Source organism: Mycobacterium sp. ACS4054 (assembly GCF_001667275.1).
Lineage (GTDB): Bacteria > Actinomycetota > Actinomycetes > Mycobacteriales > Mycobacteriaceae > Mycobacterium.
On the sequence record NZ_LZHV01000015.1, the window covers coordinates 1 to 57,671 of the forward strand.

At 68.6% G+C, this 57,671-nt stretch carries 50 protein-coding genes, 1 pseudogene and 1 riboswitch (1 of these 52 running past the window's edge); of the genes and pseudogenes, 21 read left to right on the top strand and 30 right to left on the bottom strand.

The annotated features are described in order from the left end of the window. Both A5730_RS02810 and A5730_RS02815 read right to left on the bottom strand, forming a co-directional pair. Nucleotides 1-440: FHA domain-containing protein (locus A5730_RS02810; protein WP_197506120.1), on the bottom strand; the 440-nt coding region annotated here is incomplete at its 3' end. Nucleotides 441-510: 70 nt separating this feature from the next. Then, nucleotides 511-1,719, bottom strand: a complete 1,209-nt coding sequence (locus A5730_RS02815; protein WP_067895369.1) for an NADH:flavin oxidoreductase — start codon at nt 1,717-1,719, stop codon at nt 511-513. 39 nt (nt 1,720-1,758) lie between these two features. Between A5730_RS02815 and A5730_RS02820 the strand changes: the two genes are divergently transcribed. Together A5730_RS02820 and A5730_RS02825 are read left to right on the top strand one after the other, a co-directional pair. Beyond that, nucleotides 1,759-2,604, top strand: coding sequence for a bifunctional methylenetetrahydrofolate dehydrogenase/methenyltetrahydrofolate cyclohydrolase (locus A5730_RS02820; RefSeq protein WP_067895372.1), 846 nt, complete (start codon nt 1,759-1,761; stop codon nt 2,602-2,604). Continuing rightward, nucleotides 2,601-2,882 carry a DUF3017 domain-containing protein gene (locus A5730_RS02825; protein WP_055405320.1) on the top strand — a complete coding sequence of 94 codons (282 nt, stop codon included), beginning with the start codon at nt 2,601-2,603 and terminating at the stop codon, nt 2,880-2,882. Before A5730_RS02820 ends, A5730_RS02825 begins: the two co-directional genes overlap by 4 nt. Here A5730_RS02825 and A5730_RS02830 read toward each other — a convergent pair. After that, a complete protein-coding gene (locus A5730_RS02830) occupies nt 2,879-3,430 on the bottom strand; it encodes a DUF732 domain-containing protein (protein ID WP_067895374.1) in 552 nt (183 codons plus the stop codon). The genes A5730_RS02825 and A5730_RS02830 overlap by 4 nt on opposite strands. Before the next feature lie 295 nt (nt 3,431-3,725). On the opposite strand from A5730_RS02830, the gene A5730_RS02835 reads away from it, so the two are divergent. Continuing rightward, nucleotides 3,726-5,156 carry an FAD-binding oxidoreductase gene (locus tag A5730_RS02835; RefSeq protein ID WP_067895481.1) on the top strand — a complete coding sequence of 477 codons (1,431 nt, stop codon included), beginning with the start codon at nt 3,726-3,728 and terminating at the stop codon, nt 5,154-5,156. A gap of 104 nt (nt 5,157-5,260) precedes the next feature. Beyond that, entirely contained in the window at nt 5,261-6,628 is a 1,368-nt protein-coding gene (locus A5730_RS02840) for an HNH endonuclease signature motif containing protein (RefSeq protein WP_067895377.1), read from the top strand. Here A5730_RS02840 and A5730_RS02845 read toward each other — a convergent pair whose 3' ends face one another. From A5730_RS02845 to A5730_RS02855, 3 genes are read right to left on the bottom strand one after another with little or no spacing between them, the layout of a single operon-like run. Next, the gene (locus A5730_RS02845; RefSeq protein ID WP_067895484.1) at nt 6,629-7,363 is read right to left on the bottom strand and encodes a class I SAM-dependent methyltransferase; all 735 of its coding nucleotides are present in this window, start codon (nt 7,361-7,363) and stop codon (nt 6,629-6,631) included. Beyond that, nucleotides 7,360-8,487 carry a homoserine O-acetyltransferase gene (locus tag A5730_RS02850; protein WP_067895380.1) on the bottom strand — a complete coding sequence of 376 codons (1,128 nt, stop codon included), beginning with the start codon at nt 8,485-8,487 and terminating at the stop codon, nt 7,360-7,362. Before A5730_RS02850 ends, A5730_RS02845 begins: the two co-directional genes overlap by 4 nt. Nucleotides 8,488-8,497: 10 nt before the next feature. Next, nucleotides 8,498-9,856 (bottom strand): bifunctional o-acetylhomoserine/o-acetylserine sulfhydrylase, encoded by a 1,359-nt coding sequence (locus A5730_RS02855; RefSeq protein ID WP_067895382.1) that lies wholly within the window; start codon nt 9,854-9,856, stop codon nt 8,498-8,500. Nucleotides 9,857-9,896: 40 nt separating this feature from the next. Then, a riboswitch (SAM riboswitch) is annotated at nt 9,897-10,017 on the bottom strand. A 148-nt stretch (nt 10,018-10,165) separates the two neighbouring features. Between A5730_RS02855 and A5730_RS02860 the strand changes: the two genes are divergently transcribed. After that, entirely contained in the window at nt 10,166-12,403 is a 2,238-nt protein-coding gene (locus A5730_RS02860; RefSeq protein ID WP_067895384.1) for an NADP-dependent isocitrate dehydrogenase, read from the top strand. Nucleotides 12,404-12,413: 10 nt separating this feature from the next. Then, a complete protein-coding gene (locus A5730_RS02865; RefSeq protein ID WP_055405018.1) occupies nt 12,414-13,643 on the top strand; it encodes an NADP-dependent isocitrate dehydrogenase in 1,230 nt (409 codons plus the stop codon). On the opposite strand, the gene A5730_RS02870 is transcribed toward A5730_RS02865, so the two are convergent. Further along, nucleotides 13,636-14,436, bottom strand: coding sequence for an alpha/beta fold hydrolase (locus A5730_RS02870; protein WP_067895488.1), 801 nt, complete (start codon nt 14,434-14,436; stop codon nt 13,636-13,638). The two genes, A5730_RS02865 and A5730_RS02870, sit on opposite strands and share 8 nt — an antisense overlap. Before the next feature lie 242 nt (nt 14,437-14,678). Between A5730_RS02870 and trpS the strand changes: the two genes are divergently transcribed. From trpS to yhjD (A5730_RS02885), 3 genes are read left to right on the top strand one after another with little or no spacing between them, the layout of a single operon-like run. Beyond that, nucleotides 14,679-15,692 (top strand): tryptophan--tRNA ligase, encoded by a 1,014-nt coding sequence (gene trpS, locus A5730_RS02875; RefSeq protein WP_067895386.1) that lies wholly within the window; start codon nt 14,679-14,681, stop codon nt 15,690-15,692. A gap of 7 nt (nt 15,693-15,699) precedes the next feature. Beyond that, nucleotides 15,700-16,638: an inner membrane protein YhjD gene (yhjD, locus tag A5730_RS02880; RefSeq protein ID WP_067895389.1), complete on the top strand. Its 939-nt coding sequence runs from the start codon at nt 15,700-15,702 to the stop codon at nt 16,636-16,638. Then, a complete protein-coding gene (yhjD, locus tag A5730_RS02885; RefSeq protein WP_067895392.1) occupies nt 16,635-17,663 on the top strand; it encodes an inner membrane protein YhjD in 1,029 nt (342 codons plus the stop codon). Before yhjD (A5730_RS02880) ends, yhjD (A5730_RS02885) begins: the two co-directional genes overlap by 4 nt. Here yhjD (A5730_RS02885) and nagA read toward each other — a convergent pair. Continuing rightward, nucleotides 17,660-18,775, bottom strand: coding sequence for an N-acetylglucosamine-6-phosphate deacetylase (nagA, locus tag A5730_RS02890; protein WP_067895394.1), 1,116 nt, complete (start codon nt 18,773-18,775; stop codon nt 17,660-17,662). The two genes, yhjD (A5730_RS02885) and nagA, sit on opposite strands and share 4 nt — an antisense overlap. Next, entirely contained in the window at nt 18,766-20,109 is a 1,344-nt protein-coding gene (locus A5730_RS02895; RefSeq protein ID WP_067895396.1) for a sugar porter family MFS transporter, read from the bottom strand. Before A5730_RS02895 ends, nagA begins: the two co-directional genes overlap by 10 nt. Nucleotides 20,110-20,221: 112 nt before the next feature. Between A5730_RS02895 and A5730_RS02900 the strand changes: the two genes are divergently transcribed. Beyond that, nucleotides 20,222-21,529 carry a hypothetical protein gene (locus A5730_RS02900; protein ID WP_067895398.1) on the top strand — a complete coding sequence of 436 codons (1,308 nt, stop codon included), beginning with the start codon at nt 20,222-20,224 and terminating at the stop codon, nt 21,527-21,529. Here A5730_RS02900 and A5730_RS02905 read toward each other — a convergent pair. The 4 genes from A5730_RS02905 to A5730_RS02920 form a co-directional block, all read right to left on the bottom strand. Beyond that, nucleotides 21,526-24,426, bottom strand: coding sequence for an RND family transporter (locus tag A5730_RS02905; protein WP_067895401.1), 2,901 nt, complete (start codon nt 24,424-24,426; stop codon nt 21,526-21,528). The two genes, A5730_RS02900 and A5730_RS02905, sit on opposite strands and share 4 nt — an antisense overlap. Beyond that, a complete protein-coding gene (locus A5730_RS02910) occupies nt 24,423-24,860 on the bottom strand; it encodes an MmpS family transport accessory protein (RefSeq protein ID WP_067895403.1) in 438 nt (145 codons plus the stop codon). Before A5730_RS02910 ends, A5730_RS02905 begins: the two co-directional genes overlap by 4 nt. Nucleotides 24,861-24,972: 112 nt before the next feature. Beyond that, nucleotides 24,973-25,311 (bottom strand): hypothetical protein, encoded by a 339-nt coding sequence (locus A5730_RS02915; protein WP_055405505.1) that lies wholly within the window; start codon nt 25,309-25,311, stop codon nt 24,973-24,975. Between the two features lie 32 nt (nt 25,312-25,343). Continuing rightward, the gene (locus A5730_RS02920) at nt 25,344-26,573 is read right to left on the bottom strand and encodes a D-alanyl-D-alanine carboxypeptidase family protein (RefSeq protein WP_067895407.1); all 1,230 of its coding nucleotides are present in this window, start codon (nt 26,571-26,573) and stop codon (nt 25,344-25,346) included. A 277-nt stretch (nt 26,574-26,850) separates the two neighbouring features. On the opposite strand from A5730_RS02920, the gene A5730_RS02925 reads away from it, so the two are divergent. From A5730_RS02925 to A5730_RS02935, 3 genes are all read left to right on the top strand, one after another. Then, nucleotides 26,851-28,011: an MFS transporter gene (locus A5730_RS02925; protein WP_156745661.1), complete on the top strand. Its 1,161-nt coding sequence runs from the start codon at nt 26,851-26,853 to the stop codon at nt 28,009-28,011. Nucleotides 28,012-28,141: 130 nt separating this feature from the next. Further along, nucleotides 28,142-28,378, top strand: a complete 237-nt coding sequence (locus A5730_RS02930) for a hypothetical protein (protein WP_369829851.1) — start codon at nt 28,142-28,144, stop codon at nt 28,376-28,378. Between the two features lie 98 nt (nt 28,379-28,476). Further along, complete coding sequence (locus tag A5730_RS02935; protein WP_156745662.1) at nt 28,477-29,718, top strand: MFS transporter; 1,242 nt, start codon at nt 28,477-28,479, stop codon at nt 29,716-29,718. On the opposite strand, the gene A5730_RS02940 is transcribed toward A5730_RS02935, so the two are convergent. Both A5730_RS02940 and A5730_RS02945 read right to left on the bottom strand, forming a co-directional pair. After that, the gene (locus A5730_RS02940; RefSeq protein WP_067895421.1) at nt 29,715-32,621 is read right to left on the bottom strand and encodes an RND family transporter; all 2,907 of its coding nucleotides are present in this window, start codon (nt 32,619-32,621) and stop codon (nt 29,715-29,717) included. The genes A5730_RS02935 and A5730_RS02940 overlap by 4 nt on opposite strands. 125 nt (nt 32,622-32,746) lie before the next feature. Next, complete coding sequence (locus A5730_RS02945; RefSeq protein WP_082946691.1) at nt 32,747-34,099, bottom strand: aspartate aminotransferase family protein; 1,353 nt, start codon at nt 34,097-34,099, stop codon at nt 32,747-32,749. A 129-nt stretch (nt 34,100-34,228) separates the two neighbouring features. Between A5730_RS02945 and A5730_RS02950 the strand changes: the two genes are divergently transcribed. Next, nucleotides 34,229-35,131 (top strand): sigma-70 family RNA polymerase sigma factor, encoded by a 903-nt coding sequence (locus tag A5730_RS02950; RefSeq protein ID WP_067895426.1) that lies wholly within the window; start codon nt 34,229-34,231, stop codon nt 35,129-35,131. A gap of 24 nt (nt 35,132-35,155) precedes the next feature. On the opposite strand, the gene A5730_RS02955 is transcribed toward A5730_RS02950, so the two are convergent. The 4 genes and pseudogenes from A5730_RS02955 to A5730_RS02970 all read right to left on the bottom strand — a co-directional run. Further along, nucleotides 35,156-37,759, bottom strand: coding sequence for a phosphatidylglycerol lysyltransferase domain-containing protein (locus A5730_RS02955; RefSeq protein WP_067895429.1), 2,604 nt, complete (start codon nt 37,757-37,759; stop codon nt 35,156-35,158). Continuing rightward, on the bottom strand, nt 37,756-39,060 hold the full coding sequence (locus A5730_RS02960; RefSeq protein ID WP_067895432.1) for an esterase family protein: 1,305 nt from the start codon (nt 39,058-39,060) through the stop codon (nt 37,756-37,758). The genes A5730_RS02955 and A5730_RS02960 overlap by 4 nt, the downstream gene beginning before the upstream one ends. Nucleotides 39,061-39,380: 320 nt before the next feature. Beyond that, nucleotides 39,381-40,244, bottom strand: coding sequence for an aspartate/glutamate racemase family protein (locus A5730_RS02965; RefSeq protein WP_067895435.1), 864 nt, complete (start codon nt 40,242-40,244; stop codon nt 39,381-39,383). Between the two features lie 162 nt (nt 40,245-40,406). Beyond that, nucleotides 40,407-41,024, bottom strand: a pseudogene (locus A5730_RS02970) (carboxymuconolactone decarboxylase family protein); the annotation flags it as partial. A gap of 110 nt (nt 41,025-41,134) precedes the next feature. Here A5730_RS02970 and A5730_RS02975 point away from each other — a divergent pair. Next, on the top strand, nt 41,135-42,208 hold the full coding sequence (locus A5730_RS02975; protein ID WP_067895440.1) for a diguanylate cyclase: 1,074 nt from the start codon (nt 41,135-41,137) through the stop codon (nt 42,206-42,208). Here A5730_RS02975 and A5730_RS02980 read toward each other — a convergent pair whose 3' ends face one another. Genes A5730_RS02980 through sdhC form a run of 4 tightly spaced genes read right to left on the bottom strand, consistent with a single transcriptional unit; the run spans nt 42,209 to nt 45,573 of the window. Then, nucleotides 42,209-43,009, bottom strand: coding sequence for a succinate dehydrogenase iron-sulfur subunit (locus A5730_RS02980; protein WP_055402944.1), 801 nt, complete (start codon nt 43,007-43,009; stop codon nt 42,209-42,211). Then, nucleotides 43,009-44,763 carry a succinate dehydrogenase flavoprotein subunit gene (gene sdhA, locus A5730_RS02985; protein ID WP_067895443.1) on the bottom strand — a complete coding sequence of 585 codons (1,755 nt, stop codon included), beginning with the start codon at nt 44,761-44,763 and terminating at the stop codon, nt 43,009-43,011. Before sdhA ends, A5730_RS02980 begins: the two co-directional genes overlap by 1 nt. A gap of 4 nt (nt 44,764-44,767) precedes the next feature. Next, the gene (locus A5730_RS02990) at nt 44,768-45,238 is read right to left on the bottom strand and encodes a succinate dehydrogenase hydrophobic membrane anchor subunit (protein WP_067895446.1); all 471 of its coding nucleotides are present in this window, start codon (nt 45,236-45,238) and stop codon (nt 44,768-44,770) included. Continuing rightward, complete coding sequence (sdhC, locus tag A5730_RS02995; RefSeq protein WP_067895449.1) at nt 45,235-45,573, bottom strand: succinate dehydrogenase, cytochrome b556 subunit; 339 nt, start codon at nt 45,571-45,573, stop codon at nt 45,235-45,237. Before sdhC ends, A5730_RS02990 begins: the two co-directional genes overlap by 4 nt. 245 nt (nt 45,574-45,818) lie before the next feature. Between sdhC and A5730_RS03000 the strand changes: the two genes are divergently transcribed. From A5730_RS03000 to A5730_RS03010, 3 genes are read left to right on the top strand one after another with little or no spacing between them, the layout of a single operon-like run. After that, nucleotides 45,819-46,217 (top strand): cytidine deaminase, encoded by a 399-nt coding sequence (locus A5730_RS03000; RefSeq protein ID WP_067895451.1) that lies wholly within the window; start codon nt 45,819-45,821, stop codon nt 46,215-46,217. After that, a complete protein-coding gene (locus tag A5730_RS03005; protein WP_067895453.1) occupies nt 46,214-47,500 on the top strand; it encodes a thymidine phosphorylase in 1,287 nt (428 codons plus the stop codon). Before A5730_RS03000 ends, A5730_RS03005 begins: the two co-directional genes overlap by 4 nt. Nucleotides 47,501-47,520: 20 nt before the next feature. Beyond that, nucleotides 47,521-48,606 carry an adenosine deaminase gene (locus A5730_RS03010; RefSeq protein WP_067895455.1) on the top strand — a complete coding sequence of 362 codons (1,086 nt, stop codon included), beginning with the start codon at nt 47,521-47,523 and terminating at the stop codon, nt 48,604-48,606. A gap of 42 nt (nt 48,607-48,648) precedes the next feature. Here the strand turns inward: A5730_RS03010 and A5730_RS03015 are convergent, their stop codons facing one another. Both A5730_RS03015 and A5730_RS03020 read right to left on the bottom strand, forming a co-directional pair. Continuing rightward, nucleotides 48,649-48,933: a GlsB/YeaQ/YmgE family stress response membrane protein gene (locus A5730_RS03015; RefSeq protein WP_055402930.1), complete on the bottom strand. Its 285-nt coding sequence runs from the start codon at nt 48,931-48,933 to the stop codon at nt 48,649-48,651. A 91-nt stretch (nt 48,934-49,024) separates the two neighbouring features. Continuing rightward, nucleotides 49,025-49,696: a GntR family transcriptional regulator gene (locus A5730_RS03020; RefSeq protein ID WP_067895458.1), complete on the bottom strand. Its 672-nt coding sequence runs from the start codon at nt 49,694-49,696 to the stop codon at nt 49,025-49,027. 141 nt (nt 49,697-49,837) lie between these two features. Here A5730_RS03020 and A5730_RS03025 point away from each other — a divergent pair, with 141 nt between their 5' ends. After that, nucleotides 49,838-50,866, top strand: coding sequence for a cupin (locus A5730_RS03025; protein WP_067895460.1), 1,029 nt, complete (start codon nt 49,838-49,840; stop codon nt 50,864-50,866). 48 nt (nt 50,867-50,914) lie between these two features. Then, the gene (locus tag A5730_RS03030; RefSeq protein ID WP_067895463.1) at nt 50,915-51,922 is read left to right on the top strand and encodes a VWA domain-containing protein; all 1,008 of its coding nucleotides are present in this window, start codon (nt 50,915-50,917) and stop codon (nt 51,920-51,922) included. A gap of 4 nt (nt 51,923-51,926) precedes the next feature. Here A5730_RS03030 and A5730_RS03035 read toward each other — a convergent pair whose 3' ends face one another. The 3 genes from A5730_RS03035 to A5730_RS03045 form a co-directional block, all read right to left on the bottom strand. Next, entirely contained in the window at nt 51,927-52,910 is a 984-nt protein-coding gene (locus A5730_RS03035; protein ID WP_055402925.1) for a VWA domain-containing protein, read from the bottom strand. Nucleotides 52,911-52,952: 42 nt separating this feature from the next. Beyond that, the gene (locus tag A5730_RS03040) at nt 52,953-54,257 is read right to left on the bottom strand and encodes a primosomal protein (protein WP_067895465.1); all 1,305 of its coding nucleotides are present in this window, start codon (nt 54,255-54,257) and stop codon (nt 52,953-52,955) included. Nucleotides 54,258-54,365: 108 nt separating this feature from the next. Continuing rightward, nucleotides 54,366-55,193, bottom strand: coding sequence for an alkaline phosphatase family protein (locus A5730_RS03045; protein WP_067895491.1), 828 nt, complete (start codon nt 55,191-55,193; stop codon nt 54,366-54,368). Between the two features lie 113 nt (nt 55,194-55,306). Between A5730_RS03045 and upp the strand changes: the two genes are divergently transcribed. Continuing rightward, nucleotides 55,307-55,930 (top strand): uracil phosphoribosyltransferase, encoded by a 624-nt coding sequence (gene upp, locus A5730_RS03050; RefSeq protein WP_067895468.1) that lies wholly within the window; start codon nt 55,307-55,309, stop codon nt 55,928-55,930. Here upp and A5730_RS03055 read toward each other — a convergent pair. Continuing rightward, the gene (locus A5730_RS03055; RefSeq protein ID WP_067895470.1) at nt 55,927-57,507 is read right to left on the bottom strand and encodes a phospho-sugar mutase; all 1,581 of its coding nucleotides are present in this window, start codon (nt 57,505-57,507) and stop codon (nt 55,927-55,929) included. The genes upp and A5730_RS03055 overlap by 4 nt on opposite strands. A 20-nt stretch (nt 57,508-57,527) precedes the next feature. Continuing rightward, nucleotides 57,528-57,671 carry the 3' portion of a purine-nucleoside phosphorylase gene (locus A5730_RS03060; protein WP_067895473.1) on the bottom strand. It continues 663 nt past the right edge of the window, so only the last 144 of its 807 coding nucleotides appear in the window; its start codon lies beyond the right edge, outside the window — the gene reads right to left on this strand; the stop codon is at nt 57,528-57,530.

The window sequence follows — 57,671 nt, forward strand, 5'->3', positions numbered from 1 at the left end:
CGCCGGCCCAACCGATGTATGCCGGCGGCGGGCGGGCCCGCGGGCGAGGCGGACCAGGCCGCGCCGGACGGCTGGGCCGCCATCGGGATGCCCATCGATTCGGTTTGCGGTGGGCGCCCGGCCATCCCTTGGTGCCGGCCGACCTCGAACATCAGCTGCGGCCCGTCCGGGTTCCCGATGTTGAGGCATTGACCGTCGTGGATCTCGACCACCGGGACCCGCCGGCCGTTGACGAAAGTGCCGTTGAGCGAACCGTTGTCGATCGCCAGCCACCGGCCCTGGTCGAACCGCAGCAGTAGGTGCGCGCGCGAAATGAGTGGGTGGGTGATGCGCATGTCGGCGCGCAGGTCGCGCCCCACCACCACGTCGTGGCCGGCGGCAAAGGTGCGTTCTGACCCGTCATGACGAACCGTCAGCACGGGCGCGGCTGGTGCACTCATCGAACCAACTGTATCTCGTGAACCCAAGGCCACCCTGAGGCCCAAATGTGCGTTCGGGGGCCCGCTCTCGTCACCGCGCTAGCACGTCGGGGGCGCCCGTGACCACGCACTGGGTCCGCGTGTAGATGGTGGCCATGCACTTGTTGCAGTGCGTGCACGCGGAATGCACGCTGTGCGCGGCGCCGTCGGCCGCGATCCGGTTGATCAGGTCGGGTTCGGCCAGCAGCGCCCGGCCCATCGCGACGAAGTCGAACCCCTCCGCCATCGCCAGGTCCATCGTCTCCCGGTTGGTGATGCCGCCGAGCAAGATCAGCGGCATGGTCAGCTCGGCGCGGAACAGCTTGGCGTGCCGCAACAAATAGGCCTCGCGGTAGGGGTACTCGCGCAGGAACTTCTTGCCCGTCATGCGCATGCCCCAACTCAGCGGCGGCTTGAACGCCCCGGCGAACTCCTTGATCGGCGAGTCACCGTGGAACAGGTACATCGGATTGACCAGCGAGCTACCCGCCGTCAGCTCGATCGCGTCCAGCCCGCCGTCGTCCTGCAGCCACTTGGCGGTGGTCAGCGATTCCTCGGTGGAGATGCCGCCACGCACCCCGTCGGTCATGTTGAGCTTTGCGGTGACCGCGATCGGCGTGCCCTCCTTTTCCACCGTGCGGCGCACGGCCATCACGATGCCGCGTGCCACCTTCGCCCGGTTCTCAAGCGATCCGCCGAACTCGTCGTCGCGCCGGTTGATCAGCGGGGACAAAAACGAGCTCGCCAAGTAGTTGTGGCCCAAGTGGATTTCGACCGCGTCGAAGCCGGCTTCGATCGCCAGCCGGACGGCGTTGGCGTGCCCCTCGATGACGTCGTTGATGTCGTCGCGCGTCGCCTTCTTGGCGAACCGCATCCCGATCGGATTGAAGAACCGCACCGGTGCCAGCGCCCTGGCCTTATTGGTTTTGGCGTTGGCCACCGGCCCGGCGTGGCCGATCTGCGCGCTGACCGCCGCGCCCTCGGCGTGGATCGCGTCGGTGAGCCTACGGAAGCCGGGCACCGCCTCCGGGCGCATCCAGATCCCGTTGCCCTCGGTGCGGCCGCCGGGGGAGACGGCGCAATAGGCGACGGTGGTCATGCCGACGCCGCCGGCGGCGGGCAGCCGGTGGTATTCGATCAGGTCGTCGGTCACCAGGGTGTCGGGCGTGCGGGCCTCGAAGGTCGCCGACTTGATGGTGCGGTTGCGCAGCGTGATCGGGCCCAGCTTGGCCGGGCTGAACACGTCCGGAGGGGTAGACATATCGGGAGCCTAACGGCAAGGCATGCCAGACTGTCAGGCGTGGGCGCAATCACACTGGACGGCAAGGCCACCCGCGACGAAATCTTCGTCGATCTCAAAGAACGAGTGGCCGCCCTGACCGCGTCGGGCCGCACGCCCGGGCTGGGGACCATCTTGGTCGGCGACGATCCGGGGTCGCAGGCCTACGTCCGGGGCAAGCACGCCGACTGCGCCAAGGTCGGCATCACCTCGATCCGCCGTGACCTGCCCGCCGACATCAGCACCGCGACGCTGGAAGCCACCATCGACGAGCTGAACGCCAACCCGCACTGCACCGGCTACATCGTGCAGTTGCCGCTGCCCAAGCATCTGGACGAGAACGCGGCGCTGGAGCGGGTCGACCCGAACAAGGACGCCGACGGCCTGCACCCCACGAACCTGGGCCGGCTGGTGCTCAGCGTTGCGGCGCCGCTGCCGTGCACCGCGCGCGGCATCGTGCACCTGCTGCGCCGCTACGACGTCGAGATCGCCGGGGCGCACGTGGTCATCATCGGCCGCGGCGTGACGGTGGGCCGCCCGTTGGGCCTGCTGCTGACCCGGCGCTCCGAGAACGCCACGGTGACGTTGTGCCACACCGGAACTCGCGATCTGGCCACGCACACCCGGCAGGCGGACATCGTGGTGGCCGCCGTCGGGGTGCCGCACATGCTGACCGCCGACATGGTGCGTCCGGGTGCCGCGGTCGTCGACGTGGGGGTCAGCCGGACCGACAGCGGGTTGGTGGGCGACGTGCACCCGGATGTGTGGGAGGTCGCCGGCCACGTGTCGCCGAATCCCGGCGGTGTCGGCCCGTTGACCCGGGCGTTCCTGCTGACCAACGTCGTCGAGCTCGCCGAGCGGCAATGAGCGCGAGGTCGCTCGTCCGGGCCCAGTGGCCAATCCTGCTGGTGGGCTTGACCTTCGCGACCGCGCTGGCGCTGGTGGGGGCCAACTTCTGGCGCCGCGGGTCACTGTTGATCGGCATCGGCGTCGGCCTGGCGGCGGCGCTGCGATTGGTGCTGTCCGACGAGCGTTCCGGCCTTTTGGTGGTGCGCAGCAAGGGAATTGACTTCGTCACCACGGCGACGGTCGCGGCCGCGATGGTCTACATCGCGTGGACCATCGACCCGCTGGGCACCGGTTAGATACCCGGCGCCGCCGGGACCCGCCCCGGTATGCCGGGCATCTGCCCCGCCATGCCGGGATACTGGCCCGCGACGCCGGGGATTTGTCCGGCCATGCCGGGGATCTGCCCGCCCGTCATGCCGGGCACGCCGGGAACCTGCCCGGGCATTCCCGGCATCTGCGGAACCGACAGGTTGCCGTTGGCCAGGTTCGCCATCTGCTCCGGGCAGTAGGTCTGTATCGCGATGGTGGTGAACATGCGCGCCATCATGGGCGACATGCCCCGGCCTGAGACGCTGGACGCGGCCGCGGCGAAGTTGCCGCCCGGTTGGGCCAACATCGGGCAGATGGACTGGCCCACCGACATCGCGTTTCCGGGCTCGCCGAAGTCGATGCCGGCGTGGTTGAGCGCGTCGATGAAGTTGTCGTCGGGGTTGTCGGCGCCGGCCGGCGCGGCGAACGCCGACGCCGCGGTGAGCAGGCCGGCGGCGGCAGCGAGCAGACGAACGGTCAGGGGCTGGTTCCGAAACAGCCAGATCCAGCGGTTCGTTCGTGCCAGTGCCTTCATGCAGCCTCCCCCGCAATCGTGGAGTGCGCAGAAAGCACTCGAATCACGTTGAGAACTCTGAGCTATCACTGTCACGTTTGCGACACGGTGGGATAAAGGTTCGCACAATAAGCGTTTTGTGAGTCGGCCGTGGCCGCGACGTCGCTTATTGGGCGGTCTGCGCTCGGCGCGCTTTTCGGCGGATCGAAGCCACACTGTGATCTTGACACGGGCGCCCAGACCGGGCTTTTGCGTGTGAAATGTTTAAGAATCTCCGCACATGACGACGAATCGCAGCCGTCCGCTGGACCCCTTGATGCAGGGCCGCATCTCGCGCCAGACGTTTCTGCGCGGCGCCGTCGGAATGTTGGCGACCGGGGCGGTTTTGGGCCCCGCGCGCGCCGCCCCGGACCCCGCCGCCGGCTGGGGCGGCCTGGCGTCCGCCATCGGCGGCAGCGTCGTGCTGCCCGCCAACGGCGCCCAATTCGCCACCAGCAAAAAGGTTTTCAACTCGTTCTATGACAGCTCGAATCCCGCTGCAGTCGTGACGGTTTCGTCGCAGGCGGATGTGCAGAAGGCGCTGGCGTTCGCGACGGCCAACAACCTCAAGGTCGCCCCGCGCGGGGGAGGGCATTCCTACATCGGCGCGTCCAGTGCCAACGGCACCTTGGTGCTGGATCTGCGGGGGCTACCGGGCGCGCCCAACTTCGACGGCAACACCGTCACCGTCACCCCCGCGACCACCCTGTACGCGATCCACCAGGCGTTGGCCGGTGCCGGCCGGGCGATTCCCACCGGCAGTTGCCCGAACGTCGGCGTCGCCGGCCTCGCGATGGGCGGCGGGATCGGGCCCGATACCCGGCACGCCGGCCTGACCTGTGACGCGCTGCAGTCGGCCACGGTGGTGCTGCCCAGCGGCGACGTGGTGACCGCCTCGGCCAACGACAACCCCGATCTGTTCTGGGCGCTTCGCGGCGGAGGGGGCGGCAATTTCGGGGTGACCACGTCGATGACGTTCTCCACCTTCGCGACCTCCGACAGCGACGTGGTGCGGCTCGACTTCCCGCCGGCGTCGGCCACCCAGGTGCTCGTCGGTTGGCAGACCTGGCTGAGCGCCGCGGACCGAAACACCTGGGGCATAGTCGATCTGATGATCGGTTCGGCGCCGAATTGCCACGTGCTGGCGCTCTGCCCGGCGGGCGCGGGCGCGGGCGTGGCCGATGCGATCAAGGCCGCGGTGGGGGTGGCGCCCACCTCCGTGATGAACAAGACGATGAACCGCTCGGATTTGGTGATGTACCTGGCCGGGGGCAACTCCAATCCGCCGGCCCGCTCGTTCCTGGCCGGTTCCGACGTCATCGGGCCGGTGGATTCCGCTGCGGCACATGCCATTGCCACGGCGATCGGGCAATGGCCGTCGGGGGTGGGGCAGGCGTCGGTGCTAGTCGACCCGCTCGGTGGCGCCGCCGCGGACGTGGCCGCCGGGGACACCGCGTTTCCGTGGCGCAACCAGGCGGCCGTGTTGCAGTGGTACGTCGAACCGTCCGGCGGCCAGGTCGCCGCCGCGAACACCTGGCTGAGCTCCGCGCATCAAGCGGTGCAACAGATCTCGGTCGGCGGATACGTCAATTACCTGGAGCCCGATGGCGCGCCGGCGCGCTACTTCGGCTCGAATCTGTCGCGGTTGACGGCCGTGCGGCAGAAGTACGACCCGAATCGGGTCATGTACTCGGGGCTGAACTTCTAGCCGTTTGCACCCCCGCCGGTCTCGCGCGAAAGTTTTTGCGCGAGTGTGTATCTATGGCGATTTCGGGCGCATTGTTGTCGGTGGGGGTCGTTAGTTTCGAGGGTATGAGTACTGATCCCGAGGCGGTGTCGGCGGCGTTCGACGCCATCGATGCCGCCTTGGCAACTCTGCGCGGCTACGACTGCAATGCCCTGGGCACCCGCGAGCAGGTGGCCTACCTGGAACGCTCCGAAAAAGTACGCCGGCAGCTGCCCGCGATCGAGCATCCGGTGATCAACACCTTGGGTCGGCAGGCCACCGCCGAGGAGTTGGGTGGCTCGCTGCCGCATGCCATTGCCGAGGCGACGCTGATCAGCCGCGCCGAAGCCTCCCGGCGGGTGAAAGAAGCGGTCGACCTAGGACCCCGCCACGGGTTGACCGGCGAACCTTTGGCGCCGATCCTGCCGGCCACCGCGGCCGCCCAACGCGCCGGAAAGCTCGGTGGTGGACAGGTGGGGGTGATCCGTAAGTTCTTTCACCAGTTGCCCGCCGCGGTGGATGCGCCCACCCGGGAATCCGTGGAAGCCGACCTGGTGACAGCCGGCGCGCAGTTTCGGCCCGAACAATTGGCGGCGCTCGCCGAGCATATTGCCGATTGCCTCAACCCCGACGGCACCTACAGCGACGCCGACCGCGCCCGCAGGCGAGGTTTGACCCTGGGTAGACAGGGGCCCGACGGGATGTCGGAGCTGCGCGGGGTGCTCACCCCCGAGTTGCGGGCCACCATCGAGGCGGTGCTGGCCAAGCTGGCCGCCCCCGGCATGTGCAACCCCCTTGACGACATGCCGTGCGTGGACGGGGCCCCGAGCCAGGAGGCCATCGACGGTGACGCCCGCAGTACGGCCCAGCGCAACCACGACGCGTTGTTGGCGGCATCACGCGCCCTGTTGGCCTCGGGAAAACTCGGGCGGCACAACGGGTTACCGGCCTCCATCATCATCACCACCACCCTGCAGGAGCTGCAAACCGCCGCCGGCACGGGGCGCACCGGCGGCGGCACCCGGCTGCCGATCAGCGACGTGATCCGCCTGGCCCGCCACGCCCACCACTACCTGGCCATCTTCGACGACACCGCCCAACCGCTGGCGCTGTATCACACCAAACGGCTCGCCAACCCCGGCCAACGAATTGTGCTGTACGCCAAAGACCGCGGCTGCACCGCCCCGGGCTGCACCGTGCCCGGCTACCTCTCCGAGGTCCATCACGTCACCGACTACGCCCGCAGCCGGCGCACCGACATCAACGACCTCACCTTCGCCTGCGGCCCGCATCACCGCCTGCTCAAACCCGGCGGCTGGCGCACCCGCAAAAACACCCAAGGCCACACCGAATGGATCCCCCCACCCCGCCTCGACTGGGGCCGGCCCCGCACCAACACCTTCCACCACCCCGAGAAACTGCTCCGGGATGACGATGACGACGACGCGCCGTAATCACCCGGCGAGCGTCGCCCGGATGCACACGGTGACGTAGGGCAGCGCCAACCCGGTCGAATTCGCCAGCGCCGGATGGGTGGCGAGCAACTCGCGCACCTGGTCCAGGGTCCTGGTGCGGACCTCGGTCGGCGAGGTGATGCAGTAGCTGCGCGATGCGACCAGGTCGATCAGGGCTTGGGGCGTAAGGTAATTCGTCCACTCGACCTGGTGGCGCTCCGGTGAGGTGAACGACTCGGACAGCGTGACGTCGAAGCGGCCGCGGTCACCGTCGGAGCCGATGATCTCGCCCAGCTCCCGCACCCAGCCCAGCCGCTCGTCGCGGGTGTTCCACACCAGACCCAGCCGGCCGCCCGGCCGCAGCACGCGGGCCACCTCGGGAATGGCGCGTTCGGGATCCACCCAGTGCCACGCCTGCGCCACCAGCACGACGTCGACGCTGTTGTCCGGCAACGGAATCCCCTCGGCGGTGCCCAGCAGCGCCCGGGTCTCCGGCAGCGAGGTGCGCAACACCTCCAGCATGTCGGGGATCGGGTCGACGGCCACCACGTCCAGCCCGCGTTCCACCAGCCGGGTGGTCAGCTTCCCGGTGCCGGCACCCAGGTCCAGCACCTGGCGGGCGCCGCGCGGCAGCAGCCAGTCGATCGCCTCCGGGGGATAAGACGGGCGCCCCCGCTCATAGGCAGCGGCCGCCGAGCCGAACGACAAAGAGCGGTCCTGCCCTGAGCGCGTCACCGCCGGCACGCGCCTTCACTCTCAGCTAGGTCGAGCGTCTCGCGAATCAGCTCGCCGACCGCCTCGGACTCCACCAGGAAGCCGTCGTGCCCGCAGATGGACTCGACGACCTCCAGTCCGCCACAGCCCGGTAGCAGCTCGGCGAGCTCCTCCTGCAACCGCAGCGGATAAAGCCGGTCCGACGTGATGCCGCCGACCACCGCCGGCACCGGGCAACCCTGGAGCGCCTTGGGCACCCCGCCGCGGCCGCGGCCCACGTCATGGCTGTTCAGCGCCTCGGTCAGGGCCACGTAGCTGCCCGCGTCGAAGCGGGCCAACAGCTTGTCGCCCTGGTGCTCGAGGTAGCTCTGCACCGCGTAGCGGCTGTCCCCGCCGCCCTGCTTGTCGTTGCCGAAGCGGGTGTCGAGCTCCGCTTCGCCACGATAGGTCAGGTGGGCGAAGCGGCGGGCGATGGCCAGGCCGGTGTCCGGTGTGCGGCCGGTGTCGTGGTAATCGCCGCCCTGCCAGTCCGGGTCGGCCTTGATGGCCGCGATCTGCGTGGTCTGCGTGCCGATCTGGTCCGCGGTCGCGCGCGCACCGACCGCCAGCAGCAGCCCTGCCCTCACCCGACTCGGGTGCCCGACCATCCATTCCAAAGCCCGTGCGCCGCCCATGGAACCACCAACAACCGCGGCGACCTCGTTGATTCCCAGCGCGGCCAGCGCGGCGATGTCGGCCTCCACCTGGTCACGCACGGTGATCATCGGAAACCTTGAGCCCCAGGGCTTTCCATCGCGGGCCAGCGAGCTGGGGCCCGTCGAGCCGCGGCAACCGCCCAGCACGTTGGTGGCGACGGCGCACCAGCGGTCGGTGTCGATCGGCGCGCCCGGGCCGGCGACCCCGTCCCACCAGCCACCGGTGGGATGCCCCGGCCCGGCGGGACCGGTGATGTGCGAGTCGCCGGTGAGCGCGTGCAGCACCACCACCACGTTGTCGCGGGTCGGCGACAGCTCGCCCCAGCGCTGCACGGCGATGCACACATCGTCGATCACCGCGCCGCCCTCGGTCCTCAGCGAGCCGATGTGGACCAGGCCGATCTCGCCTTCGGCCGGCAGCGTCTGGGTTCCGACGTCAGAGATCGTCACGGCCGGCCCCTCAGAACGCCGCCACGGCTTGCGGGTCGGCCGCCTCGGCGCCGAACTTGCGCGCCGCGGCGAAGCCAAGCTCCAGGTCGGCCAGGATGTCGTCGATGCCCTCGATGCCGACGGCCAGCCGCACCAGGCCGGGCGTCACGCCGGTCGCCAGCTGCTCGGCGGCGCTCAGCTGGGCATGCGTGGTCGACGCCGGGTGGATCACCAGCGATCGCACGTCGCCGATGTTGGCGACGTGGCTGTGCAACTTGAGCGCGTTCACGAACGCCTTGCCTGCCTCGACGCCGCCGGCCAGCTCGAAGGCGAGCACCGCGCCGGTTCCCTTGGGCGCCAGCTTCTTCCCGCGCTCGTGCCACGGCGAGCTGGGCAGCCCGGCGTAGTTCACCGACACAACGCCGTCGTGGCCCTCGAGGAATTCGGCGACCCGCTGCGCGTTGGCGACGTGGCGTTCCATCCGCAGGCTCAGCGTTTCGATGCCCTGGGCGACCAGGAACGCGTTGAACGGGGAGGCGGCCGAACCCAAGTCGCGCAGCAACTGCACGCGCGCCTTGAGCGCGTAGGCCGGCGGCCCCAGCTCGGCGAACACCACGCCGTGGTAGCTCGGGTCGGGAGTGGTGAATCCCGGAAAACGGCCCTGCGTCCAGTCGAAGGTGCCGCCGTCGACGATGACGCCGGCGATCGCCGAGCCGTGCCCGCCCAGGTACTTGGTGGCCGAGTGCACCACGACGTCGGCGCCGTGCTCGAACGGCCGGATCAGGTAGGGCGTGGCGATGGTGTTGTCGACGATCAGCGGTATCCCGTTGGCGTGGGCGACGCCGGCGACCCCGGGGATGTCCAGCAGGTCGATCTGCGGGTTGGAGATGGTCTCGCCGAAGAACGCCTTGGTGTTCGGGCGCACCGCGGCCTGCCAGGAATCCAGGTCGTCGGGGTCGTCGACGAAGCTGACCTCGATGCCGAGCTTGGCCAGCGAGTAGTGGAACAGGTTGTAGGTGCCGCCGTAGAGCCGCGGGCTGGACACGATGTGATCCCCGGCACACGCGAGGTTGAGTATGGCGAAGGTCTCAGCCGCCTGCCCGGAGCTGAGGAAGAGCGCTGCCACGCCGCCCTCGAGCGCGGCGATCCGCTGCTCGACGACGTCGGTGGTGGGGTTGCCGATCCGGGTGTAGATGTTGCCCGGCACCTCCAGCCCGAACAGGGCGGCGGCGTGCGAGGTGTCGTCGAATGTGTACGACGTGGTCTGGTAGATCGGCAGGGCGCGGGCGTTGGTGGCCGGGTCCGGCCGCTGGCCGGCGTGCACCTGCTTGGTGTCGAACGACCAAAGTGCCGCCGGGTCGACGTCGTCGCTGCTGGTGGCATCGCTCATGGAAAGTTTCCCCTGTCTGGCTCAGGGGCCCGTCATGGCGGACCCGCGCTTGCCGGATAGCCGGTGCTTGGCTACTCAACCTGGTCATCACCCGGGGCACCCCACCGCGGTTGGAGGGTTGCCGGCCAGCAAGCCGGGGCTTGATGCTGGCGCTCATGACCAATACGGAGACTATCTTACTGTGCCGACTGTGTGCCAATGGCAGGTCGACACCTGCCCAAACGCCCTTGATAACGTGGCAGGAAGAACGCTGAGCCCCCCAGAGATCTGACCGAATATTCGAAGATTTTCCACGCCGGGAGAGGGACCGTGAGCGCCGAACAGCCGACCGTCATCTACACACTGACCGACGAGGCGCCGTTGCTGGCGACCTACGGGTTCCTGCCGATCGTGCGCGCGTTCGCCGAGCCGGCGGGCATCGAGATCAAGACGAGCGACATCTCCGTGGCCGCGCGCATCCTGGCCGAATTCCCCGACGACCTGACCGAGGAGCAGCGGGTCCCGGACAACCTGGGCGAGTTGGGCAAGCTGACGCAGCTGCCCGACACCAACATCATCAAGCTGCCGAACATCAGCGCCTCGGTGCCCCAGCTGGTCGCCGCCGTCAAGGAGCTGCAGGGCAAGGGCTTCAAGATTCCGGACTTTCCGCAGAGCCCGAAGACCGACGCGGACAAGGAAATCCGCGCCCGCTACGGCAAATGCCTGGGCAGCGCGGTCAACCCGGTACTGCGACAAGGCAACTCGGACCGGCGCGCGCCCAAGGCCGTCAAGGAGTACGCGCGCAGGCACCCGCACAGCATGGGCGAGTGGTCGCCGGCGTCGCGCACCCACGTCGCGACCATGCGCAAGGGCGACTTCTACCACGGCGAGAAGTCGATGACGCTGGACCGCGCGCGCAACGTGAAGATGGTGCTGGAAACCAAGAGCGGCAAGACCCTCGAGCTCAAGGAAAGGGTCGAGCTGCGCGAGGGCGACGTCATCGACAGCATGTTCATGAGCAAGAAGGCGCTGGTCGAGTTCTACGAAGAGCAGATGGAGGACGCCTACGAGACCGGCGTCATGTTCTCGCTGCACGTCAAGGCGACCATGATGAAGGTCTCGCATCCCATCGTCTTCGGCCACGCCGTGAAGGTCTATTACAAGGACGCCTTCGCCAAGCACCAGGAGCTGTTCGACGAGCTCGGCGTCGACGTCAACAACGGACTGGTCGACCTCTACAACAAGATCGAGTCGCTGCCCGCCTCGCTGCACGAGGAGATCATCCGCGACCTGCACGCCTGCCACGAACACCGGCCCGAGCTGGCCATGGTCGATTCGGCCAAGGGCATCACCAACTTTCACTCGCCCAGCGACGTGATCGTGGACGCGTCGATGCCGGCGATGATCCGGGCGGGCGGCAAGATGTGGGGCGCCGACGGGCGGCAGAAGGACACCAAGGCCGTCAACCCCGAGTCGACCTTTTCGCGGATCTACCAGGAGATCATCAACTTCTGCAAGACCCACGGGCAGTTCGACCCGACCACCATGGGGACCGTGCCCAACGTCGGCCTGATGGCGCAGCAGGCCGAGGAGTACGGCTCGCACGACAAGACGTTCGAAATCCCCGAGGACGGCGTCGCCAACATCGTCGACCTCGACAGCGGCGAGGTGCTGCTGACCCAGAACGTCGAAGAGGGCGACATCTGGCGGATGCCGATCGTGACCGACGAGGCGATCCGCGACTGGGTCAAGCTGGCCGTCACGCGGGCGCGCAACTCGGGCATGACGGTGGTGTTCTGGCTGGACACGGAGCGGCCGCACGAGGTTGAGCTGCGCAAGAAGGTCAAGGCGTATCTGAAGGAACACGACACCGAGGGCCTGGACATCAACATCATGCCGCAGGTGTGGGCCATGCGGTACACGATCGAGCGCGCGATTCGCGGCCAGGACACCATCGCCGCGACCGGAAACATCCTGCGCGACTACCTCACCGACCTGTTCCCGATCCTCGAGCTGGGCACCAGCGCCAAGATGCTTTCCATCGTGCCGTTGATGTCCGGCGGCGGCATGTACGAAACCGGCGCGGGCGGTTCGGCGCCCAAGCACGTGCACCAGCTCCTCGAGGAGAACCACCTGCGCTGGGATTCCCTTGGCGAATTCCTCGCTCTCGGAGCGTGTTTCGAGGACATCGGGATCAAGACGGACAACGAGCGCGCCAAGATCCTGGGCAAGACGCTGGACGCCGCGATCGGCAAGCTGCTGGAGAACAACAAGAGCCCGTCGCGCAAGGCCGGCGAACTCGACAACCGCGGCAGCCAGTTCTACCTTGCGCTGTACTGGGCGCAGGAACTCGCGCAATCCGACGACGAGGAGCTGCGCAAGCACTTCGCCGCGCTGGCCGAGTCACTCGGCGAGAACGAGGACACCATCGTCGGCGAGCTGGCCGAGGCGCAGGGCGAGACGGTGGACATCGGTGGCTACTACTACCCGGACAGCGAGAAGACGACCGCCGTGATGCGGCCGAGCAAGACGTTCAACGAAGCGCTGACAGCCTCGCAAGGTTCGTAAGGTCTCAAAGATGTCGGGCGACCGCAAGATCAAAGTCCGGGGGCCGGTCGTCGAGCTCGACGGTGACGAGATGACCCGCGTCATCTGGAAACTGATCAAGGAGATGCTGATCCTGCCGCATCTCGACGTCAACCTGGAGTACTACGACCTCGGCATCGAGAACCGCGACCGCACCAACGACCAGGTGACCATCGACGCCGCGTACGCCATCAAGAGACACGGGGTGGGCGTCAAGTGCGCCACCATCACCCCCGACGAGGCCCGCGTCCAGGAGTTCAACCTGAAGAAGATGTGGCTCTCGCCCAACGGCACCATCCGAAACATCCTGGGCGGCACCATCTTCCGCGAGCCGATCGTGATCTCAAACGTCCCCCGGCTGGTTCCCGGCTGGACCAAGCCGATCGTCATCGGGCGCCACGCGTTCGGTGACCAATATCGGTCGACCAACTTCAAGATCGACAAGCCGGGCACCGTGGCGATCACGTTCACCCCGTCCGACGGCAGCGAGCCGATCGTGCACGAGATGGTGGACATCCCCGACGACGGCGGCGTCGTGATGGGGATGTACAACTTCAAGGACTCCATCGGGGATTTCGCGCGCGCGTCGTTCAAGTACGGCCTCAACGCCAAGTGGCCGGTATACCTGTCCACCAAGAACACGATCCTCAAGGCCTACGACGGCATGTTCAAGGACGAGTTCCAGCGCATCTACGACGAGGAGTTCAAGGACAAGTTCGAGGCCGAGGGGCTCACCTACGAGCACCGGCTCATCGACGACATGGTCGCCGCCTGCCTGAAGTGGGAGGGCGGCTACGTGTGGGCGTGCAAGAACTACGACGGCGACGTCCAGTCCGACCTCGTCGCCCAGGGCTACGGCTCGCTGGGGCTGATGACGTCGGTGCTGATGACCGCCGACGGCAAGACGGTCGAGGCCGAGGCCGCGCACGGCACCGTCACCCGGCACTTCCGGCAGTACCGGGCCGGCAAGCCGACCTCGACCAACCCGATCGCCTCGATCTTCGCCTGGACGCGCGGGCTGGCCCACCGCGGCAAGCTCGACGGCACCCCGGGGGTGATCGAGTTCGCGCAGAGGCTGGAGGACGTGGTCGTCGGGACGGTCGAGAGCGGGAAGATGACCAAGGACCTGGCCATGCTCGTCGGCCCCGACCAGGAATGGCAGCAGAGCGAGGAGTTCCTCAACTCGATCGCCGAGAACCTGGAAAAGGAACTGGCTAACTAGCCGAGGGGTTCGCGCGGCGCCGCGCCGGGTCGACGCACTCGTCGAGGAAGCCGATGATCACGTCGGTGACGCGCTCGGGCGCCTCGAACATCGGGATGTGGCCCACGCCGTCGAGCTCGGTGACCTGGTGGTCGTCGGGCAAATGGGTGGTGAAATGCCGGCTGAACCTCGGGGCGGGCACGATCCGATCCTTCTCGCAGATCACCAGGTGCGCCGGGACCGCGTTCTCGGCCAGCTCCCGCAGCCCGTGCAGCAGCAGCGACTTGACCAGCAGCTGGAAGTAGGCCGGGCAGTGCGCGACGTCGTCGATGCAGCCCAGCAGTTGCTCGTGGCTGACTCCGTCGGGCGTCGCGCTGATCGCGTAGGTGGCCAGGTGGCGGCTGAACGGCAGCCCCATCACCCGCGGGCCGAACAGCGCGGCCAGGATCAGCAGCGGAATGCCGAGGATGAACTTGGCGATCACCTCGAACTTGGCCGGGCTCCATCGGGTCCATCCGCCGGCCGGGGCGATGCCCATCACGCTGCGCGCGCGCCCGCGCCGCTCCAGCTCGAACGCGACCCACCCGCCCAGCGAGTTGCCCACGATGTGCGCGGTCTTCCAGCCCAGCTCGTCCATCTGGCGCTCCACGTGGTCGGCGAGCACCGCCGAGGACAAGAACCAGGTCCCCGCGGGCGGGCCACCGTTGTGGCCGGCCATCGTCGGGGCGAAGACCTCGTAGCGCCCGGTGTCGGCCAGCCGCTGGGCGACGTCTTCCCAAACCGCCTGGGACAGCAGGAACGGGTGCAGCAACAGGACCGGCTCTCCAGAACCCAGGTGGATCGGTGGCCGCGTCCCCGCGCTGCTGTTCATGCTGCTCCCCATAGCCCGACAGTAAAGGCGGTACCGCCGGTACCGCAAGCGAGGGTGGCGTGAGGTGGGCGCCGCCCGCTCGCGAGTGTGCGGCTGGCCGCACACTCGGCGGCGAGTGTGAAGCTAGCCGCACACTCGGCGGCGGCGGGTTCCGGTGAAGGCCCGCGTGAAAAGATCGGTGCATCATGAGCACCCGATCCGGCCGGATCTTCTCCGGCGTGCAGCCCACCTCCGATTCGCTCCACCTGGGGAACGCGCTGGGTGCCATCACCCAATGGGTCGGGCTGCAGGACGATCACGACTGCTTCTTCTGCGTGGTCGACCTGCACGCCATCACCATTCCGCAGGATCCCGAGGCGCTGCGCCGCCGCACCCTGGTCACGGCCGCCCAGTACCTGGCGTTGGGCATCGACCCGGCCCGCAGCACGGTCTTCGTGCAGAGCCACGTGCCCGCCCACTCCCAGTTGGCCTGGGTGCTGGGCTGCTTCACCGGCTTCGGGCAGGCCTCGCGGATGACGCAGTTCAAGGACAAGTCGGCCCGCCAGGGCGGCGACTCCACCACCGTCGGCCTGTTCACCTATCCGGTGTTGCAGGCCGCCGACGTGCTGGCCTACGACACCGAGCTGGTGCCGGTGGGCGAAGACCAGCGCCAGCACCTGGAGCTGGCGCGCGACGTGGCGCAGCGGTTCAACAGCCGGTTCCCCGACACGTTCGTGGTGCCCGACGTGATGATCCCCAAGGTGACCGCGAAGATCTACGACCTGCAAGACCCCACGTCGAAGATGAGCAAATCCGCGGCCACCGACGCGGGCCTGATCAACCTGCTAGACGATCCCGCCGCGTCGGCGAAGAAGATCCGCTCGGCGGTGACCGACAGCGAGCGCGAGATCCGCTTCGACACCGACGCCAAGCCGGGGGTGTCCAACCTGCTGAGCATCCAGTCGGCGGTCACCGGCGCCGGCATCGACACGCTCGTCGAGGGTTACGCCGGACGGGGTTACGGGGATCTGAAGAAGGACACCGCCGAGGCGGTCGTCGAGTTCGTCAGCCCCATCAAGGCCCGCGTCGACGAATTGCTGGCCGATTCAGCCGAATTGGAGTCGGTGCTCGCGGCGGGGGCGGAGCGCGCCGAGGACGTCGCCGGGAAAACCGTTCGGCGGGTCTACGATCGGTTAGGTTTCCTTCCGCAACGGGGATGAGTCGCACATGGGCGAGCCGGCCAAGCCAGGTGTCCTCGATCGGCTGCGGGCCCGGCACGGCTGGCTCGACCACGTAGTGCGCGCCTTTCTTCACTTCAGGAACTGCAACGGCAATCTGCTCGCGGCCGGCCTCACCTACTACACCCTGATCGCGCTATTTCCCTTGCTGATGGTCGGTTTCGCGCTGGGCAGCTTCGGGCTGTCGCGCCATCCCGAGCGGCTGAACACGATCGACGACCACGTCCGGTCCTGGGTGTCCCCCGAGTTGGGGCAGCACCTGGTCAACTTGATCCATTCGGCGATCGCGGCCCGCGCATCCGTCGGTGTGATCGGATTGGTAGTGGCGGCCTGGCTGGGCCAAACGTGGATGTATCGCCTGCGGGAGGCGCTGGGCCGAATCTGGGAGCACCCATTGGATTCCGTGGGTTTCGTTCGCACCATACTGTCGGATCTGGTCGCCGTGGTGGGGACGTTCGTGGTCATCGTCATCACCATGGGACTGTCCGCGCTGGGCCACGAGAAACCAATGCGAGCGGCGTTGAAATTGCTTGGGATACCGGAACTGTCGGTATTCCCCTGGGTCTTCCGCATTGTTTCGGTGCTGACGGCGTTCGCGGTGTCGTGGCTGGTGTTCAGCTGGGTGATCGTGCGATTGCCGCGCGAGTCGGTTGGCATCGTCACGTCGATGGAGGCGGGCTTGATTGCGGCCGCCGGGTTCGAGTTGTTCAAGCTGTTGGGATCTCTCTACCTGAAATTCGTGCTGCGCAGCGCCGCCGGCGCCACGTTCGGTCCGGTGCTGGGTTTGTTGGCGTTCGCGTACGTCACCTGGCTCTTGGTGCTGTTCAGTACCGCCTGGGCCGCGACGGCATGGGACGGGGTGCGGCCGGCCCCAGACGTCGCGCCACCAGCTGGGATCCCTTCGGCGGCGGGCGAAAGCTTCTCATGACCGAACCTGCCAAGCCCGGAATTCTCGACCGGCTGCGGGCCCGGCACGGCTGGCTGGACCACGTCCTGCGCGCCTACCGGCGCTTCGACGACCGCAGCGGCGGGTTCTTCGCGGCCGGCCTCACCTATTACACGATCTTCGCGTTATTTCCCTTGCTGATGGTCGGTTTCGCGGCCTTCGGGTTCGTGCTGGTGCGCCGGCCCGAACTGCTGAAAACGATCGACGACCACATCCGGTCCCAGGTGACCGGCGCGCTGGGGGATCAGCTCCTGGACCTGATGAATTCGGCGATCGCCGCGCGGACGTCGGTGGGTGTCATCGGCCTGGCCACCGCGGTGTGGGCGGGGCTGGGCTGGATATCGCATCTGCGCCAGGCGTTGACGGAGATGTGGTGGGACGAGCGGATCGAGTCGCCGGGTTTCGTGCACAACAAGCTCTCCGATCTGTTGGCGATGCTGGGCACGTTCGCGGTGATCATGGCCACCGTCGGCCTGACCACGATCGGTCATGACGCGCCGCTTGCCGCGCTGCTGAGATGGCTTGGCGTGCCGCAGCTTACGGTGTTCGACTGGTTCTTCTGGCTGTTGTCGATCGTGATCTCGACGGCCGTGTCCTGGCTGCTGTTCACCTGGATGATCGCCCGCCTGCCCCGCGAGAAGGTCAGCCTGACCGATTCGATGCGGGCCGCGCTGATGGCGGCGGTCGGGTTCGAGGTGTTCAAACAGGTGGGGTCCGTGTACCTGCGGGTGGTGCTGCGCAGCCCGGCGGGCGCCACCTTCGGCCCGGTGCTGGGCCTGATGGTGTTCGCCTACATCACCGCCTATCTCGTGCTCTTCTGCACGGCGTGGGCCGCGACGGCCTCCGATGACCCGCGCTCGCGCCACGTCCCCCCGCCGCCGCCGGCGATCATCGCGCCGCGCGTGCAAGCTGACGAGGGGATCGGCACGCGGCAGACGCTGACCGCGATGGCGATGGGAGCCCTTGGGGCGCTGACCCTTTCCCGTATTATCCGGCGGCTGCGCTAGCCGCCCACCCGCCATCGCCCGGCGGCCATGACCGCGGCCACCCGCAGATCGCGGTCCAGCACAACGAGATTGGCGTCGTAGCCGGCGCGCAGGCTGCCCACCCCTTGCAGGCCGAGGGCGCGCGCGGGCGTCGCCGAGGTTGTCTGCGCGGCGGCGGCCAGTCCCGCTGCGGCGTACACGTTGCGGAAGAGCTGGTCCATGGTGGCGGTGCTGCCCGCGATCGTCGGCGTGCCGCGCACCCGCGCCACTCCGGACGCGACGTCGACGTCCACCGCGCCGAGGCGAAACGCCCCGTCGCCGCGGCCGGCGGCGGAGATGGCGTCGGTGACGGCGGCGACCCGCTCGGGCCCGGCGTCCTCGATGACCGCCCGCACGACGGCCGGGTGCACGTGCACGCCGTCGGCGATCACCTCCACGGTGACGGCGGGATGGCGGAGCAGGGCGAGCGCCGGGCCGGGCCGGCGATGGTGCAGCGGCGGCATCGCGTTGAACAGGTGGGTGCCGACGGTGGCGCCCAGGGCGATGGCGCGTTCGGCCTGCTCGTAGGTGCAGTCCGTATGCCCCAGTGCCACAACGACTCCGGCGTCGAGGAAGCGCCGGATCGCGTCGACGGCCCCGGGCAGCTCGGGCGCCAGGGTGACCATCCGGATCGCGCCGCCGCCGGCGTCCAGCAGGGCGTCGATCTCGGCCGGGTCCGGGTCGCGCATCAGGGCCGGGTCGTGCGCCCCGCACCGGGCCCGGCTCAGCCACGGCCCCTCCAGGTGGATGCCCGCGACGACGCCGTCGCGGGTGGCTTCGGCGACCGCGCGCACCCCGGTCAGCAACTCCCCGGGCGAGGCGGTCACCAGGCTGGCGAGCGTCGTCGTGGTGCCGTGCCGCAAATGAAAGTCCGCGGCCGCGCGGGCGCCGTCGGTGTAGGACGCCCCGCCGCCGCCGTGCACGTGCATGTCGACGAAACCGGGCACCACGATGCCGTCGGGAAAGTCGGCGTCGGGCGGGCGGGGCGGGGCGCCCGCGGCGCAGGCCCGGATCCGTCCGGCGTCCGTCTCGAGCCAGCCCGGCCCGCTGACAGTCCCGTCGAGCACCGAGGTGCCCGCGGCGATCACGACCATCGGCCGCCGTTCTCCCAGAAGTGCCGGATCTCCTCGAGCTGGCGCCCCTTGGTCTCCGGCGCGTACCGGTAGACGACGACGAACGCGACCACCGCCAGCGCCGCGAACACCGCGAAAGTCCCCGCGCCGCCGAGGGAATGCAGCAGGGTGAGGAACACGGCGGCGATGATCGCATTGGCCACCAGGTTGGAGGTGAGCATCGTGCTCGACCCGATGGACCGCAGTCGCGACGGGAAGCTCTCGCTGGCGTACACCCAGCCCAGCGAGCCGAACCCCATGGTGTAGCCGAAGATGAACAACACGATGCCGGCGAATCCGAGCACCGCGCCGCCGATGCCGCGCCCGAACACACCCATCAACACGACGTCGGCGGCGATCATCATGGCGATGCCGGACAGCAGCACCGGGCGCCGGCCGACCCGGTCGACGAGCAGCAGCGCGGCGCCCACGGCCGCCAGCCCGGCGACCTGGACCACGGCCGGCAGCGCCAGCAGCGCGAAGTTGCCCGTGAAGCCCATCGCCTCGAATATCCGTGGGCTGTAATAGATGATCGCGTTGATGCCGGTGATCTGGATCAAGAAGCCGAGCGTGACGACGAAGGCGGTGGCGCGCGCGTACGGCGGTCGCAGCATTTCCGACCAGCCGCCGCCCCCTTCGCTCAGGGCGTCACCGATCTCGGCGAGCTCCTCGTCGACCCGGGCGGTGGGTTCCACACGCAGCAGGGCTCGCCGGGCCTCGTCGGGCCGGCCCTTGAGCACGTACCATCGCGCCGTGTCCGGCGCTCGAATCAGCAACGGCAACAACAGCATTGCGGGCACCATGGCCAGCCCCAGCATCCAGCGCCAGCTGTGGGTGCCGGCCAGCAGATAACCGGAGAGGTAGCCGACGATGAGCCCGCTGACGATGGCCAGCTGATAGGCCGTCAGCAGCGAGCCGCGCACCGCCGTCGGAGCCGATTCCGCGATGTAGACGGGGACGACCACCACCGCCACCCCCAGGGTCAACCCGAGCAGGAGCCGGGCCGCCAACAGCATCGGGAACGACACCGAGAGCGCGCCCAGCAACGCGAACCCCGCGTAGGCGGCCAGAAGCAGCACCACCGACTTCTGCCGCCCGATCGCGTTGGCGAGCTTGCCCGCGCCGAGCGCCCCGACGATCTGGCCGATGACCACCATCGTCGTCAGCAGTTCCTGCTGGCGGGTGGACAGCCCGAAGTCCTCGGTGACGTACAGCTGCGCGCCGGCGATGATGGACAGGTCGTAGCCGTAGATGACGCCGATGCTGGCGGCGGTCAGGCCAATGCGTGAACCGCTCAGCCGACCGGCTTCAGTCATCTGGGTGAGTGTAGTGACGCCGTTGTCCCCCGATCGGCGGACACACAATTCCCCCGGCGATGTCCGATCGGCGGATGTGTCCCAGTCTTCACCGGACCTACATTCATTTGTTATGTCCGTCACGTTGCTGCCCACCGCCCCGGCGCAGAAAAGCCCATTCGGCAGGCTGCTGTCCCAGGGCACGCTTTACACCGCGGGGATGCAACTGAGCAATTGCGCCGTCGTGCTGCCCGTGATCTGCGCGCACCAGGGCCTCGGCTGGGCGGCCGGGCTGATCTTTCCGGCGTACGCAATGGGCGCGCTGATGGGCAATTCGATCTCGCCGGCGGTCCTGGCGCGGTCCGGGCGGGCGCGCCACCTGCTGCTGGCGGGGCTGGGGGCGACCGCGGCCTCGATGCTCCTGCTTGACGCCCTGATTCCCTGGACGGGCATGTTGACCGCCGCGGTGTTCCTGCTGACGTGCGTGGTCAGCGGGGTGGTCGTCGGGATCGGCGCCGTCGGCTACCCCGACCTGGTGTCCAACAAGCTCATGGCGGCGCGGCGCGGCGAACTGCTGCTGATCCAGGGGGCCATCGGGTCGGTGCTGGCCACCGGCGTCACGCTGTTGGTCGTGCCGATGCTGGCCCACGGCAACCAGATGGCGTATCGCCGCGACCTGCTGTGGCTGGGCGCCGTCGGTCTGGCCGCGTCGGCCGTCGCGGCGCTTTTCGTCGGCCCGATGGGGTCCGCCTCGACCACCACCCGGATGTCCGTGCGGGACACCTACCGGCAGGGCTTCGCGGTGGCCCGGTCCCAGCCGTGGTTCCGCCGCTACGTGCTGACCTACCTGCTGTTCGCCCCCGTCAACCTGGGCACCTTCTTCTACACCCTGCGCGCCGCCCACCACCACGGCAGCCTGCAGGTGCTGATCGTCCTTTCCAGCATCAGCCTCGTTATCGGCTGCACGCTGTGGCGCCAGTTGTACCGCGTGTTCGGCGTGCGGGGCATGCTGCTGGGCAGCGCCCTGCTGAGCGTCGCCGCCGTCGTCCTGTGCATCGCGGCAGAGTCGAGCGGCCAGTGGACCCACGCGTGGGCGTACGGCACGGCGTTCTTCATGGCGACGGTGGCCGCCCAGGCCATCTTCCCCTCGGGCGTCTCGTGGATCAGCGTCCTCGCCGCCGAAGAGCACCGCGGGACGCTGATCGGCTTCGCCTCGACGGTGTTCAACGTCGCGACCGCGGTGCTGGGGGCCGCGCTCGGCGCGATCGCCCAGATGCGCGGCACGGTGTGGCCGGACGTCTTCCTGCTGATACTGACCATCGCGGCCGCCATCGCGACGCTGGGTGCGCCCGCGCCGGAGAAGCGGCGGGCGGTCGAGCTTCGGGTCGCCGGCCCGGACCGCTCAGCGGTTGCGCCGGCGCCCTGCCTGCAGGCGGCCTAGGGCCGCATCGCCTCCGGCGCTTTCTCGGGCGGCGGCGGCAGCAGCAGCGCGCGCACCAACCGGCGGGGTCCGGAGGACCGCAGCATCTGACTGGCCGGCCGGGGGCGCACGCGTTGCGGCCACCAGAACCACCGCCCGAGCAACGCGGCGATGGACGGCGTCATGAACGCGCGGACGATCAGCGTGTCGAACAGCAGCCCCAGGCCGATGGTGGTGCCGATCTGACCGATGATCCGCAGATCGCTGAACAGGAACAGCGACATCGTCACCGCGAAGACCAGCCCGGCGGCGGTCACCACCCCGCCGGTGCCGGCCATCGCGCGGATGATGCCGGTGTTCAAGCCGGCGCCGATCTCCTCTTTCAGCCGCGAAATCAGCAGCAGGTTGTAGTCCGATCCGACCGCCAGCAGCAGGATCAGCGACATCGCCAGCACCAGCCAGTACAGGTCGATGCCGAGAAGGTCCTGCCAGACAAGGACGGACAGGCCAAAGGACGAGCCCAGCGACAGCAGCACGGTCCCCACGATCACGGCGGCGGCGATCAGGCTCCGGGTGACGATCATCATGATGATCAAGATCAGGCTGATCGCCGCCACGCCGGCGATCAGCAGATCGTAGAAGGCGCCCTCCTGGATGTCCCGGTAGGTCGACGCCGTGCCGCCCATCGAGATCGCGGCGCCCTGCAGGGGCGTTCCCTTGATGGCCTCTTTGGCCGCCTGCTGAATCGGCTCGACGCGGGAAATGCCCTCGGGGGTCGACGGGTCGCCGTCCAGGCCGATGATGAAGCGGGCCGCCTTGCCGTCCGGGGACACGAACATCTTCAGGCCCCGCTTGAAATCCGGGTTGTCGAACGCCGACTGGGGCAGATAGAACGAATCGTCGACATTGGCGGCGTCGAAGACGCGGCCCATCGCGCCGGGGTCCTTGCTGTTCATCTCCTGCTCTTTGTAGAGCGAGACGAGTGTGCCGTGCCAGACCACCAGCATGTCCCGCATGATCGTCATCGTCGAAATCATCGGCAGCATCTGCGCGCGCATCTCGGGCAGCAGCTTGGTGAGCACATCGAGATCCTTGGCGAGGAATTCCAGCTTCTGGCTCAGTTGATCCACGTTGTCGAACGTGTCGAATACCGACCTGATCGCCCAGCACACCGGGATGTCGAAACAGTGTCTCTCCCAATAGAAATAGCTGCCGATCGGTCGAAGGAAATCCGAGAGGTCCGCGAGGTGATCCCTGATCGTGTCGGTGGTGGCCGACATGTCATGGGTGAGGTGATCCATGTCGACGGTGTTGTCGACGATTTGGCCCATCAGTTCGTACATGTGCTTCATCGTTGCGATCGACACGTCCATGGCCTGCTGCTGCACCACCATGTCGTCCAATCGGTCCTTCATGAATCCCATGTTTTCGGCGTTCCCGACGCTCTGCATGCTGATGATGAATGGAATCGAGGTGTGCTTGAGGGACGTTCCCAGGGGCCGGGTAATCGATTTCACCTGCGCGATGCCGGGGCTGTGAAAAATGGTCTTCGCGATCTTGTCCAACACCAGCATGTCCACCGGCGTGCGCATGTCGTGATCGGTCTCGACCAACAGCACATCCGGGTTCAGCAGGGCCTGCGAGAAGTGCCGGCCGGCGGCCCTGTCCCCGACCAGGGACGGCATGCTGGCCGGCATGAACCCGCGCAGATCGTAGGTGGTCCGGTAGCTCGGCAACGCCAGCAGCCCGATGAACGCCACCGCGCAGGTCGCCGCGAGAACGGGGCCGGGCCAACGAACGATGGCCGTGCCCACCCGGCGCCACCGCCGAGTGGCCATCCGCCGCTTGGGGTCGAAGAACGCGAAGAAGCTGGCGACGGTCAACACCGCCGGCCCGAGCGTCAGCGCGGCGAGGACGGCGACCAGCATGCCCACCGCGCACGGCGGGCCGAGCGACTTGAAGTACGGCAGCCGGGCGAAGCTGAGACAAGCCATGGCGCCGGCGATCGTCAGGCCCGAGCCCAGGATCACGTGGGCGGTCCCGTGAAACATGGCGAAGAACGCGGACTCTCGATCCCTGCCCTCGTAGCGCGCCTCGTGGTAGCGGCCGAGCATGAAGATCGCGTAGTCCGTGCAGGCAGCGATGGCCAGCAGGGTGAGCAAGTTGGTGGCGAACGTCGAAAGGCCGAAGACGTTGTGGGCAACCAGAAAACTGACCACCCCGCGAATGGCCCCCAGCTCGATCCCGACCATGAGCAGGACGAGGATCATGGTGACCACGGACCGGTAGATGAAGAGCAGCATGGCCGCGATCACCACCCCGGTGATCAGGGTTACCTTCATGATGCTCTTGTCGCCGGCCTCCGATTCGTCGGCGATCATCGCCGTCGATCCGGTCACGTAGGCCTTTAGCCCGGGCGGCCGGGGCGTGGTGTCCACGATCTGGCGCACGGCGTAAACCGAGTTGTACGCGGCGGTTTCGCTCTTGCCGGCGAGATACACCACGACGTAGGCGGCCTTGTCGTCGGGGCTCTGCGATCCCCCCGCGGTCAGTGGATCGCTCCAGAAGTCCTGGATGTGCGCCACGTGTTTGGTGTCGGCCGAAAGGCGTTGCAGCAGAGCGTTATAGAACCGGTGGGCGTCGTCGCCCAGGGGTTTGCTGTCTTCCAGCACGATGGTGGCCACGTTGTCGGATCCGGTTTCCCCGAACACCCGGCCGACGCGCTTGAGCGCCTGAATCGACGCGCCGCCCGCGGGACTCATCGAAACCGAATGCGCTTTGCCGACCGCTTCCAGTTGGGGGATCGCGATGTTGAGAATTGCGGTGAGCGCCAGCCATAACAGGACGATGGGCACCGCGAACCGGCGGATCAATTGTGGCATTACAGGCGGACGGGAAGCGGGGGCCGTTTCGCTCATCCGGCGTTCACCTGGCAGAAGGTCAGGGCTTTCGGGCCCGTCTCGGATCTTTCGTCCTCGGTCTTTCCGTTCACCTTGATCCGGCACCCGATCTCGCTGCCGCTACTTTGTGCCAAAAGGTTGACGGTGACGGAAGTCAGTGTCGTCGTCAGCGTTTCCGACCAAGGCAGCGGAATGTCTTCCAGCCGTTGCACGCGCGCGTCGGGATCCAAATAGGCGATTCTCGCGGTGGGGGCGGGACCGAAGACTTCGTACGTCACGTGTTTCGGGTCGAACAACGGATCCTCGAGGTCGGCCTTGACCCTCACGGTCGGGTGTCCGTGGACGCCGAACATGCTGTGCAGGCGGTAAATACCGAACGCCGCGACACAGACGATGGTGATGACGGCCAGCAACAACCACATTCGCTTGACGACTCGGGTAACCGAAATCATTCTTACCCCCGTGCTTGGTCACCGGGTCGCAATAACAATTCGATGTTTTGTTGCGTTAGCGAGTTAGAGGCTACCGTCGATGCGCCAAATCATCGGGGCTTTCGGCTAATCGTTATGTGGCGCCGCCGGTCCGCAGCCGATCGCGCAGCAATTCGATAACCCGCTCGGGGTCGTCGGGGCTGATGCACGGCCGCACCTGGCGCCCGAGCTCGAGCACCAAAAGCGTTTGCTTGCGGCCCCGCCGGACGTCCAGCGGGAACCAATAGCGCGGGTCGCCCGCTCCCCAGATCCGACCCTTGCCGCTGTTCCAGGTCATCTGCTCGGTTTTGACGCCCTGGATCTTGCTGTAGGGGATCCGCTTCGGGGTGGCCAATGGAAAGTAATAGCGCCGGATAGTGATTCCGTCCTCGTCGAGCCGGAGGCCGGAGTCCTCATACAAGGCTTCGCTCATCCGCAAGACGGTGCCACAGCAAACTTCTGCGGTCAACGATGCTGATGTTGCGGCCGGCGGTTCATCGACCTCGCGACCATGATCAACGCGAACACGATGATGGCGCCGATGATGGCGACGCCGACCCGCACCGGCAACGCGTCGGCCGAGGGCAGCAGGTCGGCGGCCTGGGCGCCGTTGGCCTGCCGGTCGGCGGCGGTGTCGCGCTTGGCGGGCGCCAGCGAGGGGTCGGGCTCGATCAGGTTGCCGACCTGCGTGCCCCGCGGCGTGCCGAACCCGTAGTCCAGCAAGTGCGCCGCCTGCTCCCACGGGGCGATCGGCTGCCGCGTCCCGTGCAGCAGCACCGCCATCAGGCGGCGCCCATCGTGGTTGGCCGCGCCCACGAACGTCTGGCCGGCGTCGTCGGTGTAACCGGTCTTGCCGCCCAGGGCGCCCGGGTACTTGTAGAGCAGCTGGTTGTCGTTCTCCAGTTCGTAACCGGGGTGGTCGCCGTGGCCGGGGAAGTCGAACGTGCGCGTCGCGACGATGTCGGCGAAAGTCGGGTTCTGCCAGGCGTATCGGTAGAACAGGCCGATGTCGTAGGCCGAGGTGCTCATGCCTGGGCCGTCCAGCCCGGACGGCGTCGCCACCCGGGTGTCCTTGCCGCCGAGCTTGGCGGCCAGCACGTTGATCTTCTCCACCGCTTGCTGCATGCCGCCGAGTTGCATGGCCAGCGCGTGCGCGGCGTCGTTGCCCGAGTGCATCAGCAGGCCGTGCAGCAGCTGGTTGACCGTGAACACCCCGCCCTCTTCCACGCCCACCTTGGTGCCCTCGGCGGCCGCGTCGTCGGCGGTGCCGGGTACCGCCTTGTTCAGGTTGAGCGCGTTGATGGACGCCATGGCGACCAGCACCTTGATGATGCTGGCGGGGCGGTGCCGGCCGTGCGGGTCCTTGGCCGCGATCACCGCACCGCTGTCCAGGTCCGCCACCAGCCACGCGTCGGCGGAGACGTCGGTGGGCAGCGGCGGCGTGTCCGGGGCGGCGACGATCCCGCAGCTGGCCAGCGCCTCGCCGCCGACCGGCTTGGGCGGCACCGCCAGCGGGATCGGCGGGTCGCCGGCTTGGGGAACCTCCGACGAATCGACCGCCGGTGGGGTGTTCACCTTGAAGGGGCAGCTCGGCGGCGCGGCGTTGGGCTCGGCGCTCGCGGTGGGCAGCGCGACCGGCGCGGCCGTCAGGAAAACCGCCGCTGCCAGGCACGATACGGAACGTATGAGGCTCATTATCTGTGCAGACTAGGCGATCGCGGCCCCGATTCCCGGGAGCCGCGCTGTGACTGTTGGGACAGGAGTTAAGACCGGCCGGTCACTCGGCTCTGAGCAGTCAATTTCGCGGATCGTATCCGTTCGAAGTGCCGTTCTCGCAGTTCAGGGCCCGGTATCGTGACCCGGCATGCGCGTACCGTTCGCGCCCGACGCGTCGGCAGAGACGAACCCGTTTTGGCGGCTGCTTTCCCAAGGCACCATCCACACCGCCGGGATGCAGCTGAGCAACGGTGCCGTGGTGTTGCCGTTCATTGCGGCGCACCACGGTCTCACGTGGGCGGCCGCGATGCTTTTTCCCGCGTACAGCATCGGCTCTATCTTGGGGCACTCGATGTCTCCGGCGGCGCTGCAGCGAGCAGGCCAGATGCGGCACCTGCTGCTGGCGGTGTTAGCGGCGGCCTCCGCGGCGCTGATCGTCTGTGACGCGGCAATCGCCTGGACCGGACTGTTCGCCACGGCGGTGTTCGTGCTGGTGTCCGCAGTCGGCGGGGTCGTTGTTGCGCTGTCCCGCGTTGCGTATCTCGACCTGATTTCCAGCGAGCTGTCCGACTTTCGCCGGGGCGAGCTGCTACTCGTCAAGGGGGCCATCGGTTCGGTGCTGGCTACTGCCGTCGCTCTGGTCTTTGTGCCACTGCTGGCCCACGGCAACACAATGGCGTATCACCGCGACCTGCTGTGGCTGGGCGCAGTCGGGCTAGCCGCATCCGGAATCGCGGCATTGTTCCTAGGCCCGATACGGTCGATGCCCCGCACCAGCCAAATGTCGTTTCGGGATACCTATCGGCAGGGCTTCGCGATCGCTCGGTCTGAGCCGTGGTTTCGCCGGTATGTGATCACGTCGTTGCTGTTCGCTCCGGTCAGCTTGGGCGCCACCTTTTATGCGTTACGAACCGCGCATCAGGGCGGCGGATTGCATGTGCTCGTCATCGTTTCCAGCATCGGGCTGGTGGTCAGTTCGCCCCTGTGGTCAAAGGTTTACCGGGCATTCGGAGTGCGCGGCATGCTGGCCGGCAGCGGCGTCCTCAGCGCCGTCGCCGCCGCGTTGTGCGTGCTGACTGAGATGTCCGGCCATTGGTTCCGTGTCTGGGTGTACGGCACGGTGTTCTTACTGGCGACGGTGGCCGGTGCGGCCGTTGTCGCTGCCGGCATCTCGTGGATCGGCGCGTTCGCGGCCGAACAGCACCGCGGGACACTGATCGGCTTTTGCTCGACAGTGGTGGCAGTCATGTCCACGGTGCTCGGGGCCGCGCTCGGCGGAATAGCCCAGAAACACACCACCATCTGGCCGGTTGTCGTGGTGTTCCTGCTGTCCGCCGTCGCAGCGCTCGCATCCCTGGGCGCACCCCGGTCGGGAACTCGGCGTGCCATCGACCGCCGCGAGCCCAGCGAGGCCTAGCAGCTCGATCCGCGCCCGAAGCCGTCGAGGGTCGCCTTCAGCCCCTAGAATGTCGGTTATTCCAAACGGTGGGTTGTGGTCTCGGCTGCGGGGTTCCGGCGGTGGCGCCGGCGCACCCGGCCCCCGGCCGCTGAAAAACCTGATCAAGCAGGTCGAGAAGGCAACGCAGGTCCGCCGCTCCGGGCTCGACCAGGTGCTGACCGAGTTGAAGGCGCATCGTGACACCACACCGGATGCCGACCTGCGGTCCGCGCTCGCCTGGCTGTGCAACGCGGTCGCGCGATTCCAGAGCGACCCGACCACCCCGCGGTCCCGGGAGCTGGCGCTGGCCGCCTACGAGGTGAATCGGATCCTCGCGGCCGGCTGACCCGCCGCCCGTTCCCCCGATCGGGGGACACGCAATTCGTCCGGTCCCGTCCGATCGGAGGATAGTTCTGCCTGCTCAGCGCGCATAACGTCCTCGTCATGGCCGTAGTACCGGACGGGGTGTCAGCCCAGACGAACCCGTTCCCGCGCATGCCCTCCCAGGGCGCGTTCTACACCGCCGGAATGCAGTTCAGCAACGGCGCGGTGGTGCTGCCGTTCATCTGCGCGCACCTGGGCCTGACCTGGCTGGCCGCGCTGCTGTTTCCGGCGTACGGCCTCGGATCCATCGTGGGCAATTCGGTGTCGCCGGCGGTCCTGCGGCGAGTGGGCCAGATGCGGCACCTGATGCTGGCGGCGATGGCGGCCGGCGCGGCCGCGCTCATCTTGTGCGACTCGGTGATCGCCTGGAACGGCGTGCTCGCGGCGGCGATATTCCTGCTGACGAGCGCCGGCGGCGGCGTCCTGGTCGCGGTCTCCAACGTCGCCTACCCGGACATGGCCTCCGGCAAGCTGTCCGCGTTGAAGCTGCTCATGGTCCAGGGGACCATCGCGTCGGTGGTGGCCACCGTCGCCGCGCTGTTGGTCGTGCCCGGGCTGGCCACCGGCGACAAGGCGACGCTGCACCGTGACCTGCTGTGCCTGGGCGCGTTCGGCCTGGCCGCCTCCGGCTTCGCCGCGCTGTTCGTCGGCCCGGCGCGGTCCGCCTCGACCGCCCCGAGGACGTCCGTGCGCGACACCTACCGGCAGGGCATCGGGGTCGCCCGCACCCAGCCGTGGTTTCGCCGGTACGTGGTCACCTTCCTGCTGTTCGCCCCGGTGACGCTGGGCACCACCTTCTATGCGCTGCGCACCGCGCAACAGAGCGGCAATCTGCGGGTGCTGGTGTTTCTGTCCACCACCGGCATGGTCATCGGTTCCGCGCTGTGGCACAAGGTTCACCAGCTGTTCGGGGTGCGCGGCATGATGCTGGGCAGCGCCCTGCTCAGCGCCGCCGCCGGCGCGCTGTCCATCGCGGCCCAGTCGTGCGGCCAGTGGACCCACATGTGGGCCTACGGCACGGCCTTCTTCTTGGCGACGGTCGCCGCGCTGGCCGTCTTCGCCGCGGCCATTTCGTGGATCAGCGTCGTGGCCGCCGAACCCCACCGCGGAACGCTCATCGCGTTTTGCTCGACGCTGCTCGCCCTCGAAACCACGGCGTTGGGCGGCGCTTTCGGCGGCATCGCGCAGAACCGCTCCGCGATCTGGCCCGTGGCCGTCGTGGTGGTCCTGGCCGTCGCCGCCGCCGTCGCGGCGCTGGGCGCGCCCGCGTCGCAGCCACGGAGCGCGGCGGTGCCCGCCTAGCGCGGCTCCGCCTGCGGCGACCTTTCGGCGGGCGTCAGCAGCAGGGCGCGCACCAACCGCCGGGCCGCGTACGGCCGCAGCATCTGACTGGCCGGGCGCGGGCGCACCGGTTGCGGCCACCAGAACCAGCGCCCGAGCACCGCGGCGATCGACGGCGTCATCAACGAGCGCACGATCAGCGTGTCGAACAGCAGGCCCAGGCCGATGGTGGTCCCGATCTGACCGATGATCCGCAGATCGCTGAACACGAACAACGACATCGTCACGGCGAACACCATGCCCGCGGCCGTGACCACCCCGCCGGTGCCGGCCATCGCGCGGATGATCCCGGTGTTCAGCCCGGCGTCGAGCTCCTCCTTGAGCCGGGAGATCAGCAACAGGTTGTAGTCCGATCCGACCGCCAGCAGCAGCATCACCGACATCGCCAACACCAGCCAGTACAGGTCGATGCCGAGAAGGTCCTGCCAGACGAGGACGGACAGGCCGAACGACGAGCCCAGGGACAGCAGCACCGTCCCGACGATGACGGCGGCGGCGATGATGCTTCGGGTGACGATCATCATGATGATCAAGATCAGGCTGATCGCGGCGACGACGGCGATCAGCAGGTCGTAGAGGGCGCCCTCTTGCAGGTCCTTGAACGTCGCCGCGACGCCGCCCATCGAGATCACGGCGCCCTGCAGCGGCGTTCCCTTGATCGCCTCCTTGGCCGCCTGCTGAATCGGCTCGACGCGGGAAATGCCCTCGGGCGTAGCGGGATCCCCGTCCAGCGAGATGATGAAGCGGGCCGCCTTGCCGTCGGGCGACACGAACAACTTCAGCACCCGCTTGAAACCCGGTGCGTCAAAGACCGATTGGGGCAGGTAGAACGACTCGTCGACGTTGGCGGCGTCGAAGACCCGGCCCATCGCGCCGGGGTCTTTGCTGTTCATCTCCTGTTCCTTGTTGAACGACGCGAGCGTGCCGTGCCAGACCACCAACACGTCTCGCATGATGGTCATCGTCGACAGCATCGGCAGCATCTGCGCGCGCATCTGCGGCAACAGCCTGATCAAGACGTCCATGTCCTTGGCGAGGAATTGCAGCTTCTCGCTCAGCTGGTCCACGTTGTCGAACGTGTCGAATATCGCTCGCAACGCCCAGCACACCGGGATGTCGAAACAGTGCCTCTCCCAATAGAAATAGCTGCCGATCGGCCGAAGGAAATCGGAGAGGTCCGCGAAGTGATCCCTGATCGTGTCGGTGATGGCCGACATGTCGTGGGTGAGGTGATCCATATCCGTGGTGTCGTCGATCATCTCGCCCATGAGTTGATACATGCGCTGCATCGCCGCGATTGATGCGTCCATGGCGTGCTCCTGCACCAGCATGTCGTCCAGCCGGCCGTTCATGAACTGCGTGTTCTCGTCGTTCACCACGTTCTGCATGCTGAGGATGTACGGGATCGAGGTGTGCTTGATGGGAGTCCCCAGGGGCCGGGTTATCGACTTCACTTGTGCGACACCGGGGCTGTGAAAGATGGCCTTTGCGACCTTGTCCAGCACCAGCATGTCCACTGGGTCGCGCATGTCGTGGTCGGTCTCGATCAACAGCACCTCGGGATTCAGCCGGGCCTGCGAGAAGTGCCGGCCCGCGGCCCGGTCCCCGACCAGAGACGGCATGTCCGGCGACATGAATCCGCGCAGATCGTACGTCGTCTTGTAGTTCGGTAGGGCCAGCAGGCCGACGGACGCCACCGCGCACGTGGCGGCGAGCACCGGGCCGGGCCAGCGGACGATCGCGGTGCCCACCCGCCGCCACCACCGAGTGTTCGGCCGGCGCTTGGGATCGAGCAGCTTGAAGAAGCCGGCCACGGTCAGCACCGCCGGGCCGAGCGTGAGCGCGGCCAGCACGGCCACCAACATGCCGACGGCGCAGGGGGCCCCGAGCGTCTTGAAATACGGGAGCCGGGCCAGGCTCAGGCAGTACATGGCGCCGGCGATCGTCAGGCCCGAGCCCAGAATCACGTGGGCAGTGCCGTGAAACATGGTGTAGAAGGCCGTCTTTCGGTCTTCACCGAGGTGACGCGCCTCGTGGTAGCGGCCGAGCATGAAGATCGCGTAGTCCGTGCTGGCGGCGATGGCCAGCAGGGTCAGCAGGTTCGTCGCGAAGGTCGTCAGGCTGACGACGTTGTGGTAGGCCAGAAACGCGACGACCCCGCGGATCGCCCCCAGCTCGACGCCGACCATGACCAGGACGAAAACCATGGTGACGGCGGATCGGTAGATGAACAGCAACATCGCCGCGATCACCAGGGTGGTGATCAGAGTGACCTTGGCGACGCTCTTGTCGCCGGCCTCGGTCTGGTCGGCGATCAGCGCGTACGGGCCGGTGACGTACGCCTTGACCCCCCGCGGCGCCGGCGTGCCGTTGACGATGCGCCGGACGGCGTGAACCGAGTTGTATGCCTGGGTTTCGTTGTTGCCGACGAGGTACACGACGCTGTACGCGGCCTTGCCGTCCGCGCTTTGGGATCCCGCCGCGGTCAGCGGATCGCTCCAGAAATCCTGAATGTGCGCGACGTGCGAGGTGTCCGCCGACAGCTTGCGTATCAGCTCGCCGTAGAACCGGTGCGCGTCGCTACCGAGGGGCTTTTCGCCTTCCAGCACGATCGTCACGGCGGTGTTGGAGTCGAACTCGCCGAACACCTGGCCGATGTGCTTGATCGCCTGAACCGCGGCGGCGTCTTTCGGGCTCAGCGACACCGAGTGGGTTTTGCCGACCGCCTCCAACTGCGGGACGGCGATATTGAGGATCGCGGTGAGCCCCAGCCACAACAGCACGATCGGCACCGCGAGACGGGCGATCGTCCGCGGCAGCAACGGCGCTTTGCCAGCCGGTCTGGCCCCCGGTCCGTTCTTCACCCTGCCGCGGCTCCTTTAAGAGGTTCGGCTGAGAGCGCCCATCGCGGCGAACGTACACCTCCGGCGGCCGACGGCGACTTGTATTTCCGCTAATCGTTATGTTTGCCCGCGCTCAAAAAAGGCGGCTACACCTTGCCGAGCACGTCGCGCAGGATCGATTCGATGGTGTCGAATTCGTCCTGACCGCTGATCAGTGGGGGCGCCACCTGCACGACCGGATCCCCGCGGTCGTCGGCCCGGCAGTACAGGCCCGCCTCGAAAAGCGCGGGGGACACGAAGCCGTGCAGCACCCGTTCGCATTCGGCGGCGCTGAACGTCTCCTTGGTCGCCTTGTCCTTGACCAGCTCGATGCCGTAGAAGTAGCCCTCGCCGCGGACGTCGCCGACGACGGGCAGGTCGTACAACCTCTCCAGGGTGGCGCGGAAGGCGGACGCGTGTTGCCTGACCCGGTCGTTGAGGCCCTCGCGCTCGAAGATGTCGAGGTTGGCCAGCCCGACGGCCGTCGAAACCGGGTGTCCGCCAAAGGTATAGCCGTGCGGGAAGACGGTGGCTCCGTCGTTGAACGGCTCGAACAATCGCTCGCTGGCGATCATCGCGCCCAGCGGTGAGTAGCCCGACGTCAGGCCCTTGGCGCAGGTGATCATGTCGGGCACGTAGCCGAAGTCCCCGATCTCACTACTGCAGGCGAACATCGAGCCGATCCGGCCGAAGGCGCAGATCACCTCGTCGGACACCAGCAGCACGTCGTGCTCGTCGCAGATCTGGCGCACGCGCTCGAAATAGCCCGGGGGAGGGGGGATGGCACCGCCCGCGTTCTGCACCGGTTCGAGGAACACGGCGGCGACGGTCTCCGGGCCCTCGAACTCGATCGCCTCGGCGATCCGGTCGGCGGCCCATCGCCCGAACGCCTTGGGATCGTTGGCGAATGGCTCGGGCGCGCGGTAGAAGTTCGTGTTGGGCACCCGGAAGCCGCCCGGCGTCACCGGTTCGAAGGGCGCCTTGTACGACGGGAGGCCGGTGATGGCCAGGGCGCCCTGGGTGGTGCCGTGGTAGGCGATCGACCGCGAAATCACCTTGTGCTTACCGGGTTTGCCGGTGAGCTTGAAGTACTGCTTGGCCAGCTTCCACGCGGTCTCGACGGCCTCGGTCCCGCCCGTGGTGAAGAAAACCCGGTTCAGGTCGCCCGGGGCGTAGCGGGCGAGCCGCTCGGCGAGCTCGATCGCGGTCGGGGTGGCATAACTCCACAGCGGGAAGTACGCCAGCGTGCTGGCCTGCCGCGCGGCGACCTCGGCGAGTTCGGTGCGGCCGTGCCCGACCTGCACCGTGAACAGCCCGGACAGGGCGTCGAGGTAGCTCTTGCCGCGGTCGTCGAAAATGGTCACGCCGTCGCCGCGGACGATGACCGGCGGGGTGATTCCGGCGCCGTGCCGGGCGAAGTGCAGCCACAGGTGTTCTGTCATGGTGCCTGCGAGACTAATCGCGCTGGGCTGATGGCGCGGCTCCTTTCTCGCGCCGTTTCGGCGCTCGCCGTCGCCGCGCTGGGCTGATGGCGCGGCTCCTTTCTCGCGCCGTTTCGGCGCTCGCCGTCGCCGCGCTAGGCTCGCGATATGACCGGGACCGAACAGGTCTCACAATTCGAAGCCCTGCGACCGCACCTGATGGCGGTCGCCTATCGGCTCACGGGCACGGTGGCCGACGCCGAGGACATCGTGCAGGAGGCCTGGCTGCGTTGGGACGGGCAGGACAGCCAGATCGACGACCTACGGGCCTGGCTGACCACCGTGGTGAGCCGCCTGGGCCTGGACAAGTTGCGCTCGGCGGCGCACCGGCGCGAGACCTACACCGGCAACTGGCTGCCGGAACCGGTGGTCACCGGTTTCGACCGGACCGACCCGCTGTCGGCCGTGGTGGCCCAAGAGGACGCCCGGTTCGCGGCGATGGTGGTGCTGGAGCGGCTGTCGCCGGATCAGCGGGTCGCGTTCGTGCTGCACGACGGGTTCGCGGTGCCCTTCGCGGAGGTGGCCGAGGTGCTGGGCACCAGCGAGGCCGGCGCCCGACAGCTGGCGTCGCGGGCCCGCAAGGCCGTGACGGCCGAGCCGCCGCCCAGGCCCGACCCCTCGCACGACGAGGTGGTGGGCCGGCTGATGGCCGCCATGGCCGCCGGCGACCTGGACGCCGTGGTCTCGCTGCTGCACCCCGACGTCACCTTCACCGGCGATTCGAATGGCAAGGCGCCCACGGCCGTTCAGACCATCCACGGCCCGGACAAGGTGGTCCGGTTCATGCTGGGCCTGGCCCAGCGGTACGGCCCGGGCATGTTCACCTCGTACGAGCTGGGTCTGGTCAACGGCGAGCTGGGCATCTACACCGCGGGGCTGCCTGCGGCCGACGGGTACCGCGAGATGATGCCGCGGATCACGGCGGTGACGGTGCGCGACGGAAAGGTCAGCGCCCTATGGGATATCGCCAACCCGGACAAGTTCACCGGCTCTCCGCTGCGGCGCCCCTGACGCCGGAGTCGCCATGGCGGGCGACTATCTGCGGGCGAGTTTGCGCGCCAGCCGGATCCCTTGGCGCGCGGTGAGGTTCGGTAGGTAGGCGCGGCTGATCGCGTTGGCGATCGCGGGCAGCGACGACGGGTCGCGGTAGGCCATGTACAGCGGCTGGTACTCGGGCTGGAACTTGGCCTTGAAGCTGAGCAGCGACCGGAAGCCGTACACGGGCTCCAGCGCTTTGCCGGTGACGTCGAGGATGCGGTCCAACGCCGTGACCTCGTTGCCCCGGGCCAGCCGGGCCAGCGGGGCGCCGGACAGACTGAGGAACTCCGCGCCCTCCTCCCGAAAGCTCTGTGCGGCAGAGGCGATCAAGAACTCCATCACGCCTTTGAAGGGGCTGCTGCCCCGCCTGCGCATGAAGTCCAGCGTCCAGCCGACCGTCTGCCCTTCGGAGTAGACCGGCAACCAGCTGGTGATGCCGTGCACGATCCACTGCTCGTCCACGGCGATCAGGCATCGCACGGCCGGGTCGTCGAGCTCGTCCAAACCGCCCAGCGTCCAACCCATTTCGGGCATGCCCTTGTCGGCGACCCATTCCTCGGAGATCACCCGCACCTGGTCGCGGATCGACAATGGCGCCTCCGGATAGCTCGTCCACTCGGCGCGAATGCCCTCCTTGGCCGCCTTGTTCAGCGCGGTCCGAATGTCTTGCCACTTCTTGCCTTTGAACTCCAGCTCGGCCAACGGCACCACGGTGTCCTCGGCCACCTGCACCGCGGACCAGCCCAGCGCCAGCGCGCGGTCACGCACGTCCTCGGTGATGCTGTACATGCACGCCGTCCAGCCGTTACGGTCGCAGAACCGCTCGAACCCGCGGATCGCGTCGTCCTGCGCGCCGGAGTCGCCCAGCGGGCCGCCGGTGGTCAGCGCGACCGCGGCCACCACGCGGTAGGCGAGCGCCGCGCGTCCGTCCTCGGTGAACCAGTACGCGTTGCCAGGCCAGGTGCTCATGTAGGCCAGCGAGGATCCGCTGTTGGCCACCATCAGGTTTCGTGCCCGGGTCGCCGCCTCGTCGTCGACGACGACGCTCGCCCGCCAGAAGCTGACCACCAAGCCCGCCAGCAGCATCACCCAGAACACCGCTCCGCAGAACTCCCAGGCCAGGAGCGCAAGCCCGCTGTTGGGCAAGAACTTTGCGCTGTGCGCCAGTTCGTAGGCCGGCGGCAGGTAGCGGGTGGGCAGGTCGGAGACCAGCTGGGCGAGGCTCGGCGGGGGATCGAATTCTTTGCGCTCCCAAAATGCAACCAGCAGGTAGCCGCCGGCGGTGAGCGCCGCGGTGGCCGCCAGGCCCAGCCCCAGCCGCAGGTAGGTGGCGCGCGGCGCGGTCACCGTGAACAACGGCCGGGTGAACAACAACAGCGCAATCATCAAGCAGGGCACCACGATTGGGGCGATGAGAATCAACGTGTCGTGGGCGAACGAGTATGTGTCGTCCGCGTCGTGCACGAAAGATCCCGCGTCGGCCGCGTCGCGGGTCCACAGCACGGCGAACCAGGCGCTGCCCGCGACCAGCGCCGCGTTGAGCAGCAACGCCAACCACCAAGCGAAGCGGCGCCCCCGGCGCAAACCGACCGCGGCCGCCAGCAGCAGCAGCGCCGGCCCGACCGAGGTGATCGCCGACCCCACCCCGGTGCCGAGGGTCTGCGAGACCGCCAGCCGGCACGCCTCGCTCAACCCGGGATCGACGCACAGCTGCCGCATGCGCTCGCTGTCCTCGGCGGGAGAGGCGAACAGCGACTGCAAGATTCGCAGCGGGCCGTAGCCGGGGTAGGCGAGCCAGGCGCCGGTGGAACCGAGCAGGGTCAGCAGGGGGCCGAATGCCGTCGCCGCGACCACCGTGGCCACCAGCACCCTGGCCTCCGAGCGGGAGGGGGGCGAGACGGCGGCACGCGCCTCCGACCGGTAGAACAGCCAGCCCAACAGCAGTCCGGCCACCGCGCCGAAAACCCGCAAGACGTCGAGCAGGGTGCCCGAATACAGCGCGAACACCACCACGCCGCTGAACATCAACAGCCGCAGCCGGCGCCGCCACAGCGCCGACAGCTTGAACGTCATCACCACGGCGAGGCAGACCAGCGCCGGCGTGGTGCCGACCGCGACCTCCTTGTCGAGGTTGGTCAACCAGGAGTCGCCGGTGCGTGACAGCAGCGCGACGGCGCCGACACCGAGCAGGCTGCTCAGCACCTGGCCGGTCACCAGGAATACGGCGGTGCGGCGTGGGCCGAGCAAACGTTCGGCGGGAACGCCCACGGCCACCGTGAACAGCGTGGCGACGACGTAGGCGGCCAGCGACACGTTCCACAGCCCGGCGGTGAGCGGCGTCCACCAGAAGCCGCGCTCCAGCTGGGATGTGCCGATGGCGACCTTGGCCACCAGGCCGTGGGGCATGCCCGGCGCATTCTCGGTGTTGTTCGACCACACCGACCACGCGTGGGTGACCGCGCCGAGCACCCACAGCGTGACGACCAGGCCGACGGTGACCGGCGACTGCCGCAGCAGCGCGAGCGCCCGCCGCGCGTTGTGCTGGACGACGGCGCGCTTGTCGAGCACCGTCGTCGGTTTGTCGAGCACCGCGGCGGTCATTGGGTCAGCCCCGTGCGCGCCGCCAGCCACGGAATCGCCGCTTCGAACGAGGCCCGGAACACGGCGAAGGTGTGTCCTCCGGGAAATTCCTGCCACTGCACTTTCATGCCGGCCTGCTGGCAGGCCGCGTAGATCTCCCGCTGCTGGGGGTTGTAGACCCCGTCGTCGGAACCCGCCGTGATCAGCGCGTTGGTGTCCGGATACTGCCGCTTGGCCATGATGTCCTTCGGTGTGACGTTGTTGTAGGCGGCCTCGTCGCCGTTGAACAACTTGGCGACGATTTCGGCGTGGCTGGTCAGGATCGGCTCCCGCTGGCCGGACATGTCCACCACGTTGGCATAGGCCTCAGGGGCGCGAAGCCCGACCAGCAGCGAGCACGTGCCGCCGGACGACAGGCCGCCGATCCCCCACTGGCGGTGGTCCCGGCTCACTTGCAGGTTCGCCGATACCCAGCGCGGAAGGTCCTCGGCCAGGTAGGTCTGCGGCGTGCCCCAGGCGGAGTCCACGCAGCTCGGATTGTTTTCCGCGACACCTTGCTGGTCGGCCATCACCACCACCGGGGCCAGGCCCTTGTGACGCGCGGCGAACTGGCCGAGCGCGTCGTCGACGTGCACCTTGTCGATCCAGTCGCGCGGCGCTCCCGGGTCGCCGGGAAGCAGGACGAGCACGGGCAGTTCGGGCCGCGGTGTGGCCAGGTAGGCCGGGGGCAGGTAGATCAGCGCCTCACGCGGGCTGAACCGGCCCGACGCCGGAATGGACGCCTTCACCACCTGGCCGTCCGCGGGCATGTTCGCCGGCGGCTGCCACAGCTGGTCGAGCGTGCTGCCCGCCGCGGCGCGCACCGCGCTGGCCTGGCTCGAGGCGACCGAGGACAGGTCGCCGACGGGGTGCAGCAGCGGGTTCACCAGCTTGCGTGCGGTGGTGAACGCCGCATAGTGAATGTTGGCCTGCGCGGCGATCACCACCACCGACCACAGCACGCCCAGCACCATCAGCGCGCGCACCGGCCAGCCGGACCGGCGCATCCTGGCAGCCGACAGGCACAACACCAGGGCGGCGACCCCGCCCCAGGCGAACAGCGTCCACGGGATGATGTCGGGATAGGGATGCCAGCGGTAGTTCACCGTGAAATAGCCGGCCACCGCGACCGCCACCGCTATGGCCACGCACAGCGGCACCGCCCGTAGCCACCACTGGCGCCCCCGCCTGCACAACAGCGCGACCAGAAGGCCGAGCACCGACACGGCGATCAGCGCCTGCGCCGGGAAGTCGATCAGCGACCAGTCCAAGGGCGACTTCATACCCCTCCGTTTGGCTTCGCACCCAGTTCCGCAACCTGTATGCCCCGGCGAGCCGGCCCCCCGTCCGCCGTGGCCGACCCAGCGATGACTAGCGACGAGCCCAGGAGTAATGGCTGTATATCACGATGGGCGAGCGGTTTTCACCGACTCTGCAGAAGTTGCACCGCGGCCCTTTTCGCGGGGACGGCGGGCGTCAATGCCTTCAATGTCGCGCCGCCCGGATGGGGGCGGTTACCGGGGCCTCCGACGGCGCCGGCCGGCATCAAGAATGGCCGCCGCGGACCCTCGCGATCGGCGCCGGCAACGAAAAGGCTTGCGCCCTAAGCGATGTCGCGGATCCGAATGAGTTCGGCGGCGCCGCGTTGCGGCCGGTGCGGCCGCCAACGCGACAGCGCCCAGCGGCGGGACGGCCGCGCCGCGGCAATGGATTCAATGTCGGTCGGCGGGGTCGCGCGGGTGCCCGGATCCACCAAGAGGCGGGATGCTTCCTCGACCAGCGCGGTCACGCTGTCGACGACGGGCTTGCCCGCCATCTCGGCGTCGACGACGCCGTAGAGCTCATTGCAGTCCAGTATCAGCGCGTCCACATTCTCCCCGAGCCCGGCGATGACCCGGCGGAATTCCTCTGGCACTGGGACGGGAGCCGTGGACCATTGCAGCGACTCGATGAACCGGTCGACGATCTCCTGATCGCCCGGCGCGGGGGCCACGACGGCGATGCCGGCGTCGCCGAGGCCGCGCTCGTAGGCCGCGGAGGACACCATGATGCTCGACGCGACGAGTCCGACCCGGCGGACGTTCAGGCGTTGCAGCTTCCGGCCGGTCGCCTCGACCATGCCGACGCATGTGAGTGCGCCCAGCGCGGGGTCGACCGTGGTGGCGTTGCAAGCGACGGCGATCACGTCCGCGCCGGTTCCGGCGAGGGAGCGAGAGGTCCGGGTCACGAGGTCCCGCAACGCTTCCTGGTGCCCGGGCCGAGGCGAGCCGGCCGCGGCGGCGTCCACCAGGCGCCGCTGCACACCGATGGTGTGCACGACCACGTCCGGGTATGAACCGCCCGTCAGCGCCCTATGGTTCTCGCACAGCATCGCGTAGAACCGGGCGGTGGTGCGGGGGCCCAACCCATCCACGACACCGAGCCGCCGTTGCGGCGCCCACCGATCGGAGCTAGCGAGTTGGTCCATGTCGATTCTCCAAGTCCGGTGGCGTCCGTTTTCGGGCACACGATGACTATCCCCGCTCGGCCGCGCCGTGTCTTCCACCATCCGGCTCCCGCGGTGGGGGAGCCGGCCTTCCCCACATCGGACGACCCCGGGTCCGTCGATCGGGGGAGCGCTGGTCACCGGCTACGGCGTGGCCGCCCACGGAACCCGGCACGCGTCCCCGGAACTGAATCCCTGCTCGGTGATGCCCAGCGCGGTGTTCATCCGGGCCCGCATGTTCTCCACGCCGATCTGATAGGTCAGCTCGATCACCCCCGCGTCGCCGAACCGGGCGCGCAGGTCGGCCACCTGCTCGTCGGTGACGGTGTGCGGATCGGTCGTCATCGCGTCGGCGTAGCGGATCGCGGCGCGCTCGTCGTCGGTGAACGCCGTCGAAGTGGCGTAGTTGTCGATGTCCTTGAGCCGTTCGATGTCCAGGCCGTCCAGGCGCTGCAGCATGGACCCGAAGTCGACGCACCAGGAACAGCCGATGCTGCGAGCGGTCCACAGCACCGCCAGCTCGCGCACGCCGACCGGCAGCGTCTTGGACGCCCGATCGAGCATCGTCTCGTGCACGGCCCCGGCGACCATCAACTTGCGATGGTGGGCGGTCACGGTGAACGGTTCGGGAACCTGGCCGTAGCGGCGCTTGGCGATCCGGTACATGGCGCGGGTCAGCGGCCCGGCGCGGTTGGGGGACAGGGGCTCGATGCGCGTTTTCTGTGTCATATCCCTCAGACGGGATGGCACGCGAAAGTGTGACGGCCTCGCGCGCACAGACGCGGAAATCCGCCTCGTGGGCGGCGGGAGAGCCGTAGCATGCGGCTAGCCTTTCGACGTCGATGAGCGGTGGTGGCGATTGCGAGTCAACGATGACCGCGCTGTTTAGCCGGCGGGCCGATCAGTACGACTGGCTCTCCGGCTATCTCGCGTCGCGGGGCCTCAGCGGCGCCACCCGGGCGGCGATCGCGTTCCTTTCGGCGTCGCTGGTGTTGTGCCTCATCGCGTTGCTGGCCGGCTCGGACGGCCCCCGCGGATCGGTGCCGGTGGCGATGATGTGGTCGGCCGCCGCCGGTGGGGTGGCGGGCGTGCTGCTGTGGGCGTGGCGCTGGCCGACGCGCGGGCAGTCCATCGCCTACGCCCTGACCTGCAACACCGCCGTCGCGCTGGCCTGCCTGGCGCATCCGAACCCGCTGGCCGCGCTGATCGGCTGCATCGCCTTCGCGACCTTCGGCGCGTACATGGCGTTCTTCCACACCACGGGATTGGTGCTCTACAACTTCGCGGTGGCCGCCGCGGTCGGCTCCTGGGAGGCCTTGTCGCTGGCGAGGTCCGGGCACCCCAGCCTCGCCGGGGTGGATCTGTGGCTGGTGATCGAGGTCAACATCGCGCTGCCGCTGGCCATTCGGATTCTGATGCGCGCCCTGACGGGGGACCTGCTGCAGGCCGACCGCGATCCGCTGACGGGCCTGCTGAACCGGCGCACGTTTCAGCACGAGGCGTTGGGCATGATCTTGGCCCGGCGCGGCATCGACTCCCACCTGGTGGTCATGCTGATCGACCTCGACCACTTCAAAGACATCAACGACCGGCTCGGTCACGCCGCGGGGGACCGCGCACTGGTCCAGGTCGCCCAGGCCCTGTCGGCCGCCTCCGACGAATCGGTGGTGGCCCGCAGCGGCGGCGAGGAATTCCTGTTGGCCGGCACCTCCAAGGCGTGCAACGCCGAGTCGCTGGCCGCGCGGATGTGTCGCGCCATCGCCGCGTCGGCCGCGGGAGTGACCGCCAGCATCGGCACGGCCTGCGCCCACCTCGACGACACCGCCTCGGAACCGCAATCGCTGCTGGGGGAGTTGGTCACCGCCGCCGACGCCGCGATGTATGAGGCAAAGCGGTTGGGCGGCAACCAGAGCAGCCATCACGAGCTGTGTGACCCGCGCAGGTGATCAGCGGGTGAACATCAGCGCGCGCTTGACCTCCTGAATCGCCTTGGTGATCTGAATGCCGCGGGGGCAGGCCTCCGTGCAGTTGAACGTGGTGCGGCACCGCCACACGCCGTCGACCTCGTTGAGGATGTCGAGGCGCTCGGCGGCGGCCTCGTCGCGGCTGTCGAAGATGAACCGGTGCGCGTTGACGATCGCCGCCGGCCCGTAGTAGCTGCCCTCGTGCCAGAAGATGGGGCAACTCGTCGTGCAGGCCGCGCACAGGATGCACTTGGTGGTGTCGTCGTAGCGGGCGCGGTCGGTGGGGCTCTGAATGCGTTCGCGCGTAGGGGGATTCCCGCTGGTGACCAGGTACGGCTTGACCGCGCGGTAGGCGTCGAAGAACGGCTCCATGTTGACCACCAGGTCCTTCTCCACCGGCAGTCCGCGGATCGGCTCGACCGTGATGGTGAGTTGCTTGCCCGGCTTCTCGGGCAGCAGGTCACGCATCAGCACCTTGCAGGCCAGCCGGTTGACGCCGTTGATGCGCATGGCGTCCGAGCCGCACACCCCGTGCGCGCAGGAGCGCCGGAAGGTCAGCGTGCCGTCCAGGTAGCTCTTGATGTAGATCAGCAGGTTGAGCAGCCGGTCGCTGGGCAGGCAGGGCACCCGAAAGCTTTGCCAGCCACCGGTTTCCGCGAATGCGTCGGGGTCGTCGGGGTTGAACCGGGCGATCTTGAGGGTCACCAGCACGGCGCCCTCGGGGACGGGCGGCAGCGGCGGCTCCGGTCCCCGGTCCACCTCGACGTCGACGCTGTCGGACATCAGTACTTCCGTTCCTTGGGTTCGTAGCGGGTCTGCACGACGGGCTTGAAGTCCAGCGCGATGTCGCTCAGCAGATCGGTGCCCTGCTTGTAGGCCATGGTGTGGCGCATGTAGTTGACGTCGTCACGGTTCGGGTAGTCCTCCCGGGCGTGACCACCGCGGGATTCCTTGCGATTCAGCGCCCCCACCACGGTGACCTCGGCCAGCTCCAGCAAAAAGCCCAGCTCGATGGCCTCCAGCAGGTCGCTGTTGAAGCGCTTTCCCTTGTCGTGCACGGTGATTCGGGAGTACCGCTCCTTGAGGGCGTGGATGTCGGTAAGCGCCTGCTTGAGCGTCTCTTCGGTGCGGAACACCGCGGCGTTGTTGTCCATCGACTGCTGCAGGGCGCCGCGGATGTCGGCGACGCGCTCGTTGCCGTGCTCGCTGAGGATGTCGCGGACCCAGCCGACCACCATCGCCTCGGGATTCGCCGGCATCTCCACGAAGTCGTGCCCGTCGGCGTAGTCGGAGGCGGCGATGCCGGCGCGGCGCCCGAAGACGTTGATGTCCAACAGCGAATTGGTGCCAAGCCGGTTCGCGCCGTGCACCGACACGCAGGCGCACTCGCCGGCGGCGTACAGGCCTGGGACGATGGCGGTGTTGTCCCGCAACACCTGTCCGGTGACGGTGGTGGGGATGCCGCCCATCACGTAGTGGCACGTCGGGTAGACCGGGACCAGCTCGTGCACGGGGTCCACGCCGAGGTAGGTGCGGGCGAATTCGGTGATGTCGGGCAGCTTCGCCTCGAGCACGTCCTCGCCGAGGTGGCGCACGTCGATGTAGACGTAGTCCTTGTTCGGGCCCGCGCCGCGGCCTTCCAGCACCTCCAAAACCATTGACCGCGCGACGATGTCGCGCGGTGCCAGGTCGACGATGGTCGGTGCGTAGCGCTCCATGAACCGCTCGCCGTCGGCGTTGAGCAGCCGGCCGCCCTCGCCGCGCACGGCCTCGGAGATCAGGATGCCCAGCCCAGCCAGGCCGGTCGGATGGAACTGATGAAACTCCATGTCCTCCAACGGAAGTCCCTTGCGGAAGACGATGCCGATGCCGTCGCCGGTCAGGGTGTGCGCGTTGGAGGTGGTCTTGTACATGCGGCCCGAGCCGCCGGTCGCCAACACCACGGCCTTGGCGTGGAACACATGAATCTCGCCGGTGGCCAGCTCGTAGGCCACCACGCCGGTGGCCACCGGACCGCTCGGCGTCTGGGTGAGAACCAGGTCCAGCGCGTAGAACTCGTTGAAGAACTGCACGTCGTGCTTGACGCAGTTCTGGTAGAGCGTCTGCAAGATCATGTGGCCGGTGCGGTCGGCGGCGTAGCACGCCCGGCGCACCGGGGCCTTGCCGTGTTCGCGGGTGTGCCCGCCGAACCGGCGCTGGTCGATGCGGCCTTCGGGGGTGCGGTTGAACGGCATCCCCATCTTCTCCAGGTCGAGCACCGCGTCGATGGCTTCCTTGCACATGATCTCCACCGCGTCCTGGTCGGCGAGATAGTCGCCGCCCTTGACGGTGTCGAAGGTGTGCCATTCCCAGTTGTCGTCCTCGACGTTGGCCAGCGCCGCGCACATCCCGCCCTGGGCGGCGCCGGTGTGGCTACGGGTGGGATAGAGCTTGGTGAGCACCGCGGTCCGGACGCGCGGACCCGCCTCCACCGCGGCGCGCATGCCGGCACCGCCGGCGCCGACGATCACCACGTCGTATCGGTGTTGCTGGATCACGGCGTCACCCTCCGATATTCGGGTCGAATGTCACCAGCACGTAGGTGCCCAGCACCAACGTGAACCCCATCGACAGCAGCAGCAGGCTGTTCAGCCAGAACCGGGTGCGGTCGCTGCGGCTGTAGTCGTCGATGATGGTGCGCAGGCCGTTGCCGCCGTGCAGCTGCGCCAGCCACAGCAGCGCCAAATCCCAGAACTGCCAGAACGGCGAGGCCCAGCGCTGCGCCACGTAGTTGAAGTCGATGCGGTAAACGCCGTTGTCCCACATCAGCATGATGAACAGGTGCCCGACGGCCAGGACGATCAGCGCGACGCCGGAGAACCGCATGAACAGCCAGGCGAACTTCTCGAAATTGGGGATGCCCGCCCGGCGCCGCGGCGAGCGCGGGTTGTCGAGGCTGGCCGGCCGGTCGTGGCTGCGCTGGCGGACCGGGGCCACCTGCCCGCGGCCCAGCTGCAGGTCGGGGGAGCTCATCGCAGGTGCTCCCAGATGTGGATGCCCGTCACCACGCCGGCCGGGACCATGAGCAGCAGGAAGACGATGCCGACGATCCAGAACATCAGCTTCTGGTAGCGGGTGCCCTCGGACCAGAAGTCGATCAGGATGACGCGGATCCCGTTCAGCCCGTGAAAGAGCACCGCGGCCACCAGCCCGTACTCCATCAGGCCGACGATGGGGGTCTGGTAGTCGTGGATCACCGCGTTGTAGGTCTGCGGGCTGACCCGCAGCATCGCGGCGTCCAGCACGTGGACGAACAGGAAGAAGAAGATCGTCGCGCCGCTGATGCGATGCAACACCCACGACCACATGCCGGGGTCGCCCCGATACAGGGTCCGGGGTGGTCGCCGCTTGCGCGAGGGTGCAGATTGCGTTGCCGGATCCGCGGTTGTCGCCTGTGTGCTCACCCAGTCCTCACCGCCTTCTGACATCAAGGGAGGGCAATTCAGCCTAACCCGCGCGGGGCGCCGCCCGTGCCGACCAGTCCGCCCGGCGAACGCTCGTGTCAGGGTTAGGCTGGCGGTCTTGAAGTGCCCATGGCTGAGCGGGGTTGCGAATGGCAGATGTCGATTGGAATGCGCTGCGCCACAAGGCGATCGACGCCGCTACGGGGGCCTACGCGCCGTATTCGCGGTTCCCCGTGGGGGCCGCCGCGCTGGTCGACGACGGCCGCGTGGTCACCGGCTGCAATGTGGAGAACATCTCATATGGCCTTGGTCTCTGTGCCGAATGCGGCGTGGTGTGCGCTCTACACGCCGGCGGCGGCGGCCGGCTGATCGCGCTGGCCTGCGTCGACGGCGAGGGTCGCGCGCTCATGCCGTGCGGGCGGTGCCGCCAGCTGCTGTTGGAGCACGGCGGCCCGGAGCTGCTGATCGACCACTCGGCCGGGCCGCGCCGCCTCGGCGAGTTACTGCCCGACGCCTTCAGCGCGGACCTGCCGCGGGAACCCCGTTGACCGACCACGCATTCGACGCGCCGACGGTGATCCGCACCAAGCGCGACGGCGGCCGGCTGTCCGAGGCCGCCATCGACTGGGTCGTCGACGCCTACACCCATGGCCGGGTGGCCGAGGAACAGATGTCGGCGCTGCTGATGGCGATTTTCCTGCGCGGCATGGACGGCGGCGAGATCGCCGGCTGGACCGCGGCGATGCTGGCCTCCGGCGAACGGCTGGACTTTCGCGACCTGCACCTGCCCACCGTCGACAAGCACTCCACCGGCGGCGTCGGGGACAAGATCACCCTGCCCCTGGTGGCCGTCGTCGCCGCCTGCGGCGCCGCGGTGCCCCAGGCGTCCGGGCGCGGGCTGGGGCACACCGGCGGCACCCTGGACAAGCTGGAGTCCATCGCCGGGTTCACCGCCGCGCTGTCCAACCGGCGGGTGCGCGACCAACTCCGCGAGGTGGGCGCGGCCATCTTCGCCGCCGGCGAGCTGGCGCCGGCCGACGCCAAGCTGTATGCGCTGCGCGACATCACGGCCACCGTCGAGTCGCTGCCGCTGATCGCCAGCTCGGTGATGAGCAAGAAGCTGGCCGAGGGGGCCGGGGCGCTGGTGCTCGACGTGAAGGTCGGCTCCGGTGCGCTGCTCGACTCCCCGAAGCGCTGCCGCGAACTGGCCCACACCATGGTCGGGCTGGGCGAGGCACACGGGGTGCCGACGCGCGCGCTCCTGACCGACATGAACGCCCCGCTGGGCGCGGCCGTCGGCAACGCCCTGGAGGTCGCCGAGTCGGTGGACGTGCTGGCCGGCGGCGGGCCGCCCGACGTCGTCGAGCTGACGGTGCGGCTCGCGGGGGAGATGCTCGAACTGGCGGGCATCGACGGCCGCGACCCGGCGGAGACGCTGCGCGACGGCACCGCGATGGACCGGTTTCGCCGCCTGATCGCCGCCCAGGGCGGTGATTTGTCGGTTCCGTTGCCGATCGGTGCGCATTCCGACACCGTGACCGCCGACCGGGGCGGCACAATGGGCGATATCGACGCGATGGCGGTGGGGCTGGCGGTGTGGCGGCTCGGTGCGGGCAGGTCCCGTCCGGGCGAACGGGTGCAGGCCGGCGCCGGTATCCGGATCCACCGCCGGCCCGGCGGCCGTGTCGCGGCCGGCGAGCCGCTGTTCACCCTCTACACCGACACCCCGGAGCGCCTCGGCGCCGCGCTGGCCGAACTCGACGGCGGCTTCAGCGTCGGCGACACGCCACCGGCGCCGCGCCCGCTGATCATCGATCGGATCGCACCGTGACCACAGGGTTGAATTAGACGATGAAGCTGGGCCTCGAGCAGATCAAGAAGGCGCCCAAGGCGCTGCTGCACGACCACCTCGACGGGGGGCTGCGCCCGTCGACGGTGGTGGAGATCGCCGGGGAGACCGGGTACGACGGGCTGCCCACCACCGACGTGGACGAGCTGGCCACCTGGTTTCGCACCCAGTCGCACAGCGGGTCGCTGGAGCGCTACCTCGAGCCGTTCTCGCACACGGTGGCGGTGATGCAGACACCCGAGGCGCTGCATCGCGTCGCCTATGAATGCGTCGAAGACCTGGCCGCCGATTCCGTTGTCTACGCCGAGATCCGGTTCGCGCCGGAGCTGCACATCGACCGCGGGCTGTCGTTCGACGAGATCGTCGAGGCCGTGCTGGCCGGCTTCGCCGACGGCGAGAAGGCCTGCGCCGCCGCCGGCCGGCCGATCGTGGTGCGGCTGCTGGTGACCGCCATGCGGCACGCGGCAGTGTCGCGGCGAATCGCCGAGCTGGCGATTCGGTTCCGGGACAAGGGAGTTGTGGGGTTCGACATCGCCGGCGCCGAGGCGGGCAATCCGCCGACCCGGCACCTGGACGCCTTCGAGTACATGCGAGACCATAACGCGCGCTTCACGATTCACGCCGGCGAGGCTTTCGGGCTGCCGTCCATCCACGAGGCGATCGCATTCTGCGGTGCCGACCGACTGGGTCACGGGGTGCGCATCGTCGACGACATCGACGTGCTCGACGACGGCCGGGTCCGGCTGGGCCGCCTGGCAGCCATCCTGCGGGACAAGCGGATTCCGCTGGAGCTGTGCCCCAGCTCCAATGTGCAGACCGGCGCCGTGAACAGCATCGCCGAGCATCCGTTCGACCTGCTGGCCCGCACCCGGTTCCGGGTGACCGTGAACACCGACAACCGGCTGATGAGCGATACCACGATGAGCCTTGAAATGTGCCGCCTGGTCGAGGCTTTCGGCTACGGTTGGAGTGATCTCGAGCGGTTCACCATCAACGCGATGAAATCCGCCTTCATTCCCTTCGACGAGCGGCTGGCCATTATCGACGACGTGATCAAGCCGCGCTATGCGGTGCTGATAGCAGGCTAACGCCGCCCAACCGAAAACCGGTCGGGCGGCGCAGCTTTCGGCTCAGCGGGTGAGTCGGGTGCCGGTGCGGCGGCCCGTCAACGCCTCGTACAGCGCGATGAGGACGATGGCGGCGCCGACGCCAATGAAGAACGGAACCCAGGCCACACCACCGTTGGCGTTGTGGTATCCGAATTGGCTAGCGGCCCACGACCCGATCAGACCGCCGACGGCGCCGAGCACCACGGTCATGATCATGCCGACGTTCTGCTTACCCGGCATCACGAGACGCGCGACCAAACCGATTATCGCGCCCACGACGATGGCGAGGATTATGGATGTGATCACTTCAGCTCCTGTCATAACGGCTCCCGGGGTGGGCGCCATCTTCGAGAGGATTTCCCGAAAAGAGGAACTTCTAACACAATTCGCGCGGAACTCAGATCAGGTCCGCCGCCAGCCCCATGGCGCGCACCGTGCCGGCCAGGTGGGTTTGCACCGCGCGCAGCGCGCGCTGACCGTCGCCGTCGCGCAGCGCCTCGGCGATTTCGCGATGCTCGTCCAGGATCGCCGCCAACCGGTCGGGATCGCGCAGCGCCGACTCGCCGATCATCCGCATCTGCCGGTCGCGCAGCGACGCATAGAAGCCCGACAGGATGGCGTTTCCCGACTCCGCCAGCGTGATGGCGTGGAAGGCGCGGTCGGCATCGAGGAACTCGGGCCAATCGGAGCGGTCGACGGCGGCGCGTTGCCGTCGTAGCTCGGCCGACATCTTCTCGAAAACCGCTGCGCACGTGGCGGGTCCGCGGCCCACCACCTTGGTCGCGGCGAACTGCTCGAGCACCAGCCGCGCCTCCATCACCGACCGAACCTCGTCCGGGGAAACGGGGACGACCAGCGCGCCGCGCTGCGGGTACAGCCGCAGCAGCCCCTCGGCCTCCAGCCGCAGGAACGCCTCGCGCACCGGGGTGCGCGACATGCCCAGCGCCGTCGCGACATCCCCCTCGCTGATCAGTTCGCCCCCGGGGAACGCGCCGGTGAGCACCCGCGTCTTGACGTAGTCCAGCGCCCGGTCCTTGGCCGTGCCCGGCCGCGGCTCGCTCGTTGCCACTGCAGCCTTCCGGTAGCTAAGTCGTATCCCAGCAGTGTGGTGACGGTACACCACCGCAACCCTTGACAGGGCGACAACTGAGATACAAGATAGATACGAAAGAAACATGAGACGAGCCGAAGAAGCCCAGGAGCCGTGCAAATGTCCGTCACCGAACAAGCCCTGACCCCGAACCTGGACCCGACGATCCCCGCGCCGGTGGTCAACGTGGCCGAGTACGGGTTCGAAGGCCGCTTCCAGGACTGGACCGGCGACGCCGAATTCTTCGAGTACTCCAAGGCCGCCAACCCGATCGGCTCGGGACACGTCCCGCAGGTGCCGATTACCCGGTTCGACGCGGATGTCTACACCGATCGGCCGACCGGTGTGATCCCGCTGGACCTGTCCAAGGAGCTACGGATCGAGACCGGCGCCGCGACCAGCCCCGCGCTGCTGGCCAACTTCGTGCGCATCCGCCCGGGCGAACAGGTCGACACCAGCCCCAACGCCACCTCCCAGCTGTACTACGTGCTCTACGGGCGGGGCTTCGCGGCGGTCAACGGCCAGCTGGTCGGATGGGAGAAGGGTGACTTCTTGACACTGCCCGCGGGCACCCATTCGGTGTTCTACGCGGCCGCCGACACCGCCATGTACTGGGTGCACGACGAGCCGCTGATGCGCTACCTGGGCGCCGAAGCCACCCAGCCGCGGTTCCGCGCGACCAAGTTCCGCCGGTCGGACGCGGTGGCCAAGCTGGAAGAGATCGCGGCGCGGCCGGGCGCCAACGAGAAGAGCCGGGTCAGCGTGCTGCTGGCCAATGCCAACCAGGAGCAGACACTGACCATCACCCACGTCCTGTGGGCCATGTTCGGCGTGCTGCCCCCGAACCAGGTGCAGCGGCCGCACCGGCACCAGTCGGTGGCGCTCGACCTGATCCTCGACGCGCCCGCCGACGGCTGCTACACCCTGCTGGGCACCCGCCTCGACGAGCGCGGCGACATCGTCGACCCCATCCGGGTGGACTGGCGGGCCGGCTGCGCGTTCACCACCCCGCCGGGCATGTGGCACGCCCACTACAACGAGACCGACCAGCCCGCCCACCTGATCCCCATCCAGGACGCGGGGCTGCAGACCCACCTGCGCAGCCTCGACATCAAGTTCACGCAGCGCCGCGACCTCGTCGCCGGCTGATCCGGCGGGGAGTGCACGGTCCGCACTTGGCGCATAGTGTGGCTCGACATGAAGTTGCCCCTGCTGGGCCCCGTGTCGGTGACCGGCTTCCAGAACGCGTGGTTCTTCCTGGTTCTGCTGGCGGTGCTGCTGGTCCTGGGCATCTACGTGGTGCTGCAGTTCGCCCGGCGCCGGCGCGTGCTGCGGTTCGCCAACATGGACGTGCTGGAGCGGGTCGCGCCGGCCCACCCCAGCCGGTGGCGGCACATCCCGACGATCCTGCTGGCCGCGTCGCTGGTGCTGCTGACTACGGCGATGGCCGGGCCGACCTCCGACGTCCGGATCCCGCTCAACCGGGCCGTCGTCATGCTGGTGATCGACGTATCGGAGTCCATGGCCTCCACCGACGTTCCGCCCGACCGGCTGACCGCCGCCAAGGAGGCCGGCAAGCAATTCGCCGACGAGCTGACGCCGGCCATCAACCTGGGGCTGGTGGAGTTCGCGGCCAACGCCTCGCTACTGGTCGCCCCGACGACCAACCGCCAGGCGGTCAAGGCCGCGATCGACAGCCTCAAGCCGGCCCCCAAGACCGCGACGGGCGAGGGCCTGTTCACCGCGCTGCAGGCCATCGCGACGGTGGGCTCGGTGATGGGCGGCGGCGACGGGCCGCCGCCGGCGCGCATCGTGCTGGAATCGGACGGCGCCGAGAACGTGCCGCTGGATCCCAACGCCCCGCAGGGGGCGTTCACCGCGGCCCGGGCCGCCAAGGCCGAGGGCGTGCAGATCTCCACGATTTCGTTCGGCACGCCGTACGGCACCGTGGAGTACGAGGGCGCCACCATCCCGGTTCCCGTCGACGATCAGACGCTGAAGAAGATCTGCGAGATCACCGACGGCCAGTCGTTCCACGCCGACAGCCTGGAGTCGCTGAAGGACGTCTACGCGACCCTGCAGCGCCAGATCGGCTACGAAACCGTCAAGGGCGACGCCAGCCTGGCCTGGATGCTGCTGGGGGCCGTCGCGATGGCCGGCGCCGTCCTGGCCGGCCTGTTCCTGAACCGCCGGCTGCCCTCCTGAGCGATCAGACCGGCAGCCGCCGGTTGATCAGCAGCGCCAGCGCCGTCGCGATCAGGGCGGTGAGCACACCCAGGCGCAACCACCCGGCACTGCCGGGCCCCGGCACGGTGCGGTAGCCGATGTCCTTCTCGATGGCGTTGTAGCTCTTGGACAGCTCGTCGACGGTGCCGGCGGTGTAGGACTGCCCGCCGGACAGCTTGGCGATCATCTTCATCTGGTCCGTCGAGACCGGCACGGCGACCCGCTGCCCGTCCATCTCGATCTCGCCGGTCTTGGTGCCGAACGAGATCGTCGAGATAGGCACCCCCTCGTCGCGGGCCAGCCGCGCCGCCGTGTAGGCGCCGTCGTGCGGGTCGCTGGGGTTGGACGGCTTGTTCTCCTTGCCGTCGGACAGCAGCACGATGCGGGCCGGCGGCGGGGTGTCGCCACCGGTGATGGCGGTGGCGCTGACCGCGTGCAGGGCGGTGAAGATGGCCTGCCCGGTGGCCGTGCTGTCGGCGAAGTCCAGCTTCTTGAGCGCGTCGATCGTCGCCTGGTGCTGCGGCGTCGGCGGCACCAGCAGGTACGGCGTGCCCGCGAAGCCGACCAGCCCCAGGTTGATGCCCGGCGTCAGCTGGGTGGCGAACTGGGTGGCCGCCTCCTCGGCGGCCTTGAGCCGGTTGGGCGGCACGTCGGTCGCCCGCATGGACTGCGACATGTCGATGACCAGCACGATGACGGCGCGGTTGCGCGGGATGCGCATGTCGTGGGTGGGGGTCGCGAGCGCGATGGTCAGCAGGACCAGGCTGAGCAGCGACACCGCGATCGGGATGTGGCGCGCCAGCGACTGCGGCACGCTCGTCTCGGTGAACCGGCGCAGGCGGCGCCGGCGGCGGGCCTGGACCAGGATGTAGACCCCGAGCAGCGCCAGCGGGAGCAAACCGAACAACAGCATGCCCGGGCGCTGAAAGCCGTAGAGCGGTAAGGGGCCTACCCCGGGAAGCGACACCCGCCAGTAAAGATGAGACTCAGGGGCCCGTCAAACGGGGGACTATTCGCGCCGCAGCCGCCCGTCGACGAATTGCTCCAGCTTCTCCCACTCCCGTACCGCGGGGGCGTACGGCGCCGAGGGCTTGCCGACCGAGCCGGGCTCGAGCACGTAGGCCACCAGCTTGCCCAGCGGGCGCCCGGTCTCGAGGGCCTTGTCGACCGTGGCCTCCTCGGAGTAGTCGCCGATGTCGCGGAGCAGCTCGACGGCCAGGTCCAGCTGGTCGCGGTCCACCGCGTCGGGGCCGTCGGCGATGTCGTCGGCCAGCCCGCTGAGCACGTAGATGTTGTCCTCGGTGACCTTGACCTCCAGCGAGCCGTCGGTGGCAGCGGTGCGGATGTCGTCGTAGGTGCTCAGGTCGGACAGGTCGTGGTCGTGCTCGTCGGCGAGGTACCGCGCCAGCGCCCGCTCGGAGCTGAACACGCTGATGCGCCCGTTGCGGCCCAGGAAGATCGGGCGGTCGTCCAGGTAGCACCGCAGCGTGTAGAACGTGCCCGAACTCGTCATGATCCGAATCGGGTCGATGCCCACCTGCAGCCAGAAATCCTCGTCGCTGCCCAGGATCACCGTGTCGCCGGCCGCGCGGGTCTCCTCCTCGGCCTCCTCGGGCTCCTCGGGCTCGCCGGCCGCCTCGGGCGCTTCGGCTTCCTCGGCCGTCTCGCCGTCGGCCTCCGCTTCGGCCTCGGCGTCTTCGGTCTCGGGTTCCTCGGGCTCCTCGGCGAGCTCCTCGGCGGCCTTGGCCGACAGCTTGGCGTCCACCTCGGGGGTGGTCACGATGTCCTCGATCGCGGCGAGGACGCCGTCCCAGCTGCGCCCGATGACCTCGCCGATCGCGTTCCAGCGCTTGAGGCCGGCCTTCCCGGTGAAGTGGTCGATCCCGCCGGAGACGGTGCCCAGCGTGGGGTTGCCGTTGAAGAACTTCGACACCGCCGCGAGCTCGCAGACCGACCCGATGGAGGAGACCAGCGCCAGCGTGCGGGCCAGCCCGGTCACCGACTCCTCGGTCGGCTTCTCCGACACCAGCTCCTCGACCGCGACCAGATCGAACTGCTTGTCCTCGGCCGGTGCGAACTTGTGCGCGTGCGCCGAGGTCAGGTCCTTCCATGCCGGGTGGTCGACCAGGTCGTTGTCGGTATCGGAGCGCACGAACGCGACCAGGTCGGCGACGGTCTCGAAGACGTAGAGGTCCTCGTCCTTGCCCAGGAACGCCTCCCACTCGTCGCCGGCGTCGCGCCAGCGGGGCGCCCACACGGTGTAGCGGTCGCCGTCGGAGAGGCTCAGGCGGATCGGCACGAGGTCAGCAGCCATGCGGCACACAATAGCGACGGCCGTGCGGGGGGCCTGGCGCTGGGCGTCGGGCCAGCCCGGTGACGGCGAGCGCCGGGACGGCGCGAGCAAGGAGCCGGGCGATCGAAGCTAACCCCAGATATCGGTGATCGGCGGCACGCTCGCGGCGTACCCGGTCTTGGGCAGCCCGTACATCTCCTCGATCGTCGCCAGCACGCTGTAGTGGTTGATCTGCTCGCCGTAATTGCCGGGCCGGACGTGCGCGCCGTAGAACACCGTCGGGATCTGGTTGCGGCTGCCGCCGTCGTCCTCGTCGAAGGTCAGGATCAGCAGGCTGTTGTTGGCGGCCGCCCAGTTGGCGTAGCCGGACAGCTGGCGGTTGAGCCAGGCGTCGGCCTGGGCGATCGAGCCGTCGTGCATGTTGTTGTCGTTGTTGGGAATGACGAACGAGACCGTGGGCAGGCTGGCGTAGTTGCCCATCGGGAAGGCGGAGAACGGCAGGGAGTTCGCGGGCGGCACGTTGGTGAAGTTGGCCCAGGGCACGTGCTTGCGCGCGTACTTGCCGGCGCTGCACACCGGCGAGCCGACCGCGGGCAGGCCCTCGGCGAAGCCGACGAACGTATGGCCCGCGGCCAGCAATTCCGAACCCAGGTTGGGAGCGGCGCCGCCGTTGACGGGGCAGGCGTCGGTGGTCACCCCGAAGGTGTTGCCCGCGAAGAGCGCCAGGTAATTCGGTTCGCTGGGGTGCGTTTCGGCGAACGACTGAACCATGTTGGCGCCGCCCGCGGCCAGCGCGGTGATGAACGGGGCCGACTTGTTGCCGATGATGTTGGCCTCGGAGCGGTTCTCCTCCACCACGATCACGATGTGCGCGAGCTGCGGAATGCCCGCCGCGAGGGCCACCCGGGGGGCCGCCGGGACGATCACCAGCCCCGCCAACACGGCCGCGCCGGCCAGGCTTCTGATTGTGCGCAGTACGCGGGGAGTATATGGGCGGAGTCGCCCGCAAGGGGCGGCGGCGCGAGCGTGTCGGCGTTGTGCGCCGCAATCGTTATATAGGCTCAAATTCCGTGGACACGCGCGTCATTGATCACCCGCTGGCCCTGTCGCGGCTGACGGTGTTGCGCGACGAACGCACCGACAACGCCCACTTCCGGGCCGGCCTGCGGGACCTGACCGCGATGCTGGTCTACGAGGCCACGCGCGACGCCGCCCGCGAGACCTTCGGAATCCGTACGCCGCTGGCCGAGACGGTTGGGGTGCGGCTGGCCAGCCCGCCGCTGTTGGTGCCGGTGCTGCGCGCGGGATTGGGCATGCTCGAGCGCGCCCTCGAGCTGCTTCCGGAGGCGCGGGTGGGTTTCGTGGGCGTGGCCCGCGACGAGCAAACCCATTGCGCGACGGGATATCTCGCGTCGCTGCCCGAGGACCTGTCCGGTGTTCCGGTGATCGTCCTCGATCCGATGCTGGCCACCGGTGGTTCGCTGAAGCACACCGTCGGGCTGCTGCTGGAGCGCGGGGCGACCGACATCACGGTGTTGTGCGCGGTTGCCGCTCCGGAAGGCATTGCGGCGCTTGAGCAAACCGCCCCCGCGGCGCGCCTTTTCACCGTGGCCGTCGACGGCGGGCTCAACGAAAACGCCTACATCGTCCCGGGTCTCGGTGACGCGGGTGACCGCCAATACGGGCCCCGTTAGCCCATCACCTGCTTCACCAGCGCCTCGCGCAACGCGGCGGCCCGTTGCCTGGCCTGCGCCAGCCCGGCCGTCACCGCGCGGCGAACCTCGATGTAGAACTTCAGCTTTGGCTCGGTCCCGGACGGCCGCACCACCAGCCGCACAGACGTGTCGTCGTCACCGCCGGTGAAGATCAGCGCGTCGGTGATGTCGGTGAGGGTGGCGGTGAACCCGGCCAGCGTTTCCGGCGGACTCGACCGCAGCCGCCGCATCAACTCGGCGGCCTCGGCGGCGTCGGCGACCCGCCGCGACACCGCCGCGACGTCGTGCACCCCGTGGCGCTCGGCGAGTTCGTCGAGCGCGTCGGAAACCGAACGGCCCCGGTCTTTCAGCGCGGCCACCAGGTCGCACACCAGCACCGCGGCGCTGATGCCGTCCTTGTCCCGCACGGCCTCCGGATCGACGCAGTGCCCGATCGCCTCCTCGTAGGCGTACACCAGGGTGCCGCCGGGCACCTCCGCGTCGGCGCGCGCCAGCCACTTGAAACCGGTGAGCGTTTCCACGTGGGTGGCTCCGTGCGCGCGCGCGATCGCCGCCAGCATGCGCGACGACACCACGGTGCTGGCCACCACCGCCGTCGATGGATCGGCGACCCGCGACAGGATGTAATCGCCGAGCAGCCAACCGGTTTCGTCTCCGGACAGCATCCGCCATCCCGACTCCGCCGGGATGCCGACCGCGCACCGGTCGGCGTCGGGATCCAGCGCGATCGCGACGTCGGCCGTGACGTCGGCGGCCAGGGCGAGCAGCGCGTCGGCGGCGCCGGGCTCTTCGGGGTTGGGGAAGGCGACGGTGGGGAAGTCGGGGTCGGGCGCGAACTGGGCGCCGACCGTGTGCACCTGCCCGAAGCCGGCGCGCTGTAAAGCTTCCACGGCCACCACGCCGCCCACCCCGTGCAGCGGGGTCAGGGCCACCCGCACCGTGCCCGTGCCGCGCCGTACGGCGGCGGCACGCGCGATGTAGCGCTCGACCAGGTCGGTGGCCGCGGGTTGCACCGGCCCCCGGCCGATTTCGTCGGCCGGGGGAGCGGCGGCCATCGCGGCCTCGATCTCGCGGTCGGTGGGCGGGACGATCTGGATGCCGCCGTCGGTGTACACCTTGTAGCCGTTGTCGGCCGGCGGGTTGTGCGACGCGGTGATCTGTATGCCGGCGACGGCGCCGGTGCGGCGCACCGCGAACGCGACCACCGGGGTCGGCACCGGCCCTGGAAACAGTAGCACCGAAAATCCTTGGGCTGCAAGTACTTCCACGGTCACAGTAGCGAAAACGGCGGAGCCGTGCCGGGAGTCGCGACCGACGATCACCGTGCGGCCCGCCAGCCCCCGGCCGGCCAGCACCTGCGCCACCGCCCAGGTGGCGCGCGACACCACCGCCACGTTCATGGCGTCGGGCCCGCCGCGCACCGGGCCGCGCAGGCCCGCCGTGCCGAAGGTGAGCGGGTGGGCGAATCGCGCCGCCAGCTCGTCGGGATCGCACGCGGCGAGCTCGGCGGCCGTCGCCGGATCGGGATCGTGGGCGATCCATTCGTCGGGCGTCATGGCGTCACCGCGTCATCGCCTCAGAACCGAGCGATGACGTCGGCCAGCAGCGCGCCCATCCGGCTGGCCGACGCGGCGCCCGCGGCCAGCACCTCGGCGTGGCTCAGCGGCTCGCCGCTGATGCCGGCGGCCAGGTTGGTGACCAGCGACACCCCGAGCACCTC

Bases quoted from the DNA above. Each gene is read 5' to 3' on its own strand.
- A5730_RS02920 (WP_067895407.1), bottom strand. From the start codon at position 26,573: ATGAGCCTCATACGTTCCGTATCGTGCCTGGCAGCGGCGGTTTTCCTG.
- A5730_RS03055 (WP_067895470.1), bottom strand. From the start codon at position 57,507: ATGACGCCCGACGAATGGATCGCCCACGATCCCGATCCGGCGACGGCC.
- A5730_RS03000 (WP_067895451.1), top strand. From the start codon at position 45,819: ATGGCAGATGTCGATTGGAATGCGCTGCGCCACAAGGCGATCGACGCC.
- A5730_RS02910 (WP_067895403.1), bottom strand. From the start codon at position 24,860: ATGATTTCGGTTACCCGAGTCGTCAAGCGAATGTGGTTGTTGCTGGCC.
- A5730_RS03030 (WP_067895463.1), top strand. From the start codon at position 50,915: ATGAAGTTGCCCCTGCTGGGCCCCGTGTCGGTGACCGGCTTCCAGAAC.
- A5730_RS02935 (WP_156745662.1), top strand. From the start codon at position 28,477: ATGGCCGTAGTACCGGACGGGGTGTCAGCCCAGACGAACCCGTTCCCG.
- A5730_RS02960 (WP_067895432.1), bottom strand. From the start codon at position 39,060: ATGAAGTCGCCCTTGGACTGGTCGCTGATCGACTTCCCGGCGCAGGCG.
- A5730_RS02835 (WP_067895481.1), top strand. From the start codon at position 3,726: ATGCAGGGCCGCATCTCGCGCCAGACGTTTCTGCGCGGCGCCGTCGGA.
- nagA (WP_067895394.1), bottom strand. From the start codon at position 18,775: ATGGTCGTGATCGCCGCGGGCACCTCGGTGCTCGACGGGACTGTCAGC.
- A5730_RS02895 (WP_067895396.1), bottom strand. From the start codon at position 20,109: ATGACTGAAGCCGGTCGGCTGAGCGGTTCACGCATTGGCCTGACCGCC.
- A5730_RS02815 (WP_067895369.1), bottom strand. From the start codon at position 1,719: ATGTCTACCCCTCCGGACGTGTTCAGCCCGGCCAAGCTGGGCCCGATC.
- A5730_RS02955 (WP_067895429.1), bottom strand. From the start codon at position 37,759: ATGACCGCCGCGGTGCTCGACAAACCGACGACGGTGCTCGACAAGCGC.
- A5730_RS02950 (WP_067895426.1), top strand. From the start codon at position 34,229: ATGACCGGGACCGAACAGGTCTCACAATTCGAAGCCCTGCGACCGCAC.
- A5730_RS02865 (WP_055405018.1), top strand. From the start codon at position 12,414: ATGTCGGGCGACCGCAAGATCAAAGTCCGGGGGCCGGTCGTCGAGCTC.
- A5730_RS02855 (WP_067895382.1), bottom strand. From the start codon at position 9,856: ATGAGCGATGCCACCAGCAGCGACGACGTCGACCCGGCGGCACTTTGG.
- A5730_RS02975 (WP_067895440.1), top strand. From the start codon at position 41,135: ATGACCGCGCTGTTTAGCCGGCGGGCCGATCAGTACGACTGGCTCTCC.
- yhjD (WP_067895389.1), top strand. From the start codon at position 15,700: ATGGGCGAGCCGGCCAAGCCAGGTGTCCTCGATCGGCTGCGGGCCCGG.
- A5730_RS02965 (WP_067895435.1), bottom strand. From the start codon at position 40,244: ATGGACCAACTCGCTAGCTCCGATCGGTGGGCGCCGCAACGGCGGCTC.
- A5730_RS02900 (WP_067895398.1), top strand. From the start codon at position 20,222: ATGTCCGTCACGTTGCTGCCCACCGCCCCGGCGCAGAAAAGCCCATTC.
- A5730_RS02840 (WP_067895377.1), top strand. From the start codon at position 5,261: ATGAGTACTGATCCCGAGGCGGTGTCGGCGGCGTTCGACGCCATCGAT.
- A5730_RS03025 (WP_067895460.1), top strand. From the start codon at position 49,838: ATGTCCGTCACCGAACAAGCCCTGACCCCGAACCTGGACCCGACGATC.
- A5730_RS02980 (WP_055402944.1), bottom strand. From the start codon at position 43,009: ATGTCCGACAGCGTCGACGTCGAGGTGGACCGGGGACCGGAGCCGCCG.
- sdhC (WP_067895449.1), bottom strand. From the start codon at position 45,573: ATGTGGTCGTGGGTGTTGCATCGCATCAGCGGCGCGACGATCTTCTTC.
- A5730_RS02915 (WP_055405505.1), bottom strand. From the start codon at position 25,311: ATGAGCGAAGCCTTGTATGAGGACTCCGGCCTCCGGCTCGACGAGGAC.
- yhjD (WP_067895392.1), top strand. From the start codon at position 16,635: ATGACCGAACCTGCCAAGCCCGGAATTCTCGACCGGCTGCGGGCCCGG.
- A5730_RS02825 (WP_055405320.1), top strand. From the start codon at position 2,601: ATGAGCGCGAGGTCGCTCGTCCGGGCCCAGTGGCCAATCCTGCTGGTG.
- A5730_RS03010 (WP_067895455.1), top strand. From the start codon at position 47,521: ATGAAGCTGGGCCTCGAGCAGATCAAGAAGGCGCCCAAGGCGCTGCTG.
- A5730_RS02905 (WP_067895401.1), bottom strand. From the start codon at position 24,426: ATGAGCGAAACGGCCCCCGCTTCCCGTCCGCCTGTAATGCCACAATTG.
- A5730_RS02830 (WP_067895374.1), bottom strand. From the start codon at position 3,430: ATGAAGGCACTGGCACGAACGAACCGCTGGATCTGGCTGTTTCGGAAC.
- A5730_RS02990 (WP_067895446.1), bottom strand. From the start codon at position 45,238: ATGAGCTCCCCCGACCTGCAGCTGGGCCGCGGGCAGGTGGCCCCGGTC.
- trpS (WP_067895386.1), top strand. From the start codon at position 14,679: ATGAGCACCCGATCCGGCCGGATCTTCTCCGGCGTGCAGCCCACCTCC.
- A5730_RS03040 (WP_067895465.1), bottom strand. From the start codon at position 54,257: ATGGCTGCTGACCTCGTGCCGATCCGCCTGAGCCTCTCCGACGGCGAC.